Annotated in this window: 49 protein-coding genes (1 of these 49 only partly in view); 21 read left to right on the plus strand and 28 right to left on the minus strand. The window is 70.4% G+C overall.

Going from position 1 to position 56763, the window contains the following annotated elements; all coding sequences use genetic code 11:
- Both ACE3SG_RS06485 and mnmG read right to left on the minus strand, forming a co-directional pair.
- Positions 1 to 485, minus strand: a 485-nt coding sequence (locus ACE3SG_RS06485; protein ID WP_374563345.1) for an RsmG family class I SAM-dependent methyltransferase, incomplete at its 3' end; no start/stop codon positions are given.
- A 21-nt stretch (positions 486 to 506) separates the two neighbouring features.
- Positions 507 to 2534 (minus strand): tRNA uridine-5-carboxymethylaminomethyl(34) synthesis enzyme MnmG, encoded by a 2028-nt coding sequence (gene mnmG / locus ACE3SG_RS06490; protein ID WP_374563347.1) that lies wholly within the window; start codon positions 2532 to 2534, stop codon positions 507 to 509.
- A gap of 189 nt (positions 2535 to 2723) precedes the next feature.
- On the opposite strand from mnmG, the gene ACE3SG_RS06495 reads away from it, so the two are divergent.
- Entirely contained in the window at positions 2724 to 3011 is a 288-nt protein-coding gene (locus ACE3SG_RS06495) for a YkgJ family cysteine cluster protein (protein WP_374563349.1), read from the plus strand.
- A 326-nt stretch (positions 3012 to 3337) separates the two neighbouring features.
- Here the strand turns inward: ACE3SG_RS06495 and ACE3SG_RS06500 are convergent, their stop codons facing one another.
- The gene (locus ACE3SG_RS06500; protein ID WP_374563351.1) at positions 3338 to 3493 is read right to left on the minus strand and encodes a hypothetical protein; all 156 of its coding nucleotides are present in this window, start codon (positions 3491 to 3493) and stop codon (positions 3338 to 3340) included.
- A gap of 126 nt (positions 3494 to 3619) precedes the next feature.
- Entirely contained in the window at positions 3620 to 4336 is a 717-nt protein-coding gene (locus tag ACE3SG_RS06505; protein ID WP_374563353.1) for a helix-turn-helix transcriptional regulator, read from the minus strand.
- A 260-nt stretch (positions 4337 to 4596) separates the two neighbouring features.
- Between ACE3SG_RS06505 and ACE3SG_RS06510 the strand changes: the two genes are divergently transcribed.
- Positions 4597 to 4827 (plus strand): hypothetical protein, encoded by a 231-nt coding sequence (locus ACE3SG_RS06510; protein ID WP_374563355.1) that lies wholly within the window; start codon positions 4597 to 4599, stop codon positions 4825 to 4827.
- A 79-nt stretch (positions 4828 to 4906) separates the two neighbouring features.
- On the opposite strand, the gene ACE3SG_RS06515 is transcribed toward ACE3SG_RS06510, so the two are convergent.
- The 4 genes from ACE3SG_RS06515 to ACE3SG_RS06530 all read right to left on the minus strand — a co-directional run bounded on the left by ACE3SG_RS06515 (position 4907) and on the right by ACE3SG_RS06530 (position 8950).
- Positions 4907 to 6076: an ABC transporter permease gene (locus ACE3SG_RS06515; RefSeq protein WP_374563358.1), complete on the minus strand. Its 1170-nt coding sequence runs from the start codon at positions 6074 to 6076 to the stop codon at positions 4907 to 4909.
- Positions 6073 to 6864, minus strand: coding sequence for an ATP-binding cassette domain-containing protein (locus ACE3SG_RS06520; protein ID WP_374563361.1), 792 nt, complete (start codon positions 6862 to 6864; stop codon positions 6073 to 6075). Before ACE3SG_RS06520 ends, ACE3SG_RS06515 begins: the two co-directional genes overlap by 4 nt.
- On the minus strand, positions 6861 to 8465 hold the full coding sequence (locus ACE3SG_RS06525; protein ID WP_374563363.1) for an alpha/beta hydrolase: 1605 nt from the start codon (positions 8463 to 8465) through the stop codon (positions 6861 to 6863). Before ACE3SG_RS06525 ends, ACE3SG_RS06520 begins: the two co-directional genes overlap by 4 nt.
- A gap of 104 nt (positions 8466 to 8569) precedes the next feature.
- Positions 8570 to 8950 carry a glutaredoxin domain-containing protein gene (locus tag ACE3SG_RS06530; protein WP_374563365.1) on the minus strand — a complete coding sequence of 127 codons (381 nt, stop codon included), beginning with the start codon at positions 8948 to 8950 and terminating at the stop codon, positions 8570 to 8572.
- Positions 8951 to 9133: 183 nt separating this feature from the next.
- Here ACE3SG_RS06530 and gstA point away from each other — a divergent pair, with 183 nt between their 5' ends.
- A complete protein-coding gene (gene gstA, locus ACE3SG_RS06535) occupies positions 9134 to 9742 on the plus strand; it encodes a glutathione transferase GstA (protein ID WP_374563367.1) in 609 nt (202 codons plus the stop codon).
- A 106-nt stretch (positions 9743 to 9848) separates the two neighbouring features.
- On the opposite strand, the gene ACE3SG_RS06540 is transcribed toward gstA, so the two are convergent.
- The 4 genes from ACE3SG_RS06540 to ACE3SG_RS06555 form a co-directional block, all read right to left on the minus strand.
- Positions 9849 to 11801 (minus strand): prolyl oligopeptidase family serine peptidase, encoded by a 1953-nt coding sequence (locus tag ACE3SG_RS06540; protein WP_374563368.1) that lies wholly within the window; start codon positions 11799 to 11801, stop codon positions 9849 to 9851.
- A gap of 139 nt (positions 11802 to 11940) precedes the next feature.
- A complete protein-coding gene (locus ACE3SG_RS06545; protein ID WP_374563370.1) occupies positions 11941 to 13512 on the minus strand; it encodes a thioredoxin family protein in 1572 nt (523 codons plus the stop codon).
- Between the two features lie 164 nt (positions 13513 to 13676).
- Entirely contained in the window at positions 13677 to 14435 is a 759-nt protein-coding gene (locus ACE3SG_RS06550) for a hypothetical protein (RefSeq protein ID WP_374563372.1), read from the minus strand.
- A gap of 33 nt (positions 14436 to 14468) precedes the next feature.
- Positions 14469 to 14750, minus strand: coding sequence for a DUF427 domain-containing protein (locus ACE3SG_RS06555; RefSeq protein WP_374563374.1), 282 nt, complete (start codon positions 14748 to 14750; stop codon positions 14469 to 14471).
- 155 nt (positions 14751 to 14905) lie between these two features.
- On the opposite strand from ACE3SG_RS06555, the gene ACE3SG_RS06560 reads away from it, so the two are divergent.
- Positions 14906 to 16696 (plus strand): alpha/beta fold hydrolase, encoded by a 1791-nt coding sequence (locus ACE3SG_RS06560; RefSeq protein WP_374563376.1) that lies wholly within the window; start codon positions 14906 to 14908, stop codon positions 16694 to 16696.
- Between the two features lie 186 nt (positions 16697 to 16882).
- Here the strand turns inward: ACE3SG_RS06560 and ACE3SG_RS06565 are convergent, their stop codons facing one another.
- Positions 16883 to 17902: a LysR family transcriptional regulator gene (locus ACE3SG_RS06565; RefSeq protein ID WP_374563378.1), complete on the minus strand. Its 1020-nt coding sequence runs from the start codon at positions 17900 to 17902 to the stop codon at positions 16883 to 16885.
- 147 nt (positions 17903 to 18049) lie between these two features.
- On the opposite strand from ACE3SG_RS06565, the gene ACE3SG_RS06570 reads away from it, so the two are divergent.
- The 3 genes from ACE3SG_RS06570 (at position 18050) to ACE3SG_RS06580 (ending at position 20623) form a co-directional block, all read left to right on the plus strand.
- Positions 18050 to 18685 carry an FMN-dependent NADH-azoreductase gene (locus tag ACE3SG_RS06570; RefSeq protein WP_374563380.1) on the plus strand — a complete coding sequence of 212 codons (636 nt, stop codon included), beginning with the start codon at positions 18050 to 18052 and terminating at the stop codon, positions 18683 to 18685.
- A gap of 65 nt (positions 18686 to 18750) precedes the next feature.
- Positions 18751 to 19641: a pirin family protein gene (locus ACE3SG_RS06575; protein WP_374563382.1), complete on the plus strand. Its 891-nt coding sequence runs from the start codon at positions 18751 to 18753 to the stop codon at positions 19639 to 19641.
- A gap of 46 nt (positions 19642 to 19687) precedes the next feature.
- Positions 19688 to 20623, plus strand: a complete 936-nt coding sequence (locus ACE3SG_RS06580; RefSeq protein ID WP_374563384.1) for a beta/gamma crystallin-related protein — start codon at positions 19688 to 19690, stop codon at positions 20621 to 20623.
- A gap of 106 nt (positions 20624 to 20729) precedes the next feature.
- On the opposite strand, the gene ACE3SG_RS06585 is transcribed toward ACE3SG_RS06580, so the two are convergent.
- On the minus strand, positions 20730 to 22019 hold the full coding sequence (locus ACE3SG_RS06585) for a DUF4397 domain-containing protein (protein ID WP_374563386.1): 1290 nt from the start codon (positions 22017 to 22019) through the stop codon (positions 20730 to 20732).
- A gap of 279 nt (positions 22020 to 22298) precedes the next feature.
- Here ACE3SG_RS06585 and ACE3SG_RS06590 point away from each other — a divergent pair, with 279 nt between their 5' ends.
- The gene (locus ACE3SG_RS06590) at positions 22299 to 23111 is read left to right on the plus strand and encodes a flagellin (protein ID WP_374563388.1); all 813 of its coding nucleotides are present in this window, start codon (positions 22299 to 22301) and stop codon (positions 23109 to 23111) included.
- Here the strand turns inward: ACE3SG_RS06590 and ACE3SG_RS06595 are convergent, their stop codons facing one another.
- Together ACE3SG_RS06595 and ACE3SG_RS06600 are read right to left on the minus strand one after the other, a co-directional pair.
- Positions 23112 to 25013: a calcium-binding protein gene (locus ACE3SG_RS06595; protein ID WP_374563389.1), complete on the minus strand. Its 1902-nt coding sequence runs from the start codon at positions 25011 to 25013 to the stop codon at positions 23112 to 23114.
- A 148-nt stretch (positions 25014 to 25161) separates the two neighbouring features.
- Positions 25162 to 26787, minus strand: a complete 1626-nt coding sequence (locus ACE3SG_RS06600) for a calcium-binding protein (RefSeq protein ID WP_374563391.1) — start codon at positions 26785 to 26787, stop codon at positions 25162 to 25164.
- 101 nt (positions 26788 to 26888) lie between these two features.
- Between ACE3SG_RS06600 and ACE3SG_RS06605 the strand changes: the two genes are divergently transcribed.
- A complete protein-coding gene (locus ACE3SG_RS06605) occupies positions 26889 to 28844 on the plus strand; it encodes a hypothetical protein (RefSeq protein WP_374563393.1) in 1956 nt (651 codons plus the stop codon).
- 13 nt (positions 28845 to 28857) lie between these two features.
- On the opposite strand, the gene ACE3SG_RS06610 is transcribed toward ACE3SG_RS06605, so the two are convergent.
- The gene (locus tag ACE3SG_RS06610; protein ID WP_374563394.1) at positions 28858 to 30081 is read right to left on the minus strand and encodes a glycerophosphodiester phosphodiesterase; all 1224 of its coding nucleotides are present in this window, start codon (positions 30079 to 30081) and stop codon (positions 28858 to 28860) included.
- 188 nt (positions 30082 to 30269) lie between these two features.
- Between ACE3SG_RS06610 and ACE3SG_RS06615 the strand changes: the two genes are divergently transcribed.
- Positions 30270 to 30563, plus strand: a complete 294-nt coding sequence (locus ACE3SG_RS06615) for a hypothetical protein (protein ID WP_374563396.1) — start codon at positions 30270 to 30272, stop codon at positions 30561 to 30563.
- 13 nt (positions 30564 to 30576) lie between these two features.
- On the opposite strand, the gene ACE3SG_RS06620 is transcribed toward ACE3SG_RS06615, so the two are convergent.
- Positions 30577 to 31143: an NnrU family protein gene (locus ACE3SG_RS06620; RefSeq protein ID WP_374563397.1), complete on the minus strand. Its 567-nt coding sequence runs from the start codon at positions 31141 to 31143 to the stop codon at positions 30577 to 30579.
- Positions 31144 to 31194: 51 nt separating this feature from the next.
- On the opposite strand from ACE3SG_RS06620, the gene ACE3SG_RS06625 reads away from it, so the two are divergent.
- The 4 genes from ACE3SG_RS06625 (at position 31195) to ACE3SG_RS06640 (ending at position 36417) form a co-directional block, all read left to right on the plus strand.
- Complete coding sequence (locus ACE3SG_RS06625) at positions 31195 to 31662, plus strand: MaoC family dehydratase (protein WP_374563398.1); 468 nt, start codon at positions 31195 to 31197, stop codon at positions 31660 to 31662.
- 67 nt (positions 31663 to 31729) lie between these two features.
- Positions 31730 to 32575, plus strand: a complete 846-nt coding sequence (locus ACE3SG_RS06630) for a hypothetical protein (protein WP_374563400.1) — start codon at positions 31730 to 31732, stop codon at positions 32573 to 32575.
- Positions 32576 to 32677: 102 nt separating this feature from the next.
- Positions 32678 to 33859 (plus strand): TRAP transporter substrate-binding protein, encoded by a 1182-nt coding sequence (locus ACE3SG_RS06635; RefSeq protein ID WP_374563402.1) that lies wholly within the window; start codon positions 32678 to 32680, stop codon positions 33857 to 33859.
- Positions 33856 to 36417, plus strand: coding sequence for an ATP-binding protein (locus tag ACE3SG_RS06640; RefSeq protein WP_374563404.1), 2562 nt, complete (start codon positions 33856 to 33858; stop codon positions 36415 to 36417). The genes ACE3SG_RS06635 and ACE3SG_RS06640 overlap by 4 nt, the downstream gene beginning before the upstream one ends.
- An 18-nt stretch (positions 36418 to 36435) precedes the next feature.
- Here ACE3SG_RS06640 and ACE3SG_RS06645 read toward each other — a convergent pair whose 3' ends face one another.
- Positions 36436 to 37725: an SAM-dependent methyltransferase gene (locus ACE3SG_RS06645; protein WP_374563406.1), complete on the minus strand. Its 1290-nt coding sequence runs from the start codon at positions 37723 to 37725 to the stop codon at positions 36436 to 36438.
- 355 nt (positions 37726 to 38080) lie between these two features.
- Between ACE3SG_RS06645 and ACE3SG_RS06650 the strand changes: the two genes are divergently transcribed.
- On the plus strand, positions 38081 to 39619 hold the full coding sequence (locus ACE3SG_RS06650; protein ID WP_374563407.1) for a putative bifunctional diguanylate cyclase/phosphodiesterase: 1539 nt from the start codon (positions 38081 to 38083) through the stop codon (positions 39617 to 39619).
- A gap of 163 nt (positions 39620 to 39782) precedes the next feature.
- Here ACE3SG_RS06650 and ACE3SG_RS06655 read toward each other — a convergent pair whose 3' ends face one another.
- The 3 genes from ACE3SG_RS06655 to ACE3SG_RS06665 are packed head-to-tail and all read right to left on the minus strand — an operon-like array spanning position 39783 to position 43988.
- Positions 39783 to 41534: a hypothetical protein gene (locus ACE3SG_RS06655; RefSeq protein WP_374563409.1), complete on the minus strand. Its 1752-nt coding sequence runs from the start codon at positions 41532 to 41534 to the stop codon at positions 39783 to 39785.
- Positions 41524 to 43260, minus strand: coding sequence for an ATP-binding protein (locus ACE3SG_RS06660; protein ID WP_374563411.1), 1737 nt, complete (start codon positions 43258 to 43260; stop codon positions 41524 to 41526). Before ACE3SG_RS06660 ends, ACE3SG_RS06655 begins: the two co-directional genes overlap by 11 nt.
- Positions 43261 to 43286: 26 nt before the next feature.
- Positions 43287 to 43988, minus strand: coding sequence for a response regulator transcription factor (locus tag ACE3SG_RS06665; protein WP_374563413.1), 702 nt, complete (start codon positions 43986 to 43988; stop codon positions 43287 to 43289).
- Positions 43989 to 44254: 266 nt separating this feature from the next.
- On the opposite strand from ACE3SG_RS06665, the gene ACE3SG_RS06670 reads away from it, so the two are divergent.
- The 3 genes from ACE3SG_RS06670 to ACE3SG_RS06680 are packed head-to-tail and all read left to right on the plus strand — an operon-like array spanning position 44255 to position 47553.
- Positions 44255 to 45673, plus strand: a complete 1419-nt coding sequence (locus tag ACE3SG_RS06670) for a S8 family peptidase (RefSeq protein ID WP_374563415.1) — start codon at positions 44255 to 44257, stop codon at positions 45671 to 45673.
- A gap of 37 nt (positions 45674 to 45710) precedes the next feature.
- Positions 45711 to 46424, plus strand: coding sequence for a 2OG-Fe(II) oxygenase (locus ACE3SG_RS06675; RefSeq protein ID WP_374563417.1), 714 nt, complete (start codon positions 45711 to 45713; stop codon positions 46422 to 46424).
- Between the two features lie 22 nt (positions 46425 to 46446).
- The gene (locus ACE3SG_RS06680) at positions 46447 to 47553 is read left to right on the plus strand and encodes a patatin-like phospholipase family protein (protein WP_374563419.1); all 1107 of its coding nucleotides are present in this window, start codon (positions 46447 to 46449) and stop codon (positions 47551 to 47553) included.
- 31 nt (positions 47554 to 47584) lie between these two features.
- Here ACE3SG_RS06680 and ACE3SG_RS06685 read toward each other — a convergent pair whose 3' ends face one another.
- From ACE3SG_RS06685 to ACE3SG_RS06700, 4 genes are all read right to left on the minus strand, one after another.
- Positions 47585 to 48829 (minus strand): hypothetical protein, encoded by a 1245-nt coding sequence (locus ACE3SG_RS06685; RefSeq protein WP_374563421.1) that lies wholly within the window; start codon positions 48827 to 48829, stop codon positions 47585 to 47587.
- Positions 48830 to 48857: 28 nt separating this feature from the next.
- Positions 48858 to 49418, minus strand: a complete 561-nt coding sequence (locus ACE3SG_RS06690; RefSeq protein WP_374563423.1) for a hypothetical protein — start codon at positions 49416 to 49418, stop codon at positions 48858 to 48860.
- The gene (locus tag ACE3SG_RS06695) at positions 49415 to 50014 is read right to left on the minus strand and encodes an RNA polymerase sigma factor (RefSeq protein ID WP_374563425.1); all 600 of its coding nucleotides are present in this window, start codon (positions 50012 to 50014) and stop codon (positions 49415 to 49417) included. Before ACE3SG_RS06695 ends, ACE3SG_RS06690 begins: the two co-directional genes overlap by 4 nt.
- 198 nt (positions 50015 to 50212) lie before the next feature.
- The gene (locus ACE3SG_RS06700) at positions 50213 to 51334 is read right to left on the minus strand and encodes an aromatic ring-hydroxylating dioxygenase subunit alpha (protein WP_374563427.1); all 1122 of its coding nucleotides are present in this window, start codon (positions 51332 to 51334) and stop codon (positions 50213 to 50215) included.
- Positions 51335 to 51409: 75 nt separating this feature from the next.
- Here ACE3SG_RS06700 and ACE3SG_RS06705 point away from each other — a divergent pair, with 75 nt between their 5' ends.
- The gene (locus ACE3SG_RS06705; RefSeq protein WP_374563428.1) at positions 51410 to 52555 is read left to right on the plus strand and encodes an MBL fold metallo-hydrolase; all 1146 of its coding nucleotides are present in this window, start codon (positions 51410 to 51412) and stop codon (positions 52553 to 52555) included.
- Between the two features lie 18 nt (positions 52556 to 52573).
- On the opposite strand, the gene ACE3SG_RS06710 is transcribed toward ACE3SG_RS06705, so the two are convergent.
- Together ACE3SG_RS06710 and ACE3SG_RS06715 are read right to left on the minus strand one after the other, a co-directional pair.
- On the minus strand, positions 52574 to 53014 hold the full coding sequence (locus tag ACE3SG_RS06710; protein WP_374563430.1) for a hypothetical protein: 441 nt from the start codon (positions 53012 to 53014) through the stop codon (positions 52574 to 52576).
- Between the two features lie 16 nt (positions 53015 to 53030).
- Positions 53031 to 53636 (minus strand): RNA polymerase sigma factor, encoded by a 606-nt coding sequence (locus ACE3SG_RS06715; RefSeq protein WP_374563432.1) that lies wholly within the window; start codon positions 53634 to 53636, stop codon positions 53031 to 53033.
- Positions 53637 to 53798: 162 nt separating this feature from the next.
- On the opposite strand from ACE3SG_RS06715, the gene ACE3SG_RS06720 reads away from it, so the two are divergent.
- Positions 53799 to 54221, plus strand: a complete 423-nt coding sequence (locus ACE3SG_RS06720; protein ID WP_374563434.1) for a DUF6249 domain-containing protein — start codon at positions 53799 to 53801, stop codon at positions 54219 to 54221.
- A gap of 170 nt (positions 54222 to 54391) precedes the next feature.
- Positions 54392 to 56763, plus strand: partial view of a pullulanase-type alpha-1,6-glucosidase gene (gene pulA, locus ACE3SG_RS06725; RefSeq protein WP_374563436.1) — the 5' portion only. 1156 nt of this gene lie beyond the right edge of the window; 2372 of the gene's 3528 nt are visible here — the first part of the coding sequence; the start codon lies at positions 54392 to 54394; the stop codon falls past the right edge of the window.

Genomic DNA, 56763 nt, shown 5'->3' on the forward strand with positions numbered 1-56763 from the left:
CGCTGCCGTTGGGGCCCCCCGGGGCCCGCGGGGACCCCGCCCCCCCCGTGCCCCCCCCCCCACCCCCCCCCCCGGGGCGCCGGGGCCGGCCGGCGCCCCCCCCCCCCCGGCGGGGGGGGGCCCCCCCCCGCCCCCACCCCAACCTCCACCATTTGGCGCCGCAACGGCGTGATGATGGCCAAACAGTCCAGCAGATGCTGGGTCAGCATCGCCGCCGGCTCCCGCACGGCCGTGAGGTTGTAGACCCGGCTCCAGTGTGCGATCAGATCCAGGTAACGCAGCAACTGGGCCTGCGTCGCGGCGGGCAGTTCGAGCCCGAGCCCAGCGAGGCCCCGCTGCAGTTCATTGGCGAGGGGGTGCTGGGGAGCGGTGGCGTTGATCACGGATGGCAACTCAAAGAAGGGCAAGCGGTCCGCTCGACGGACCAGACGCAGGCCAAGACTGAAGGTGAAATCGACCCGGCAGCGGCGTGGGCCGGCGCCCACAGCGGTGAGTCAAAGCAGCGCTCACGCCGCGTCGGCAGCCCCCGGCAACCCGGCGCCCGGCGCACCACCCTGCCCCGTCTCGCCAGCACCGTCGTTCGCGGCCGCCGGCTCCACCGCCTGGAAGCCAGCGAAGCGCTTCTTCTTCAGATGGACCAGCAGCAACGAGATCGCCGCCGGCGTCACCCCCGAGATGCGCGCCGCCTGGCCCAGCGTTTCGGGGCGGTGCCGGTTCAGCTTCTGGCGCACTTCGAAGCTCAGCGCGGTGACCTGCCCGTAGTCCAGCTCGGCTGGCAGCGCCAGCTTTTCGTACGCCAACGAACGCTCGACCTCGTCGACCTGCTTGTCGATGTAGCCGGCGTACTTGACCGAAATCTCCAGCTGTTCGACCAGCACATCCGCCAGTTCATCGCCAAACTCGGCGCGCAAGGTTTCACGTGAAACACCGGCGCCCGGCCTGGCCACGGCCGCCAGCGCGGCCACCTGATCGAAGCCGATGCCCGGCCGGCGCAGCAGGTCGGCCAGGCTGTACTCGCGCTCGATGGCCTTGCCCAGCACAGCCTCGGCCGCGGCGACCGGCAAGATGCCCGGGTGAACCCAGGTCGAACGCAGGCGCTCGGCCTCGCGGGCCAGCGCGTCGCGCTTGCGGTTGAAGGCCGCCCAACGCGCGTCGTCGACCAGCCCCAGCGCGCGGCCGGTTTCGGTCAGGCGGGCATCGGCGTTGTCCTCGCGCAGCTGCAGCCGGAACTCGGCCCGGCTGGTGAACATGCGGTAGGGCTCGGTCACCCCCTTGGTCACCAGGTCGTCGACCAGCACCCCGAGGTAGGCCTGGTCACGGCGCAGCGACAGCGGCTCTTCGCCCCGGGCGGCCCGGGCGGCGTTGACGCCCGCGTACAGGCCCTGCGCCGCGGCCTCTTCGTAGCCGGTCGTGCCGTTGATCTGGCCCGCAAAATAAAGGCCGGCGATCGCCCGGGTCTCGAAGCTGCTCTTCAACTCGCGCGGGTCGAAGTAGTCGTATTCGATCGCGTAGCCCGGTCGCAGGATGTGAGCGTTGGCCAACCCCGGCATCGAGCGCACAGCCGCCAGCTGCACGTCGAACGGCAGCGAGGTCGAGATGCCGTTCGGGTAGAACTCGTTCGTCGTCAGGCCTTCGGGCTCGAGGAAGATCTGGTGGCTGTCCTTGTCGGCGAAGCGATTGACCTTGTCTTCGATGCTCGGGCAGTAGCGCGGCCCCACCCCTTCGATGACGCCGGTGAACATCGGGCTGCGGTCGAAACCCGAACGGATGATCTCGTGCGTGCGCGCGCTGGTGTGGGTGATCCAGCACGGCACCTGGCGCGGGTGCATCGCCGCACCGCCCATGAAGCTGAACACCGGCACCGGGTCGAGGTCACCCGGCTGCTCGGTCAGCACCGAGAAGTCGATCGAGCGGCCGTCGATGCGCGGCGGCGTGCCGGTCTTCAGCCGGCCTTGCGGCAGCTTCAGCTCCTTCAACCGCGCCGACAGGCTGACCGCCGGCGGGTCGCCCGCCCGGCCGCCACTGTGGTTTTGCAGCCCGACGTGGATGCGTCCGTCGAGGAAGGTGCCCGCGGTCAGCACCACGCTGCGCGAACGAAAGCGAATGCCGACCTGCGTGACCGCGCCGACCACCCGGTCGCCCTCGACCATCAGGTCATCGACCGCCTGCTGGAAGATCCACAGGTTCGGCTGGTTCTCCAGCCGGCGGCGAATCGCCGCCTTGTAGAGCACCCGATCGGCCTGCGCTCGCGTCGCCCGCACGGCCGGCCCCTTGCTCGAATTGAGGATGCGGAACTGGATGCCGGCCTCGTCGGTGGCCAAGGCCATCGCGCCCCCCAGCGCATCGACCTCTTTGACCAGATGCCCCTTGCCGATGCCGCCGATCGACGGGTTGCAGCTCATCTGCCCCAGCGTCTCGATGTTGTGGGTCAGCAGCAGCGTCGCACAGCCCATGCGGGCGGCGGCCAAGGCGGCCTCGGTGCCGGCGTGGCCACCACCGACCACAATGACGTCGAATTCCTGGGGATAAAGCACGGGCGCTTCCAATCACGGGGACGAGCGCAAACCTGCGCGCAAGGTATTGATTTTAAAGAGCACCACCGTTTGGCGCTATGCCAGGGGATGGCCCGCCACCCGCCGGTCGCGACACAAGCCCGAAATGATGTGAGTGAATACACACATCAATAGCAATCTGTCCCGAAAAGCCGACGGACAATGCCCGGCATGCCCGCCGCCCCTCTGGCCTGCCGCCCGCACTGTGGCGCCTGCTGCACCGCCCCGTCGATCTCGAGCCCAATCCCCGGCATGCCCAATGGCAAGCCCGCCGGCGTGCCCTGCGTGCAACTGGATGACGCGCTACGCTGCCGCCTGTTCGGCGACCCGCGCCGGCCAGCCGTCTGCGGCTCGCTGCAACCGTCGGCGGCGATGTGCGGGCCCGATCGGGTCCACGCGATGCAGTGGTTGGCGCACTTGGAAACCGCGACCCATCCCGGGCCTGCCACGCCAAGCTGAAGGCGCGCAACGCAGCGCGTCGGCGACGCCACTGAATTCAATCGTTAGGGCATTGGCGCAGGACGCGACAGCCTGCAAGACGACAGCGCCGAGCGCGTCGTCAACGCTGCGGCATGGCGCCGCTCATCGCCCAAAAAAAGAGGTGCTGACGGCGGAACGCCGCCAGCACCTTGAAAGTCAACCAAGCCAAACCTGGGAGCGACATCTGAACGATGCTGCCAACAAGCTCGACGCTGGTTGTGGAGGGATTCGGTCGCGAAAAGAGAGGATCGATGCAAGCCGCTGAATGATGTGAATCACGTCACATCGCGGCGCACTCTGCGGGCTTACCAGCCCGTCTTGGGCGCATCCGTTTCGCCGGGGCCGCCGCCGACCAAGCGCAGTTCTGCGCGGTCAAGTTCGCGTACCCCGACAGCCGGCACAGGCTCGGCCGCCGGACGACGCAACACGGGGCGAATCAGGGACAACAGGGCTTGCTTCATGGGGACTCCGGGGCGGTAAATACGCTGACTCAGCGCGTGCCGCCATTGAAGCAATCCCCCCCTATTTCGAACACTGTCAACTCTTACAGGTGGCCGTAACCTCCCGTCACGACCACCTCGTGAGCCTCAGTGAATGAGGCCAAGTCTCAGCGCCTTGAGCACCGCCTGGTGCTTGTTGACCGAGCCCAGTTTGCGCATCGCATTCTGGATGTGCAAGACCGCCGTGCGCTCGGTGATGCCCAGGATGCTGCCGACTTCCCAGGCCGTCTTGCCTTCCATCGTCCAACGCAGCGCGTCGAGCTCTCGCGGCGTCAACGACGGCGCCTCGACCAGCCGCTCGGCCGGCAAGAAAAGGCGCAGCGCGGTGTCCTGCGCATGCACGGCAAACAGCTGCAGATCAGCCACCATGCGCGTCAATTCACTCGGCTGTTTCGGCAGCGTTTGATCGCGGTCAACGCCCAGCATGAAGTGGCGCCCTTCGGGCAGATGCAGAGCCAGCGCAATACCCGTGCGGTAGCCGAAAGCGGCCTGCTCCTCCCACACGTCGATCGCCCCCTGGCGCAGATAGGTCTCCTGATCCCAAACGATCGGCACCGCGCCCCGCTTGCAATGCTGCATCACCGGGTCGCGGCGCTGGTTTTCCAAGGTGGAAGCGCCAGCCTCGCGATAGTCGGTGGGCATGTTGTCGACGCTGACAAAGTCGGAGCGCGTCAACGAATGGTCGACCACCGTCAGCGCCGACACGTACTGGAAGCCCAGCTCGTTGGCGAAATGAACGATCTGGTTGCGGAAGTCCTCGGCCGACTTCGCCTCCATGATCGACAGATAGCTGTGGCTCAGCATCGCGCCACTCATCACGACACCCTGACAGGATTGACAGCTAGCCGGTGCACCACGACATCTCCAGACTTCAGGCTGTTCGGACGAAGAAGAAGGCCACCATGCACACGACCTCCAGCGTCTCCATGCCACCCCCCTGGGCGCTCTACGCCTGGCCTGCTATTTTCTGCCAGGCCACCGCAAAGCGTAAGGCAAGATTTGTCCACTTGGGCACCCGAGTGACCACTGCGGCGTGCCGCGGCACCCCCTGCGCGGGTCAAACCGTGTGGAGCGAATACTTCGACGAGGGCCAGGCCGGGTTGGCCTGGGACTGGATCCAGATCGCCGACGGCGTCGTCGCGATGGCGAACCCGCTCTGCGTGGTGACCAACCTGCGGCTGGTCGGCGAGCACGGCGAGTTGCTGGCGGCACGCGAGTCGGCACTGCACCTGAGCCGCCTGGTCTGCCAGTTGCCCTGGCAAGACGAGGTCTGGCGAGCCGTTCAGGCCGCCTGAGCTGGCCCCGCCCGCCGCGGGCTCGCTTGACGGTTTGCCCCGCCGCGCGCAGCCCGGCGGGGACTCGCGGCATGGCCGCTCAGCGCACCGCGGCCTTCGCGAACTGCCGGGCCAGGAAGGCCAGGCAGACGACCGCCAGCAGCACGCTGCCGATCGCCGGCACCGCCAGGTCCCAGGCGTTGATCGGCTCGCCCTTCAGCACGCGGGCCATCAAGGTCGACTGCGCCAGCGCCGGCACCCACAGGTGCCAGGGCTTCTCGCCGTCCTGGTTGAACAGGGTCATCATCGGCAGCAGCGACACGCCGAGCACGACCACCGTGGCGTTGGCCTGCGCCTCCTTGAAGCTCTTGCAGCGGATCGCAATCGCCATCAGCAACGCCGACAAGGCGCCGGCCAGCGGCAACAGCAGCGCCAGGAACGCCGCCGCCTCGGGCAGGCCGTACTGGAACATCGCCGCCAGCGTTTCGCTCTTCAGCAGCCACTGCCCCGGCAGGAAGCTGAGCGACGACAGCACCGCGATCAGCATGCCGACCGCGGCCACCGCGCCCCACTTGCCGATCACCAGCGCCAGCCGCGGCGCCGGGTTCATCAGCAGCGGCTCGAGCGAGCCGCGCTCGCGCTCGCCGGCGGTCGTGTCCAGCGCGGCGTTCAGCGCGCCGTACAGCACCGCCATCAGCACGAAGAACGGCAGCATGCCGGTCAGTTGCATGGCGCGTGTCGCCGGGTTGGCCAGGTCGCGCTCGTCGACCTCGACCGCCTCCATCGCGCTCGGCGCCACGCCGCGCACGGCCAGCCGCAGCGTGCCCTGCTCGCGGTTGAAGCCGTCGATCAACCGGCTCAAACGGCCGACGCCGCTTTGGGCCCGCTGGTTCGCGCTCGAGGTGATGATCTCGACCACCGGCGTCTCGCCGCGCGCCAGGTCATTCTCGAAATCGGCCGGCACCACCAGCACCGGATCGGCCAGCTTGCTGTCGCGCAGCTGTTTCTCGTAGTCGGGCGGCGCCACCTGCAGCGTGTAGGTCTGGCGCAGCAGGTAGTTGCGCAACGTCGGCGCCTTGTCCAGGCCGACAGCGGTCAGCTCGCGGGCATCGGCCCGCTTCTCGATGTCGGACACCAGCGTCGAGATCAGCACCAGCACCAGCGGGCCCATCGCGACCGAGCTGAGGAACACCGTCAGCAACGTGCGCCGGTCGCGCAGTGCGTCGGTCAGCTCCTTGCAGAAAACCGCCCAGGCGGATCGGGCCATCATGCTGTCTTCTCCTCGGCCAGCTCGCCGGCGTCGTGGCGTTCGGTCACCGTGAACGCCAGGTCCACGAAGGCCTCTTCGAAATCGCTGTGGCCGGTGCGCGCCGACAACTCGGCCACCGTGCCCTCGGCCACCGTGCGGCCGTGCGAGATCACGATCACCCGGTCGCACAGCCGCTCGACCTCTTGCATGATGTGGGTCGAGAACACGATGCACTTGCCCTCGTCGTCGCGCAAGCGGCGCAGCGCGTCGCGCAGGGCCCGGGTCGCCAGCACGTCGAGCCCGTTGGTCGGCTCGTCCAGGATGATGTTGGGCGGGTTGTGCACTAGCGCGCGGGCCAGCGCGGTCTTCATCTTCTCGCCCTGGCTGAAGCCGTCGGTGCGGCGGTCCAGCAGCGGCGCCATCTCGAGCACCTTGGCCAGCTGGTCGGCGCGGGCGCTGGCCTGGGCGTTGCTCAGGCCGTGCAGGCGGCCGTAGTACACGATGTTCTCGCGTGCCGTCAGCCGCGGGTACAGGCCGCGCGCGTCCGACAGCACGCCCATGCGCGCCAGCGCCGCCATCGGCTCGGTGCCGACGTCGATGCCGTCGACCTTCACCCGCCCGGCGTCCGGCGCGATCAGCGCCGCCACCATCCGCAGCGTGGTCGTCTTGCCAGCCCCGTTGGGGCCGAGCAGGCCGGTGATGCGGCCGTCGTCGGCGCGCCAGCTCACGCCATCCACCGCGCGCACTTCACGCGCCTGCTTGCCGCGCCCGTGGACGAAGCGCTTGGTCAGTTGTTCGACTTCGATCATCGGTCGGCTTTCGAAGAGGGCGCGTCATCGGGGCCGCGGCGCACATGCGGTGCCGGCGCAGACGCCGCCGGTGCCGGCGCGGGCGGGGCCGACGCCGGCGGCGGGCTGGGCGGCACGAACGCCAATGGGCGTGGCAACGGCGTCGCGCAGTTCGCGTCGGCCTGCACCGCCGCCAGCGCCTTCGCCTCGTCGTCGGTGTCGACGAAGCGGTACATCACGTCGCGCATGCAGCCCAGCGCCATCACGCCGTGGCCGGCGTGCGGCACCACGACGTGGCGCGCCTTGGCACCCAGCGCCTGCGTCACGCGCTCGCCGTGGCGCGGCGGCGTCACCGGGTCGTCCCCGCCGGACAGCACCAGCGTGCCCGCCGGCGCCGGTGGCATCGTGTAGAAAGCCGCCGGCACGTTGCCCTTGGGCCAGACCGCGCAGGCGTCGCGGTACAGCGCCAGCGCCGCGTCACCGAAGTCGGGGCCCGGCTTGTCGCCGGTCTTGCCCAGGCGCGGCATGTCTTCGGCACAGACGACCGAGAAGTGCATGCCCATCGCCAGGTCCAGCCCGCGGCTGTTGCCGCCCATCGAGGTCGCCAGGCCGACGATCGCGGCGTAGCGCCCGGCCGCCGCCTCGCTGATCGCGAACGGCAGCGCCGAGGCCAGCGACGGCGCATACAGCGGCAGGCGGACCAGCCCGACCAGCATGTCGCGCGTCAGCGTGAACCGCTCGTCGCGCCCGGTCACCGGGTGCGTCACCACCACCTCGCGCGGCATCGCCGCCAGCACCGCCGCCCACTGGGCCCGCAGGCCCGGGTAGTGCTGGCGGCAGCCCGGGTCGCCCGCCGGCCCCTCGCACGAGGCCAGCAGCGCGTCGAACGCACGCTGCGCATCGGGCGAGAACGAGCCGGGCAAGGCCATGTCCGGCGGCGCCACGCCGTCGATCACCGCGCGGCGCACGCTGCCCGGGAACTGGCGCATGTATTCGAGCACCGCGCGGGTGCCGTACGAGCCGCCCATCACGTTGACCTTGTCGGCGCCGAGCGCACGGCGCACCGCGTCGGCATCGGCCATCGCGATCGTCGTCGTGAACTGGCGCAGGTCGCCATAGGGCAGCTTCTGCAGCGCGTCGCGGCAGGCCACCAGCATGCTGGCCTGGCGGGCCGGGCTGATGGTGTCGGCCAGCGGCTTGGTCGGCGCCTCGGGCTCGCAGTTCAGCGGCGCGCTGCGGCCGGTGCCGCGCTGGTCGACCAGGATCACGTCGCGCCGGTTCAGAAAGCGCGTCAGCACGCGCCCCACCGGCCCGGCCAGGCCGATCGCGCTCTGCCCCGGCCCGCCGGCGAAAAACAGCACCGGGTCGGGCTTCTTGTTGCGCGCGATCGCCGGCATCACCGCGACGTGGATGTCGATCTGCGGGCCGTCCGGGCGGGTCGGGTCGAGCGGGCGCTTCAACACGCCGCACTGGGCTTCATGCTCGACGCCCTTCAGTCGACAAGGCTTCAGGCTGAGCGTCGGCTCGGCCGCCGCCGCGGCCGGCTGGCCAAAGCCGAGCGCCGCGGCGGCCACCGCCCCCGCCAGCCGCCAGCAAAAGGAAACAGCTCGTTGTGGCTTCATGGCCGGCGATTGTGAAGGCACTCGCGCCGACCCAGCGGCGCAGCGGATGAAACGCCGGGTGACACGCGCGAACGGCGGCCGGCGGCGAGCAAGCCGCCGCCCGCTCAGGCCGGCGACGCCGGCGTCAGCAAGCGCTTGAGCTCGCCACTGGCGATCAGCGCCTCGAGGTCGTCGGCACCCCCGATCAGCACCCCATGGACGAAGACCATCGGCAAGGTCGGCCAGCCGGTCCACATCTTCAACGCGTTACGTGGGCGCCACTGGCTGAGGTAGCTGCCGTAGCCGAGGTAGTGGTAGGTCACGCCGGCCGCATCGAGCAGCCGCCTGGCCTTGCGCGGGAACGGGTTCATCGCCATGCCGACCACCACCACTGGGTGGGCCGCGATCGCCTGCTGCACCTCGGCGACGATGGCCGACTGGTGCCGGGCGACACGCTCGCGCACCGCCGGGTGGATCTGGGATTCGGCAAGAACAGCACGCGGCATGGTGGGGCGACAGCAGAGCCAAGGATGCGGCGCAATCTAGCAGAGGTCGGCCGCCGGCCGCCAAACGTGGACCACCAACGCCGACCGGTTGGCCTAGCGGGATTTCGAAGCCCCTGGCCGCCCCCCGGTCTTGCGCTTTGGGCCGATGATCGCCGGCTCGTCCACAACCCCTCGGGAGACCCCATGAAGCTCTACTACAGCCCCGGCGCCTGCTCGCTGTCGCCGCACATCGTGCTGCGCGAAGCCGGCCTGGCCTTCGACCTGACCCTGGCCTCGACCAAGACCAAGAAGCTGGCCGACGGCAGCGACTTCTACCGAGTCAACCCGAAAGGCCAGGTCCCGGTGCTGGAGCTCGACAACGGCGAACGCCTGACCGAAGGCCCGGTGATCGTGCAGTACATCGCCGACCAGGCCCCGGCGTCCAAGCTGGCGCCGCCGGCCGGCAGCCTGCAGCGTTACCGCCTGATGGAGTGGTTGAACTTCATCACCAGCGAGCTGCACAAGAGCTACTCGCCGCTGTTCAACCCGGCGATGCCGGAAGAAGGCAAGGCCGTCTACCGCGCCCGCCTCGGCGAGCGCCTGCAGTGGGTCGACAACCAGCTCGAAGGCAAGCAGTACCTGCTGGGCAACGAGTTCAGCGTCGCCGACGCCTACCTGTTCACCGTCACCAACTGGAGCCCGGTCGTCGGCGTCGACATGAGCGCGCTGAAGAACCTCAACGCCTTCCGCGAGCGCGTCGCGAGCCGCCCGTCGGTTCAGGCGGCCATGGAAGCCGAAGGCTTGAAAAAATAGACCCCACGCCCCCTACTGGGGGCTCGCGCAGCGGACCGGCAAAGCCGGATCCGCGCACGCCACTTGGAGTGCGGCGGCCCCTGCGGAGCGCCGCCATGGGAGGAAGTCAGGGCCTCAGGTGCTGGGCGAAGAAGGCTTCCATCGCGGCATAGAACTCGAAGCGGTTCTCCTCGTTGTGGAAGCCGTGGCCTTCGTTGTCCTTGACCAGGTACTGCACCTCGACGCCGCGTTTCTTCAGCGCCTCGACGACCTGGTCGCTCTCGGCCTTGTTGACGCGCGGGTCCTTGGCGCCCTGCGCGATGAACAGCGGCGTCTTGATCCTGTCGGCCTGCAGTGCGGGTGAGGTCGCGGTCAGGCGCGCCTTGTCCTTCGGGTCGTCGGGGTTGCCGACCATCGCGTACATCTGTTGGCGCATCGGCTCCCAGTACGGCGGGATCGTCTTCATGAAGGTGAACAGGTTGGACACGCCGACATAGTCGACCGCCGCGGCGTACAGCTCGGGCGTGAAGGCCACGCCGGCCAGCGTCGCATAACCGCCGTAGCTGCCGCCGTAGATGCCGATGCGTTTCGGGTCGGCAATGCCTTGCTGCACCAGCCACTTCGCGCCGTCGGTCACGTCGTCCTGCATCTTCAGGCCCCACTGGCCGAAGCTGGCTTCCCAGAACTCGCGGCCGTAACCGGTCGAGCCGCGGAAGTTCATCTGCAGCACGCAGTAGCCGCGGTTGGCCAGGAACTGCACCTCCGGGTTGAAGCCCCAGCCGTCACGCGCCCACGGGCCGCCGTGCGGGTTGACGATGCAGGCCAGGTTCTTCGCCGGCCGGCCCGGCGGCAGCGTCAGGTAGCCGGGGATCACCAGGCCATCGCGGGCGGTGTAGCTGATCGGTTTCATCTGCGCCATCTGCGCCGCCGGCAGCCCGGGGTTGATGTCGCCCAGCTTGCTCAAGCGGTCGCTCGCCGCGTCGTAGACGTAGCGCGCCCCGGGCGTCTGGTCGCTCATCGAGGCGACGACGAACTGGTCTTCGTTGCGGCTGGCGCTTTGCAAGATGATCTGCTGCCCCGGCAGCTGGCGCTCCAGGCGTTCGTAGATCGTCTTCATCGGCGCATCGAACAGGTGGCGGTCGGGCTTCTCGGCTTGGAAGTCGGCCTGCGTCAGCACCTTGCGCTTGTGTGAATACGCGACCCCCGCCAGGTCGACCTTCGGATGCGCGTAGACCACCTGCTCGGTGTCGGGCTTGGCCGGGTCGATCAGCACCAGCGCGGTCTTGTCGCGGCCGCGGTTGCTGAGCGCGTAGAAGCGCTGGTTGTCGAAGTCGAAGAAGGTCGGGCCGACCTGGGTGCGGAAGTCGGTCGAGAACAGCGGCTTGAACGACTCGCTCTCGCTCGCCCGGTACAGCACCGTGTTGTTGACGCCGTCGCTGGCCACCGCCAGCCGCACGCGGCCCGCGTGGTCGGCCGTCCAGTCGACGATGTTGCCGGGGTTCTCGGCCACCAGCGCCGCGGCACCGGTGCGCACATTAACGCGGTAGACATCGAAGGCCGACTTGTTGCGCTGGTTGTGCTGGACCAGGATGTGCTCGGGGTCGTCGACCAGCTCGTTGACGATGCCGGCGCGCACCCCACCGTCGGGCGTCAGCGGGGTCAGCTTGCCGGTGGCCACATCGACCGCCACGACCCGCACGTTCTCGTCGCCGCCGAAGTCCTTCTCGTAGAGCACCGTGCCGTTGCCCTTCCAGCGGTAGATCGCGATGTCGCGGGCGCTCTCGCGGGTCAGCTGGCGCGCCGCACCGACCGGCTTGCCGGCCTCGAGCGCCTGCACGAACACGTTCATGCGTTTCGCGTCGCCGCCCTCGCCCACCGCCGGCTGCATGAAGCCTAGCCACTTGCCGTCGTCGCTCAGGCGAAAGTAGGCCTTCTCGGGGTTGCGAAAGAAGTCGCGCAGCGGAAACTGAGGCGGGGCGGTGTCGGCCTGGGCCGGCAAGGTGGCGGCCAGGCCGGCCACGGCGCAGGCCGAGAGAGCAAACGCGCGAGCGGGCGCACGCCGACGGGCGGGCAAAGGCATGGAATCTCCTCGTCAGTGGTTTGGATGACGGCGATTCTTCGCCGCCCTCCACCACCGCCGAGACTCGATGCGATGAACGGCCCGATCAGCGCGACAGCCTGCGTGCCGCCGCGCATGGCCCGTGAAACCCGCGCCGGGTTCAGGCCTTCTTCAGCACACCTTCACAGGCGCCGCGCTGCGCATCGGCCGCCGGCAGCTTGGCGCACACCGGGTTCAGCTGCGCGCGCAGCCGCTCGACCACCGCCTTGTGCTGGCCCTTGGCGTTCCACGCCGCGAGCTTGTCGCCCACCTTCTGCATCGAGCGCGCGCTGCGCTCGTAGAACGCGCCCTGCTGGCCATCGGCCTCGCGGATCAGCTGCGCCACCGTCTTCTCGATCTTGGCTTCGTCCTGCGGCGCCAGCTCGACCAGCGTGGCGACATAGCTGGCGCCCCACTGCAGCCGGGTGGCCGGGCCTTCGCTCTTGTTGAAGGCCTGCTCCGACCAGCTCAGCGCCTCGGCCTTGCGGCCCTGCTTCTTCGCGTTGCCCGACAGCTGGCTCATCAGGTAATAAGGCGAATGGCTCTTGGGCAGGCTGGCCTGCAGCAGCGCGTCGCTGTCTTTCCACAGCCCGGCCTCGCCCAGCAGGTGGGCGGCCGAGGTGATCACGGCCTGGCGCTCATAGCCTTCGGTGACCTCGCGGTCGGCGCGTGCGGCCTCCTCGCGCACCTGCTTGACCAGCGCCTCGGGCAGCTTTGGCTTGAGCGCCTCTTTCGGCTGATCCAGCCGCGCCAGGTCGACCCGGCCGATCAGCGCCGACATGCGGTCGGCGCGCGACAGCGAGGCGTCACCCTGCAGCCGCACCAGCGCGGCATCGAGCGCCGCGACCATCGCCTGGCGGTCGGGCCCGGCGGTCGGTGCCAGCGCCTTGGCCAGCTCGGGCGCGTAGTTCACCACCGCATCCATCTGGCTGCGCGTGGCCGCCGGGTCGGCCAGCAGCTTCTTGATCCGGTCGCGCAGCGCGGCGTCGACCTTGATCGCCGGCTTGGCCTTAGGCTCGAGCTCGGCCTGGCCGACCAGCGCCTTCAGCAGCAGCCGGGTCGCGGTCTCGGTCTCGTTGGCCGGGCAGCTGCCAGCCAGTTGCGCCAGCATCGGCGCGCGCTCGGCCTCGGGCACCAGCTGCGCCTCGTCGGTGTCCCACGAGTAGAAGGCCAGCATGCGCCACTCGTTGGCCGTCACCGGCTTGCCGGCCCTGGCTTCGGTCAGCACCGTCTTCACCGGGCGGCCACCGGCCAAGCCCATCTGCAGCACGTTCATCACCGCCGGCGCATCGGCCTCGCCGGGCAGCCGGGTGATCTCGGCACCGTCGGTGTTGAACAGGATCATCGTCGGGTAGCCGCGCACCTTGAAGCGCGCGCCCAGCTTCTGGGCGCCCGGCAGGTCACCGTCGATGCTGACGGCGACGAAGCTCTTCGAGCGCTCGATGAAGTCTTGCCGGTTGAACAGCGTGGCCTTCAGCTGGTTGCACGGCGGGCACCACTTGGCGCCCCAGTACACCAGCACCGGCTTGCCCTCGGCCTTGCCCTGGGCGAAGGCCTTCTCGATGTCGGCATCGGCCGCCGCCGCCTGCCACGCCACCTGGGGCCCGCTGGCCACCGTGGCCCAGGCCGGCGCGGCGCTCCAGGCCGCAACGCTCAGGCAGGCCGCCGACACGGCACGAACCAGACGGGACACTCGCAAAGGCGACGAAGAGGCTTTGGCAGACACAGGGATCTCCGGTGATGGGGCCAGGCGCCGACCACCACGCCGGTGGGTCACCGGCACGCGGGCAGCGTCAACAACCGGCGATTGTGCGACAGGCCCCGCCGCTTCGCAGGCGGCGGCCCGGCGCCGGTCGATCATGGTTGATCAATTTCCGGCGCGCCGAGCCGCCCCTGCGGCGGCTCCTCGTCGGCCGGCTCGGCGTTGGCCCGCGCCAGCGCCATCCAGACGCTGAACGGCAACCGAAAGGCGCGCCGGGGTGCTGGCCGCAAGACCTCGAGCGCGCCGAAGGCCAGCCCGGCGCTCTCCGGCGCGCCGGCCACCGGGTGGGCCCGCATCACGCCATAGACCTCGGGCACTTCGTCGGCCTCGCCGATGCCGGCCTTCAGCACGTACCAGCATTCGCCGCACAGCGCGCGGTAAGCCTCGCCCTTGGCCGGCCGCTTCAGGTCGCCCAGCAGGTCGGCGCGGCGCACCTTGACCTCGTGCACGATCGGCTCGACATAGTCCTCGACCGTGGTGTGGCGGATCGAATAGACATCGGGCATCGCCATCGCCCAGCGGGTGACCGGCAGCACCTGGCCATCCGGCCCCAGCGCCTGGCCCGCCACCGGGGCGCGCAGGCTCAGGCCCCGCCACACCACGCGGCCGGCGCGCTGCATCTCGACCGCGATCCGCGCCACCAGCGCCTCGTGCGCGTCGCGCGCGGCCCGGTTGCGCTGCAGGGTCGCGGCCAAGGCCTGGACACCCGCGTCGGTGACCCGCAGCGTCTCGCGGCCGTGCGGGTCGCAGCGGCGTTCCAGCCAGCCGGCGGCCAGCAATTCGACTTCGACCAGATCCTGGCAGGGCCAGCCGGCCGAGCGCCAGACTTCACGCAGCCGGCGCCGATGGACCAAGGTCAGTGATTGGGGATCCACCGCGGCGCGGCTTTACTCGACAATCTGCACCCCGCGGCCGAAGGCCACACGGTTCTTGATCTGCGACGCCGCTTCGCTGGGCTCGGGGTAGTACCAGACGGCGTCGCTGTTGAGTTCACCGTTGACCAGCAGGCTGAGGTACCGGGCCTGCCCCTTCCACGCGCAGCTGGTGCGGTGGTTCGAGAAACTCGTGTATTCGCGCTTCAGGGCCGTCTCGGGAAAATAGTGGTTGCCCTCGACGACCACCGTGTCATCGCTCTCGGCCACCACCACGCCGTTGAACACCGCTTTCATGCCTGCTCCTGTGCCTTGCTTGTTGGATCGATGCTACTGCGCCCCCCGCGTTCCCCGCGGCCGGGCTGAATTTGCGTGCCCCGGTGGGCCGAAGACGCGAACCCTATACTGAAAATTGTGTGCATGTGTGACCGAACAAAATCATGAGGGAGACGATGGCCCATACCGACAACAGCCCTAGCCCGCCGGGCGCGGTGCCGATCGCCTTCGGCGCCACGCAGACCCGCTGCTTCGGCTGGTACCACGCGCCCCGGGTGGGCCGCCGCGCCACCGGCGTCGTGCTGTGCCGCCCGGTCGGCTACGAAGGCACCTGCGCCTACGAAACCTACACCCAGCTGGCCGAACGCCTGGCCGACGACGGCTTCGCGGTCATCCGCTTCGACTACCACGGCACCGGCGACTCGATCGGCAGCGACGCCGACCCCGACCGCGTCGCCGCCTGGCAGGCCTGCATCGACGCCGCGCTCGACGAAGTGCAGCGCCTGGCCGGCACCCCACGGCTGGCGCTGTTCGGCGTGCGCATCGGCGCCACGCTGGCCACCCGCGTGGCCAGCGCCCGCGGCGGTGTCGACAGCCTGGTGCTGTGGGCGCCCTGCGCCAGCGGCCGCGCCTTCACGCGCGAGTTGCGCGCGGCCGGCACGCTGCGTGCGCACGCGCCGCGCCCGGGCGACACCGGTGGCGACGACCTCGAGACGATGGGCACGCTCTACACCGCCCAGACGCTGCAGGACCTGCAGGCGCTCGATGGCAAGCCCGGCAGCCCGCTGCCCGCGCCGCGCACCCTGTTCATCACCCGCGACGACCTGCCCGGCGCCGGCCCGCTGCCCGCCGCCTTCCGCGAAGCCGGCATCGAGACCACCGTCGTCGAATGGCCCGGCTATGCGGCGATGATGGCCGAGCCGCACGAGACCGACGTGCCGACCGCCACGCTCGACGGCGTCATCGACTGGCTGCGCGCCGGCGAGCCGGCCGATGCCCAACCCGAGCCCCGCGCCCCGGGCACCGACGTGCCGCTGCAGCGCGACGCGGTGTTCGCCGGCGTGCGCGAGATCCCGCTGCTGTTCGGCCATGAGCACGGCCTGTTCGGCATCCTGGCCGAGCCCGAGAGGCTGGACGAGGCCGGCGGCCGCGCCGAGACGGCGATCCTGATGCTCAACGTCGGCACCAACCACCGCGTCGGGCCGAACCGGCTGTATGTGAAGATGGCGCGGGCCTGGGCCGCGCGCGGCTACCGCTCGCTGCGCTTCGACCTGGCCGGCATCGGCGACAGCCGCAGCGCCGCCGGCTACGCCAGCACCCGGCTGTACTCGAAGGGCTCGACGGTCGACGTCGGCGCCGCGATCGAGCGGCTGAGTGGCCTGGGCGTGCAGCGCTTCATCCTGGTCGGGCTGTGCTCGGGCGCCTACGTCGCGTTCCAGACCGCGCTGGCCGACCCGCGCGTGACCGGGCTGGTGCTGATCAACCCGCGCCGGCTCGAATGGAACGAGGGCGAAACGCTGCAAAGCGCGATGCAGCGCAGCTACAAGTCCAGCCATTACTACCGGCGCGCGATGTTCGAGCCGGCGACCTACAAGCGCCTGCTCAAGGGCGACATCGACGTGCGCGGCATCGCCGGCCGGCTGGCCACGCTCACCCGCGTGCGCGCCGCCCGCGCCGCGCGCCGGCTGCTGGGGCAGGCGCCAGGCGAAGAGAACGTGCTGGCCAACATGCGGCTGCTGAGCGAGCGCGGCACCGACATCCTGCTGATCGTGGCCGAGGAAGACGACGGGCTCGACTACCTCGAATACCACATCGGCCCGCGCGGCCGCCACATGAGCGGCCAGCCGAACTTCCGCATGCTGATGGTGGCCGGCGCCGACCACACGCTGTCGCAGACCGAAAGCCAGCAGCACGTGATCGAAGCGGTGCGCGAGCACCTGGACCACACCGGCGTCGGCGTCGAATAAGCCCGGGCGGCGCCAGCCGCCCGCTCAGAGGTTGAGAGTTTTTCGGCCGCGCCCGAAAGGCGCGTCAAAGCGCGCCGGATCGAGGCGCAAAGCGCAGCCATAGCTCGGGCTATGGCGAGCATTTGCAACGAAGAACCGGCGTGTTTTGGCGCGCAAGGCGGGCATGGGTGAAAGACTCTCCACCTCTCAGCCCCCCGGCCTGGGCAGAAAGGGCTGGCCGCCCGGCCCGGGGCAGCTGCCGCCGCAGACATCGGCCCCCGGCTCGCGGCAGGGGGCGAGCACCGCCGCCAGCGCGTCGATGAAGGCCCGGGTCTTGGCCGGCATCAGCCGCCGCTCGGGGAACACCGCCCACGCCGGCGCCGGCGGCGAGCGCCAGTCGGGCAGCACCCGCACCAGCTCGCCGGCATGCACATAGGGCGCGGCGAAGAAGTCGCCGACCAGCGCGAGGCCGACGCCGGCACGCGCCATCTGCAGCAGCACGGCCGGCGAGTTGGCCAGCATGCGCGCAGCCGGCAGCCCCTGCCAGCGCTGCACCGGCGCCTCGGTACCGGCGCCTTCGACGGGTCGCTCCAGGCGCCACGGCAGCGGCTCGCCGCTCTGCCCGGCCACCGCCAGTGCGCGCCAGTCGCGGGCCGGCGCGATCAGCTCGTCCGGGTGGGCCGGCAGGCCGTGCGCGGCCACCCAGTCGGGCGAGGCGAACAGGCTCGCGCTGAACCAGGCCAGCCGGCGCGCCGACAGGTGCGTGTCGTCGGGCAGGTCGCCCATGCGCAGTGCCAGGTCGAAGTTCTCGGCGATCAGGTCGACGCGGCGCGGCGACAGGTCCAGCTGCAAGGTCACCGCCGGGTGGTCGCGCACGAACTGCTGCAGCATGCCGCCCAGCGCCAGCAGCGCCAGGTCGCCCGGCATCGACACCCGCAGGTGGCCGCTGGGCTGCGCCTGGCGGTGCTGCGCCAAGGCCAGCGTGCCGTCGACCTCGGCCACCACCTGGCGCGCATGCTCGAGCACCGCGGCGCCGAACTCGGTCACCGTCAGCCGGCGTGTCGTGCGCAGGATCAACCGCTCGCCCAGCAGCGCCTCCAGCCCCGAGAGCCGGCGTGACAGCGTCGACTTCGGCAGGCCGAGCTTGTCGGCCGCCCGGGTGAAGCTGCCGGCATCGGCGACATGGGCAAACAGGGCCAGGTCGTTGGGGTCCACGGCGGTCGACATCGGCGGCTTTCGGCTAGGGCAAGAGCCCGCATTGTTCCATTCAAGGAACAAACCTGCCCATCAAGGTGGATTTATCTTCGACAAGACGATCAATACAGTGAGGTCATCGAGCCCACCACCGCTCGCCAACCCCACCGAAAGCCCACCATGAACGTCCTGCAAGTCAATTCCAGCGCCCGCGTGTTCGAGAACGACCAGGGCTCGCACTCCACCCGGCTGGCCAACGAACTCTCCGCCCGCCTGCTGGCCGAGCACCCTGGCGCCACGCTGACCGTGCGCGACCTGGCCCGCCAGCCGCACCCGGTGCTCGACGAATCGGCGCTCGGCGCGCTGTTCACGCCGGCCGAAAGCCGCTCGCCCGAGCAGGCCGCCCGCGTCGCGCTGGACGATGCGCTGATCGCCGAGATCCAGGCCGCCGACGTCGTCGTGCTGGGTGTGCCGATGTACAACTTCGGCGTCACCGCGCAGCTGAAGAACTGGATCGATGCGATCGCCCGCGCTCGCGTCACCTTCCAGTACACCGAGAAGGGCCCCGTCGGCCTGCTGACCGGCAAGACCGTCTATGCGGTGCTGTCGCGCGGCGGCGTGCACCGCGGCACCGAGCGCGACAGCCAGGTGCCGTACCTGAAGTCGGTGCTGGACTTTCTGGGCATGACCGACGTGCGCTTCGTCTACGCCGAAGGCCTGGCCATGGGCCCCGACGCCGAAGCCCAGGCGTTGGCCAGCGCACGCGCCGAGATCGACGCACTGCTGGCGCGCAGCGAAGAAGCCGCGATCGCCTGAAGACCCCGGCCGGGCGCGCCCGGCCCTGCCCCGTCACACTGGACCCCTCACCCCTGGAGCCTCGCATGACCAACCCCACGCTCGAATCGACGCCCACCACGCTGGCCCGGCCGCGCCGGGTCGAGCGCTTGGTCGTCGGCCGCCCGACCCGCGACGGCGCCGGCGTCAAGCTGACCCGCGTGCTGACGCAAGACCTGCAGCTGCGGCTCGACCCGTTCCTGATGCTCGACGCCTTCGGCACCGACAACGCCGACGACTACATCGCCGGCTTCCCGGACCACCCGCACCGCGGCTTCGAGACGGTGACCTACATGATCGCCGGCCGCATGCGCCACCGCGACTCGGCTGGCCACGAGGGCCTGCTCGAGAACGGTGGCGTGCAGTGGATGACCGCCGGCCGCGGCATCATCCACAGCGAGTTGCCCGAGCAGCAGGAAGGCAGGATGGAGGGCTTTCAGCTGTGGCTGAACCTGCCGGCGAAAGACAAGATGGTGCCGGCCGGCTACCGCGACATCCCGGCGGCCGAGATCCCGCACTGGCGCGCGCCGGGGGTCGACGTGGCGGTGATCGCCGGCGTGGCCGGCAGCGGGGCTGGTGTGGTCGCCGGCGCGGTGCAACGCGAGCACACCGAGCCGGTGTACCTCGACATCCACCTCGAGCCTGGCGCGCGCTTCGAACAGGCGCTGCCGCCCGGCCACCACGGCTTCGTCTACGTCTACCGGGGCAAGGCGCAGGTCGGCGACACGCCGGTGCCGTCGCAGCGCATGGCCGTGCTGGCGCAGGACGCGGCCGCCGACGGCGTGGTCGTCCAGGCCGGCGCCGAGGCCACGCGTGCGCTGCTGATCGCCGGTCGACCGCTGCGAGAGCCGATTGCGCAGTACGGCCCGTTCGTGATGAACTCGCAAGCCCAAATCATCGAGGCCGTCGAAGACTTCCGCGCCGGGCGCCTGGGCTGATCCGGCCGGGGGGCGGAGCGACCGCCCCCAACCGGAGACAGCGACCATGGCCTTGCGCACGCCTTTGCTCCCCTTGACCGCCGCCGCCTGCGCGGCGGCGCTGGCCTGGCCCGCAGCCACGCGGGCGGCACCGATCGAGCTGTACGAGCAGCCCCAGTTCCAGGGCATGGCGCTCGGGCTCGACCGCGCCAACCCGAACCTGGCCGACTACGGCTTCGACAACAAGGCTTCGTCGGTCGTCGTGCGCAGCGGCAGCTGGGAGCTGTGCACCGACGCCCAGTTCCGCGGCAGCTGCCTGGTGCTCGGCCCGGGCCAGCACGCCACGCTGCCCCCCGGCCTGCTGCGCTCGCTCAGCTCGGTGCGGCCAAAAGACGGCCCCGCATCCGACGACAGCGCCGGTGACCCCAACGCCGCGGTGGTGCTCTACGACGATGGCGACTACGGCGGCAAGTCGCTCGCGGTCAACGGCCCGATCGCGTCGCTCGGCAAGGTCGGCATGGGCGACCGCGTCTCGTCGGTCGACGTGCGGCGCGGCGTCTGGCAACTCTGCGAAGACTCGAACTACCAGGGCAGCTGCATCACGCTGGAACCCGGCCGCCACCACCTGAGCGGCGCGATGCACGACGAGGCCTCGTCGATCCGCCCCCTGTACGGCGCCAACCGCCAGCCGCTGCCCGAGATGGGCGGCCTCACGCTGTACGAAAACGGCGACTTCAGCGGCCGCAGCCTGCTGATCACCGGCCCGACCGAGTACCTGGGCCGGCTCGGCTTCGGCGACATGGCCTCGTCGGTCGAGGTGCACGGCGGCCTGTGGGACATCTGCACCGACTCGGTCTACAAAGGCCGTTGCATCACGCTCGGCCCCGGCCGCCACGTGCTGACCGGCGGCACCCACGACCGCGCCTCGTCGGTGCGCCCCCGCCTGCCCGACAACTCACCGGCCTGGCGCGGTGCCGACCCGGAGCGGCGCCGGATCTATTGAGCGGCGCGCTAGGGGTGGGCTTGCGCCCGGCGCGACAACACTCACCCACAAAGAAAAACGGGGCCCGAAGGCCCCGTTTCTTTTGGCTGTCAGAGCCGCTGAACGATCAGCGCTCCTTGCGCAGCACGCCCACGGCGCCGTTGATCGTGTCGAACATGAACATCGTGTAGATGCCCTTGGCGAGCAGGTTCACGTCGGTCACGTTGTAGATGCTGCCCGAGCTCGGGGTCGTGATGTCGATCGTGGCGGCCGAGCTGGCGGTCTGGTCACTGAAGGTCGACGCAGAGCCGAAGGCCAGGTCACTGGCGACGGCGCTGAAGTCGATCGTCATCGACAGGTTTTCAGCGGCCAGCGACGGGGCAGCGTGCACCAGGCGCAGCTTGTACTTGGTGCTGACGGTCGGCAGGCGGTCGTCGTCGGTGATCGCATGGACCGTCGCATCGGCGGCGCTGGTGCCCGAGACCAGCAGCGTCACGTCCGAACCGGCGGCGAAGGTCACCGACTGGTCGGTCAGCGCGGTGCCGTTGACGGCGGTGTGCACAGTCTGGGCGCCGGCGTTGACCAGCATGTAGTCACGGATCGTGGCCGACTTGACGTCGCTGGCCAGGCCCACACCACCGGCCGACAGGCTGACGGTGCCGGCATTGGCGACTGCAGCGACCACGCGGGCGCGGGCCTTGGTGTTCAGGTACGGCGTCACGTCACCTTCTTGCACCACGCCGATGGCATGCACCAGCACGCCGCTCGCACCCGGGGCCATCACCAGCGTCAGCACGTCGGTGCTGCTCAGCACCACACCCGAGACGTCCAGCCGAATGTCGGTCTTCGAGCTGGCTGCCGTCACGCGCAAGCGGTAGGTGCCCGAGCTGACGCTGGTGAACGCGCTTTGCGCACCGGCGTCCACGCCGCTCACCACCGGGGTCGCCGTGGCCAGGTCATCGGACTCGCCCGTCAGGTAGACGTCCAGCTCGCCCGCATCGACGGCCAGGTTGAAGGCACTGACCTTGGTCTTGCCGCTGTCGGCGCTGTCTTCATCGTCGCTCATCAGGAACGACTTCAGCGCGCCTTCCCAGCCGTAGGCGACGACGGTGTAGCGCTTGCCGGAATCCAGCGTGCTGCTCTGGCTCAACAGCTCGGTGGTCGAGCCGGCCGCGGTCAGCGTCCGGTCGGGCTCGCCGTTGGCGACATCGGCGTAGCCGCTGCCAGCCCCGAAGGTGACCGCCGAAGCCTCCTTGTTGTCGTCGACATACATGTCGAGCGAGGCATACCCGGCGCTGGCATTGACCAACCGCACATGGGCGTCGTTGCCGTTGTCGCCGCTGCCACCGCAGGCGGTGAGCCAAGCCAGGGGCAAAGCGGCCGCAAAGCCGAGCAGGTGGCGTTTAGTGATACGCATGGTCAGTCCAGATCCCTTCGGTACGGCCCCGGATGGTCGGCAGGCCGTGTTGCGTGAATATTGCGCCCTGTTTCCGGTCGTGAAGCCACCGGCCCCGAGGGAGCCTCCAAAGGACGAGAGGATAACCGGTGTCGGGGCCCCGCTTTTCCGGCGATCTGAAGGTCTGATTTCGTGGCATCGGTCACGCCGAGCGCGCGCCTTGCACCGGCCCCGCTCATCGGCGCAGCGCCGCGGACGATCAACGCGGCCACCTCTGTCTGCCGCCCACCACCCACCGCCATGTGGAACTTCAATGCCGTGCCCAGTTCGTCGCGCTGGATCGACGCCGCCAGCTGGCGCCTGAACCAATCCAGCCAGCGCCTGTCGAGCCTGCGGCGCATCAACAGCGCGGCCGACGACGCCGCCGGCCTGTCGATCTCGGAGCGCTTCCTGTCGCAGATGAACGGCGAGCGCATCGCCCACCAAGGGGCGATGGACGGCATGTCGCTGGCCGAAACCGCCGACGGCGCCCTAGGTCAGGTGTCGAGCAACCTGCAGCGCATGCGTGAGCTGGCGCTGCAGTCGCGCAACGGCACCCTCAACGACAGCGACCGCGCGAGCCTGAACGCCGAGTACCAGCAGCTGGGCCAGGAGGTGAACCGCGTGATCGGCAGCACCAGCTTCAATGGCCAGAAGATCCTGTCCAGCGACGCCGGTACGCGCCAGATCAACACCGGCCCGGGCTCTCAAGACACGCTCGACCTCACCACGCCCGACCTGCGCAACAACAGCGACCTGTCGGACGTGACCGGCGGCAGCATCGCCACCTCGGGCGGCAGCGGCACGATGATCGACTCGATCGACAAGGCGCTGAAGTCGGTCGGCCAGCACCGCGCCAGCCTGGGCGCCGTCGAGCACCGGCTCGACGCCGTCGCCGACACCACCGACCTGCGTTTCGAAAGCGCCAGCCGCGCCTACGACCAACTGGTCAGCACCGACGTGGCCTCGACCACCAGTGCCTGGCGCCAGGCCCAGGTGCAGCAGTACGCCGCGATCTCGATGTTCCGGCAGAACCAGAGCTCGATGCAGCGCCTGCTGTCCCTGTTCGGTTAGTCAAACACCCCAGACGATGTCTTCGGCCGCGGTGGACGCGGTCGTGTTCAGCGTGCCGACGATGCTCAGCTCGTCGGCGCTGACCGTGGCGTCGTTGCCCGACGAGGTGAAGTACAGCGCGGTCGAGTTGACGCCGTCGTCGACCATGAACAGCACCGTCTGCCCGGCCGTGTAGTCCTGGTTGGCGCTACCGATCGCGGCCGCGGCGCTTTCCAACGTGACGCCGCCGAAGATGTCGGCGGCGACGATCACCAGCTCGGCGCTGCTGTCGAAGCCGCCGGGGCCGTCGAGGGTCACCGCACCGTCGACCACCAGGTCGCCATTGCCCACCGCCAGCGTGGCCTGGCTGATCGCCAGGTGGTCGATGCCGCTCGCGAAGTCGGTCGTCCAGACCTGGTCGGTGCCGAGCACCTGCTGGGCGCTCAGCACGAACAGGTCGCTGCCCTCGCCGCCGGTCAGCGCCGCCATGCCGTGGGCCGAGGTCAGGGTGTCGTTGCCGGCACCGCCATCGATCGTGACCGAGCCGTGGGACGAGCGGCCGCTGAGCGTGTCGTCGCCGCTGCCGCCCTCGACGGTGCAGTCGCCGCCGAAGTTCACGCCGGTGACCACGTCGTTGCCGTCGCCACCGAGCACCGAGACGGTGCCGGGCGCGCCGGTCTCGCGGTGGCCGTACACCACGTCATCGTCGGCGCCGCCGTCGAGCGAGACATTCATCTGCGCGCCGCCGTCGATCGTGTCGTTGCCTTCACTGCCGTAGGTGGTCAGGCTGTTGTTGAGGGCGTACGAATCGATCGCGTCGTTGCCGCCGCCACCATCGACCGACAGGTTGCTGTAACCCGCGCCGCCGCTGCCGCTGATGGTGTCGTTGCCCTCGCCACCCGAGGCGTAGCCGGTGAAGGCATTGGTCGTCATCAGGTCGTCGCCGTCACCGCCGGACAGGCCGCCGCCGCCTTGCAAGGTGTCGTTGCCGGCGCCGCCGTCGAGGTAGTCGGTCGGCCCGTGGTACATGCCGCCGCTGCCCGACAGCAGCAGGTCGTCGCCGCCGTCGCCATACAGCGAATTCGCGCCGGCCTGCACCGTCAGCGTGTCGTTGCCTTCGCCGCCGTAGAGCACGTCGCTCGAGTAGGCATAACGACCGGCGCTCAGCACGTCGTCGCCGTTGCCGCCATCCAGCGTGTCGCTCGCCCCGGGCGACAGCACGGTGCCACCGTTGAGGGTGTCGTTGCCGTCCAGGCCCGACAGCAGGTCCGAGCCGATCCAGTCGGACATCGCGTTGGCCAACTCATTGCCGTAGCCCTTGATGCCGGCAGAGCTGTTCGACGACATGCTCAGGTTCTCGACGCCCGCGCCCAGCGTGTAGTCGATCGACGTGGTCACCGTGTCGATGCCCTGGCCCGCGGCCTCGGTGACCACGTCGCCGGCGTTGTCGACGCGGTAGCTGTCGTCGCCCTTGCCGCCGACCATCGTGTCGGCGCCTTCCTTGCCGTCGAGCCAGTTGTTGCCGGTGTTGCCGGTCAGCTTGTTGCCCAGCGCATTGCCGGTGCCCGACAGCCCGGCCTTGCCGGTCAGCACCAGGTTCTCGACGTTGTCGGCCAGCGTGTAGCTGACGCTGGCCTTGACGGTGTCCTTGCCGCCGCCCGAGGCCTCGACGATGCGGTCGCCCACGTTGTCGACGATGTAGGTGTCGGCGCCCTTCAGGCCACGCATCTCGTCGGCACCGGCACCGCCGTCGATCGTGTCGGCTCCGCTGGTGCCCACCAGCGTGTCGTCGCCCGGTGTGCCGTTGATGACCGCCTCGGGGCTCACGCGCCACCAGGCGTCGTCGGCGCGGTCCAGTTGTTTTTCGTCATCCCAAGCCAGGCCAGCCTTGACGGCGCGGCCCGCGATCCAGCGGTTGGACATGCATCCTCCTGAGAAGTTATGTGCGGCGCCCATTCAAGGCGTACACGGGGCTGCGGGCCATCCTATGTTCAAGGTGACCGGCCCGCGAGGGCGTGAAGTCTGTCACAAGGCGTGCGCCCCGTCGGGCCGGGCGCGTCGCGCCCAGGCATCACGCGCCCCAGACCACGTCTTCGGCGCCGGTCGACGCGGTGCCGTTCAGCCGCGCCAACAGGCCCAGCTCGGCCGCGCTGACCTGCGCGTCGGCACCGTTGGACTGGAAGTACAGCGCCCACGAGTCGACGCCGTTGTCGACCATGAACACCACGCTCTGCCCCGCCGCGTAGTCCTGGTTGGCGCTGCCGATCGCGGCGGCCGCCTTGTCCAGCGTCAAGTCACCGAAGATGTCGGCCGCCACGATCACCAGCTCGGCATGGGCATCGAAGCCGCCCGGGCCGTTGACGGTCACTGCGCCCTCGACCACCAGGTCGCCGTCGCCCGCCGGCAGGGCCGACTGACTGAGGCTGAGCCGGTCGCTGCCGCTTTCGAAGTCGGTGATGGCCACCATGTCCTGCCCCAGCACCTCGCGCACCGACAGCAGGAAACGGTCTTCGCCTTCGCCACCGCTGAAGGTGGCCATGCCGTGGCTGGCCGACAGCGTGTCGTTGCCGGCGTCGCCCGACAACTCGACCGACGCCCATGTGCCGGGGCCGGCCACCGCGCGCAGCCAATCGTCGCCGTCACCGCCGGCCAGCGAATAGGCATTGCCGTAGCCATAGCCGGTGACGGTGTCGTTGCCTTCGCCGCCGGTCAGCGTCATGCCGCCGGGGGTCGACTTGTGGCCATTGATCACATCGTCGCCCCGGCCACCGTCGATGACGGTGTTGATGGCGGCCCCGCCGTCGATCGTGTCGTTGCCATCACCGCCGTAGGCGAACAGGTCGTTGTTGCCCGAGTACACGTCGATCTTGTCGTGGCCGGCATCGCCGTGGACAGTGAAGTCGTTGTAGCCGGCGCCACCGGTGCCCGAGATGGTGTCGTTGCCAGCGCCGCCGCTCGCGCTGATGCCCAGGCTGCAGCTCAGCGAGTCGTTGCCGTCGCCGCCATCGAGCCACGAGCCACCTTCCAGCGTGTCCCTGCCCGAGCCGCCGACCAGGGTGTCGTAGGCCGGAAAGTGCTGGCCATTGCCCGAGCCGCCCTGCAGCAGGTCGTTGCCGGCCCCGCCGTCGAGCGTGTTGGCGCCGCTGGTCACCTGCAGCGTGTCGTTGCCGGCGCCGCCTTGCAGCAGGTCGCTGGTCAAGTAGCCGGCGCCGCCCAGCAAGGTGTCGTCCCCCTTGCCGCCGATCAAGGTGTCGCTCTGGAACGGCCCGACCGTGCCGCCGCTCTTGATCAGGTCGTCGCCGCCACGGCCGTCGAGCACGTTCTCGCCCGCGTTGCCGATGATCACGTTGCCGAGATCGTTGCCGGTGCCCTTCAGGCGCTCGATCCCGCCGCGCAGCGTCAGGTTCTCCAGGTTCTGGCCCAGGGTCCAGTCGATGTCGCTGACCACCGTGTCGATGCCCTCGTCGAGCCTTTCCTTGACCACGTCGCCGGCGTTGTCGACATAGAACGTGTCGTTGCCCAGGCGCCCGGCCATCGTGTCGGCGCCGGCCAGGCCGTCGATGCTGTCGTCACCCTTGCCGCCATGCAGCTTGTCGTCGCCAGGGGTGCCGACGATGCTGCTCAGCGTGCCGTCGTCCAGCGTCTCGAACCAGCCCACCGGTCGGCCGACCAAGGTCGTCGTGAATCGCTTCTGCAAAATCGCCTCCGTGTCATGTTCAATGGGGCACCGATTCGGCGCTGCACGCCCCGCTTGGTCAATCCCACGTTCCAATCCTTTTAGACGTTAGCATTCAACCCATGAAGCGCCAGCTCGGCTCCGCCGTGCCACCCTGCGAGCGCCGGCCCACGGCCTGGTTCGCGCCGGGCGTGCTGTGGCAGGCGGGGCGCGAATGGCTGCAATCGGCCAGCTTCCAGCGCAACCTCGATCGGCGCGAGATGTTCGCGCCCGGCATCGAGCCGCTGGACCTGGCCACCCGGCCGGCCAGCGAGGCCGAGCCGTTCTGGTTCGACTTCATGTCCGACACCGGCGACGGCGGTGACGCCACCTTCACCGTCGCGCAGGCGCTGCTGGCGCCGATGCTCGAACTCGGCGACACGCAGGGGCAGCGCCACCGCCTGCCCGAAGGCCAGCTGCTGGTTCTGGGCGGCGACCTCGCCTACCCCGGCGCCAGCGCGCTCGAATACCAGTACCGCTTCATCGAGATGCTGGCCGCCGCGCAGTCGCCGGGCAGCCGCTTCGGCACCACCGACCAAGGCGGCCCGGGCCCGGCCGCCCCGCGCAAGTTCATCGTCGCGATCCCGCAGAACCACGACTGGTTCGACTCCGCCTCGACCTTCTGCCGCTACTTCGTCAACTACGACCAGGGCGCGGTGATCGGCGCGCGCACGCCGCAACGCCAGACCTATTTCGCGGTCAAGCTGCCCCACGGCTTCTGGCTGCTGGGGCTCGATTTCGCGCTGGTCGGCGACATCGACCGGCTGCAGTTCGAATCGTTCGCCGCCCTGCTGTCGGCCCAGGCCGACGGCGGCATCGCGCCCGGCGACGACGTGCTGCTGGTCTACCCCGAGCCCTACTGGACGCGGTCGTTGGGCGACCACGCCGCGCCGGGCTACCCGCGCCGCTACCAGCGGCTCGAAGCGCTGATCGAGGCCCGCGGCGCGCGCATCCGCGCCCGCCTCGCCGGCGACCTGCACCTGTACAGCCGCCAGACGCTGGACGCCGACCCGCTGACCGGGTTGTCCAGCCACCTGGTGATCTGCGGCACTGGCGGCGCCTTCCTGCACCCGACGCACAGCCAGGAGGTGCAGGCGCCCAAGGTGCTCGACCGCAGCCCCGAGCCCGATGCCGCCAGCCTCGACCTCGGCCTGCGCGTGCGGGTCGGCATCGACGACTCGCGCCACCCTCCGCCGCGCAGCACCGCCCAGGCCGCATTCCGCCACGACCCGGCGACGATGGACTTTCCATCGCCCGAGCGCACCCGCAGGCTCGCGTGGGCCAACCTGGTCGCGCTGCTGCGCGTGCGCTTCTCGCGTTCACCCCGTGAGCTGGGGCTGCTGGCCACGCTGGCCGAGGCCTGGCACTCGAACCTCGGCTTCGCGCTGTGCCTGGGGCTGCTCTACGGCTTCAATGCCTACGTCAACTCGGGCGTGTTCTCGGCCAGCTACCGGCCCGACGGCTTCGCGCCGATGGGCGAGCTGGGCTTCGTCGCGGCGCACTGGCTGTGGCTGAAGGCAATGGTGTTCAGCCCCTTCGCCGCCTTCGTCAACCTGTTCATGCTGGCCGGCTGCGTGCAGACCGCGTGGGAGGGCCCGGCACCCAAGCCGCTGTGCATCGCCAGCGGGTTGGGGCACGGCCTGTTGCACGGTTGGTTGATCTTCGCGCTGTACTGGGTCGCCTGCCACCTGCTCGCGCCGCACTTTCCCGCCCTGGCGGGTTGGCCGGCGCCTTTGCGCGACACGCTGCTCGCACTGGCGACCTGGTTCGCCGTCGGCAGCGCCGGGCTGCTGGTGGGCGGCCTGCTGTTCGGCACCTACCTGGCGCTGGCCAACGCCTTGTTCAACCAGCTGCCGAACCAGGCTTTCGGCTCGCTCGCCTGCGCCGACCACAAGGGCTTTCTGCGCTTCAAGCTGACACCGTCGGGGCTCGAAGTCTTCCTCGTCGGGATCGACCACGTCCCCCGCCGTCAATCCGCCAGCGAGCCCTTGCCGGCCGGCTGGCGAATCGTCGACCGCTTCCTGATCAACAAACGTTGATCAGGTGCCGGGCTCACCGTCCGCAGTGGCCCTTGACGAGGCAATTGCGATAGTCCGGCGCGTTCTTCAGCAGGAACATCGAGCGGCCGGCGACCGCGCTCTCTGTGAAGTCCGAGAACAGGCCATCGACACCGAGCGTGAAGAAACGCTGGTACTCGTTGGTCGGCGTGCCGATGTCGTCCAGCGGCAGGCGCGCGTCTTCGCTGCGGAAGGTGTACGGGTGCACCACCAGCCCGTTCGCATGGGCGTTGGCCACCACCGCAGTGGCCGGCAGCACCGTGCGGTCGGCCTCGTTGACCAGGCCGTCGCCGTTGGCGTCCTGGCAGGCGCCGTTGACGATCACCTTGCAGGCCGTCGACTGCAGGTAGTACTTCCACGGCCCGATGCCGTCGGCGTAGGTCGCCACCTCGGCCAGGCCGGCCGGCGTCACCAGGTCGCTGAACAGCCCCGGGCGGCCCGAGACGACCCAGTCGTAGGGCTTGTCGTAGGGCGGCGCGAAGCTCAAAGAGCCGTCCGGGTTCAGCCCATCGGCATCGACCAGCTGCACCAGGTGCACCTTGGTCTTGGCGCGCAGTTCACGCAGGTTCGCGGTCTCGAAGCTCTGGATGAACACCGGCGCGTTGCGGTAGTTCCAGCCGGCCAGCGTCAGCTCGTCGAGCAGCCGGTCTTCCAGCGGCAGGCCCAGGCTCTTGTGATACGTCGGGTGCTTGGTCTCGGGGTAGATGCCGATCGTGCGGCCCTTTTCCAGCGTCTTGCGCTTGACCAGCGCGATCACCTCGCGCAGCGTCGGGATCTTGTACTGGCCGTCGAAGCCGTGGTCACGCTGGGCCATCGGCTGCACCGCGCGCAGCTCCTTGATCTCGGCCAGCGTGAAGTCGCTGGCGAAGAAGCCCTCTTCGGCCGCGCCGTCGACCACCGCCACCCGCTTGCGCGACGCGAACTTCGGGATGCTCGAGACATTGGTGGTCGCGATCAGGTTCGGCTCATGGCGCGCGATCAGCACGCCGTCCTTGGTGGCCACCAGGTCGGGCTCGACGAAGTCGGCACCCAGCTCGATCGCCAGCGCATAGCCTTCGAGCGTGTGGTCGGGCAGGTGGCCGGCGGCGCCGCGGTGGCCGATCACGATCGGCGGGCCGGACAGCTGCGGCAGCGCCGCCTGTGCAGGCACGCCGCCCAAGGCGGTCAAGGCCGCGAGTGCAACGCCGGCGAGCCGGGCGGAATTCTTGGTCGGGTTCATCGAAGGCCTCCTGGAAAAGGCCTGCGACCTTAGCCAGCCCCGATGACGCCCGCAAGAACCGTTGGTGACATGGCGATGACAGAACTGAGGGGCCCTCACCCCGTTGTTTCGCGGCTTACCCTGGTGGAAACCCGCGTAACGTTGCAAACATCCTGTCACGGCTCCATTGGCCCCAACGGAGGGACCTCATGAAACCCGTTTACCAGCGCACCTACCGCCCCGAACTCCGCCCCGAGCTGCCGCCACTGACCTGGCCGGCGCCGCTCGACGCGCTGCCGCCGCTCGCCATCGCCAAGGCGCCGGAAAGCCCGGGCTGGCAGAACACCGAGCCGCAGCACCTCGCGACCGAAGCGGGCGCGCTGTTCGACATCGATGGCAGCAGCATCTTCGAAGAATCGCTCAACGGCCTGCAGGTGCGCGAGCTGATCGGCAGCCGCCTGTTCGAAAGGCTGTTTGGTAACGGCGGCCGCCCGGCCGCCTGAACTCGCAGCGGCGTCAGCCGAACGGCCTGACGCCGATCCACGCCGCGTGGGCCCAGAAGGCGAAGAAGGCCCACAGCGCCACGCCCGCGACCACCGCGATCGCGGTGCGCCCCGGCTTCACCTGCACCGCCACCGGCCCGCGCCGGCGCGCGCTGCGAAAACACAGCACCGCCCAGGCGAGGAAGCCGCCGAACAGCAGCACATCGGCCAAGGTGTTGTTGGCCAGCAGATGGGCGAAGGCCCACAGCTTGGTGCCCAGCAGCATCGGGTGCTGCAACCTGGCCTGAATCATGTTGCTGCCCACCTGCGACGCAGCGAGCAGGATGAACGCCACCAGCACCAGCGGCGCGGCCAGATGGCGCAGGCCCGTCGGCGTCGTCCACAGCACCACCGGCTGCTGGCGCGCCTGGCCGTAGCCCCAGACCAGCAGCACGAAACCGGCCAGCGAGGCCAGCGAATACACGCCGCGCCACGCGTTGCGGCCGATGCGTGCCATCTGCGCCTCGCGCCAGGCGGGCGCCACGATGCGCAGCGAATGCACCCCGAGAAACAGCAGCAGGCCCAGCACCAACGCGGTCATGTCAGACTCCTCCCGTGTCGATCGACGCGCGCCATTGTGGCGGCAAGCAGCATGCAGCACAGCACCTTGTTCTGGGAAGACTTCGAGCTCGGCCAGACCCGCACCTACGGGCCGCTGGTGGTCACGCGCGAGGCCATCCTCGACTTCGCCCGCCAGTGGGACCCACAACCCTTCCACCTCGACGACACCGCCGCCGAGGCCTCGCTGTTCGGCCGCCTGGCGGCCAGCGGCTGGCACACCTGCGCGATGACGATGCGCATGCTGTGCGACGCCTACCTGCTGCGCTCGGCCAGCCTGGGCAGCCCGGGGGTCGAGAACCTGCGCTGGCAGCAGCCCGTCTACGCCGGCGACACCCTGAGCGGCACGCTGACGGTGCTCGAAGCGCGCGCCAGCGAAAGCCGGCCCGCGATGGGCCTGGTGCGCTCGCGCTGGCTGACCGTCAACCAGCACGGCCAGCCGGTGCTCAGCATGGAGGGCTGGGGCATGTTCCGCCGCCGCGGTCCCCACTCGGAAGGATGACAAGCGCCGGCATTTGACGCAGGCTTCGCAGCTCGACCGGGAAAGCCCGGGCCGCCAGGAGACTGCGATGCCCAGCCTGACCAACGCACTGCGCGCCGAATACCAGCAGCTGTTCGACAGCTGCCAGATCCGCCCCGAGCGGCAAGCCGAGGTCGACGCCGCCGCCGAGCGCGCGCTCGGCCAGCGCGCCCGCTACGAGGCGGTGGCGCAGCCACTGGGCGTGCCGTGGTACGTGGTGGCGGTCGTTCACAGCCTCGAGGCCAGCGCCCGCTTCGACGCCCACCTGCACAACGGCGACCCGCTGACCGCGCGCACGGTGCACGTGCCGGCCAACCGGCCGCCGAGCGGGTCACCACCGTTCAGCTGGGAAGCCAGCGCCACCGACGCGCTGCAGCTGGCGCGCTACGACCGCTGGGGCGACTGGAGCCTGCCGGGCATCCTGTTCAAGTGGGAAAGCTACAACGGCTGGGGCTACCGCAACCACCACCCCGAGGTGAAAAGCCCCTACCTGTGGAGCTTCACCAACCACTACCTGCGCGGCAAGTACGTGGCCGACGGCACCTTCTCGGCCACCGCGGTGAGCAAGCAGGTCGGCGCGGCGGCGCTGTTGCGGCGGCTGGCCGAAAAAGGCGTGCTGGCCGACACGCCGCCGACCGGGCCGGTGCCTGGGTCCGGACCCGGGCCGATACCCGGGCCGGTCGCAGGGCCGATCACCCCGCCCCCCGCCGCCGTGCCGGCCCGCCTGCACTACGACCCCGACCACGTCGCGCCCGACGGCATCGCGTTGCAGCGCTTCCTGAACCAGTTCCCCGACATCTTCCTGCGTGAAGACGGCCAACTCGGGCCGCGCAGCTCCGAGGCCTTTCGCAGCGTCTTCGGCCAGTACCTGCAAGGCGATCCGCGCGCGGCCTGACCGGCCCGGCGCACTGTGACAGCGCCGCTGCTTCCTGCCATACTCGTTTGCGCTGCCCACCGGAGGGTGTGGGCCGGACGGACGGACGCACGACGCATCGGCATGCCAGCAGCCCAGACCTTCCACCGCCCCGTTGCCCGGGGCCGACCGGCCGCGTGGGCCAGATGCGCTGCCGCCTGTCGCACCGGCCTGCTGGCGCTCGGGCTGGCGGCCGTGCTGCCCGGCAGCGCCACGGCGGCCACCACAGCGGTCACAGCGCCCCCCGCCGAAGCCGCGGCCTCCGCGCCCCCGTCGCCGGCGCTGTCGCTGCGGGTCGTCGGCGGCCTGGCCAACGTCAACCAGTACACCCGCCACGAAGAACCCTTCTGGACCCAGGAGCTGCCGCGTTTGACCAACGGCAAGCTGCGCGCGAGCATCGTCCCGTTCGACCGCGCCGGCATCCGCGGCCAGGACATGCTGCGCCTGATGCAACTCGGCGTCGTGCCCTTCGGCACCGCGCTGACCTCGCTGTCCAGCGCCACCGAGCCTTTGCTGGGGGCCGCCGACCTGGCCGGCCTGAACCCCGACATGGCCAGCCTGCGCCGCCACACCGCGGCCTACCGCCCGTTCCTCGAAAAGACGCTGCGCGAGCGACACGGCATCGAGCTGCTGGCGATCTATGTCTACCCGGCGCAGATGCTGTTCTGCCAACGGCCGCTCAAAGGCCTGGCCGACCTGGCCGGGCGGCGCGTGCGCACCGCCAGCGCCACCCAGGCCGACTGGGCCGAGGCGCTGGGCGCCAAGCCGGTCAACACCTCGTTCGCCGAACTGACGCAGAACCTGCGCAGCGGCAATGTCGAGTGCGCGCTGACCGGCAGCATGTCCGGCTACACGATCGGGTTGCAGCAGCACACCCGGCACCTGTTCACGATGCCGGTCAGCTGGGGCATGGCGGTCTTCGGCGCCAACTCGGGCGCCTGGGCTGCGCTGCCGGCCGACCAGCGCTCGATCCTGAAGCAAGAGCTGATGCGGCTCGAACAGGTGATCTGGGCCGACTCGGAGCGTGAGACCGGCGACGGCGTGCGCTGCCTCACCGGCGAGCAGGCCTGCGGCGGCCAGCCCGGCCGCCTGCAGGCCCAGGCGCCGACCGCCGACGACGACCGCCGCCGCCGCCAACTGCTCGCCGACACGGTGATCGCCCGCTGGGTGAAGCGCTGCGGTGCGTCGTGCGCCGAGGCCTGGAACCAGACCATCGGCCCGATCAGCGGGATCGAGGCGAAGCTGGGCCCCAGCGGTTCTCGATGAACCCACCCCAACGCGTGCAGTGGGCCATCGCCGGCTTCGTGGCGGTGTTCGTCGGCACCGTGCTGGCCGCGGCCGCCGCGCTGGTCAACAGCGAAGAGCGCGACGCCCTGGAAGAAGCGCGCCAGCGGGCCGAGCGCTTCATCGCCGGCGCCGAAGCCTCGCTCAACCGCACGCTGCTGGGCATCGACGTGATGCTGGCCGGCAGCGAGACACTGCTGCGCCCGCACCGCCTGGCCAACGGCACCTACGACGTCACCGGCACCCAGTCGCAGCTGCGCACCACGATCAGCCAGAACCTGCTGGTGCGCGACCTGGTGCTGCTGCAGCCCGACGGCACCGTGCTGGCCGCCGCCCAGCCCGACAGCGCACGGCTCGGGCTGCCGCTGCCGCCCGGCTTCGTCAACGACGCGATGGCGCTGCCTTCGCCGCAGCTGGTGATCAGCCCACCGCTGGTCAACTTCGTCACCACCGAGCGGATGATCTATTTCGCCCGCCCGGTCGACATGGGCGCCGGCGTGCGGGTGCTGGCGGTGGCCGAGGTGCCCGCCTCGCTGATCGCCAGCCTGCTGTCGCAAGCCGCCGACATCGACGGCCTGGTCGCCACGCTCGAGCGCGACGACGGCCAGCTGCTGGTCAGCGTGCCGCCGCACGACACCCTGGTCGGCCAGCGGCTGCCGCAACCGCTGGGCGACGCGATGCCCACCGGCCATGCCGAGCCCGGCCCGGCGCGCATCGGCGGTGCGCCGGCGCTGGTGGCCGTGCGGCCGGTGCTGTACCGGCCGCTGCTGGTGGCCGCGTCGATCCCGATCGAAGCGGCGCTGGCCGACGCGCACGAGCAGCGCCGCTTCGTGCTGGCCGCCACCTTGCTGTTCCTGCTGATGGTGCTGGGCGCGGGCGCGTTCGCCCACTGGCACCTGGGCCGGCTGGCGCAGGCCCGCACCGCGCTGAACCGCAGCAAGAACATGCTCGACGAGGCGCTGGCCTCGATGGCCGACGGCATGCTGCTGTGCGACGCCAACGACCGCGTGGTGGTGTGGAACCGGCGCTTTCTCGAGATCTACCCGTGGCTGGCCGATGTCGTCGCGCCCGGCGTGCCGTTCGAGCGGCTGGCGCTGGTCGGCGTCAACGCGATGATGCCGGACGCCGCGCCCGAAGATCAGCAGGGCTGGGTCCAGCGCCGGCTGGCGATCCACCGCACCGAAGACGGCCAGCACGAGCAGATCCTGCCCAGCGGCCGGGTGATCCACGCGGTCGAGCGCCACACGCCGGACGGCGGCGTGATCACGGTCTACCACGACGTCACCGCCGCCGAGCGCGCACTGGAGCGGGCCAAGGCCGACGCCGAGGCCGCCAACAAGGCCAAGTCGCGTTTCCTGGCCTCGATGAGCCACGAGATCCGCACCCCGCTGAACGCGGTGCTGGGCATGAACGGGCTGATGCTGAACACGCCGCTGACGCCCGAACAACGGCGTTATGCCGAGCTGATCCGCAGCTCGGGCCAGACGCTGCTGGCGCTGATCAACGACATCCTCGACCTGTCCAAGGTCGAGGCCGGGCGGATGGAGCTGGAGATCGTCGAGTTCGACCCGCTGGCCACCGTCAACGAGGTCGTCACGCTGCTGGCCGTGCGCGCCGAGGCCAAGGGCCTGGCGCTGGCGATGACGGCGTCGCCGGGCCTGCCGACGCGCCTGCGTGGCGACCCGAGCCGGCTGCGCCAGGTGCTGTTCAACCTGATCGGCAACGCACTGAAATTCACACCCGAGGGCCGGGTCGACGTCGACCTGACGCACCGGCCGCTGCCGGGCCGGCGGGTCGAGCTGATGATCGCGGTGCGCGACACCGGCATCGGCATCGACGCCGAGACGCTGCCGCGGCTGTTCCGCCACTTCAGCCAGGGCGACTCGAGCACCGCGCGGCGCCATGGCGGCAGCGGCCTCGGGCTGGCGATCAGCCAGGAGATCATCGAGCTGATGCACGGCCACATCGACGTGCAGAGCACACCCGGCATCGGCAGCACCTTCAGCGTCAGCCTGCCGCTGGAGGTGGTGCCGCTGGCGCTGAGCGGCGGGCCCGCGCCGGGCCCGGCCGACACCACCGCCGCCCCGGCCGCGCAGCCGGCGCGCCGCATCCTGGTGGCCGAGGACAACGGCGTCAACCAGATCCTGATCAAGGCGATGCTCGATCACCTGGGCCACTTCAGCGACATCGTCGCCGATGGCTTCGAGGCGGTGCGCCAGGTCCAGGCCGCCGCCTACGACCTGGTGCTGATGGACATCCAGATGCCCGGCATGGACGGCGAGGCCGCTACCCGCGCGATCCGCGCGCTGCCCGGCAGCGTCTCGCAGATCCCGATCATCGCGATGACCGCCAACGCGATGGTCGAAGAGCGCGCGGCCTACCTGGCCGCCGGCATGAACGACCACGTGGCCAAGCCGCTCGACCTGGGCCGGCTGGCGGCGGTGATCGCGCGGGTGACGTCGGCGCCCGGGGGCGGGGTGGCGCCCGCTCCCGCCGAGCGGCTGCTCAGGCCGTTGGCCGGCGGGCCGGCGCTGTCCTGAAGGCTGCGGCGACCCGGCTCAGGCCGCGCTGAGCAGCGTGCGCAGCGCGTGTTCGCGGATGCCGTAGAAAGCCATGATCTCGCCGATCTGCGCCTCGATCGCCGCCTGGCGCGCGGCCGGCAGCGGCTGGCGCCGGCGCACCGCCAGGATCATCTTGTTCTTGCTGGTGTGCTCGAGCGAGACGAACTCGAACACCTGCGCGTCATAGCCGCGCGATTCGAGCAGCAGCGCGCGCAGGCTGTCGGTCACCATCTCGGCCTCCTGGCCCAGGTGGATGCCGTGGCGCAGCATCGGCCGCAGCACCGGCGGCAACTGCAGTTGCGGCCGGATCTGCTTGTGGCAGCACGGTGAGCTGAGGATCACCGCCGCGCCGGCGCGGATGCCGGCGTTCAGCGCATGGTCGGTCGCGGTGTCGCAGGCATGCAGCGCGATCATCACGTCGACATGGGGCGGCAGCACCTTGCTGACGTCGCCGCATTCGAAGCCCAGGCCGGTCATCTCGCAGCTGCGGGCGGCCTGGTTGCACAGGTCGACCAGCTCCTGCCGCAGCTCCACCCCCAGCGTGCGGGCCGGCCAGCCACGGCCCTGGGTCACATGGTGGTGGGTGGCAAAGGTCAGGTAGCCCTTGCCGGCGCCGAAGTCGACCACCTGCAGCGGTGCGGCATCGGCCGGTGGCGTGCCCTGGGCGAGGCCGGCTTCGTCCAGCGCGTGGTCTAGCACCTCGACGAACTTGTTGATCTGCTTCCACTTGCGCGCCATCGCCGGCACCAGCGCACCGCCGCGGTCGACCACGCCCAGCGCCTGCAGGAACGGCGCATCGAGGGCCAGCAGCCGCTGCTTGGCGCGTTGGTGGCCGCGCGCCGCATCGGCGCTGTCATCTGCCGGTGCCTCGTCGGCCACGGCCAGGCGGGCGCGGCGCAACGCGACGCGGCCCTTCTTGCTGATCAGCAACTGCAGCTCTTCGTCGGCGGTGAACAGGTGCCCATGCGCCAACGCACTGCCCAGCAGGCCGTCGATCCGCGCCTGGGCCTGGTCCAGGGCCAGGTTCTCGGTCAGGTCACGCGTGCGGTGCTGGTGCACCAGTTGCAGGCAGGCCACGCCGCGCAACTCGATCGGCCGGGCGCTGACCCGCACCAGGTCACCGGCCCCGCTGCGTGGCTTGGCCAACACCAGGCGGCGAAATTGCCCGCCGGCCAGACTGGCCGACAAGGCCTCGAAGAAACGCGCGCGGCGCGCCAGGTCGGCCAGCGCATCGCTGTCCCCCAGGCGGCTGGAGGCGGGGTCGGCAGCAGGGGTCGGAGCATCCATCGGGTCAAGGCAAAAAGAGAAGACCAGCAACGGCCAGCGCCGATCGGCGCGCGATTGTGTCCCACACCTGAGGGATCCCCCCAGATCATCGGTCGCACCGGCCAGGTGCCGACACTTATCATGTACCTGTATCGAAAAGATGATGTGCGAGCCTGGTGAGGGTGGCCGCTCCGTTGATCGATCGTGACGGACGAGGGTCCGCCGAGGATGCTCGGCGCCCTGTCGGCGAACGGATTTCGACGCTGCAGCGTCTTGCGCCGTGAACCCCACCACCTCTTTGGCTCATTCTGACCCCCGCTCCACCGCCACCTCGCCGCCCGAGGACTCAGGCCTGGGCAACCCATCGACACGACCCTTGTCGCAGCCCACAGATGCCGTGAGCCCGTGGGGCCGCATGGCCGCTGCCGTCCTCGGCGGCGCCGCGGGCGCTGGCGCAGGCGCGGCCACCGGCCTGACCCTGCTCGCTGGCGCCGGTCCGATCGGCACGATCGGCGCGGGCGCCGCCGTGCTGGGCGCCGTGCTCGGCGCCGCTGGCGGCGGCATCGCGGGCCCGCTGCTCGCGGGGCGCCGCGGCCTGTCGCGCCCGCCAGAGGCCACCGTCTCCGCGCTCGACCGGGTGACCGGCCTGCCGACCCGTGCCGAATTCCTGGCCAGCGTGCGGCAAGAGCGCGCCGTCGAACACGAGCGGCGTGGCACCGTGGCCACTGCGCCGCGCGCGCTGCTGCTGCTCGGGCTGGACCGCCTGCGCGCCCTCAACGACAGCCTGGGCCACGAGATCGGCGACCTCTGGCTGCACGAAGCGGGCAGCCGCCTGATCGACGCCTTCGACCCGCCGGCGCTGATCGCCCGCCTGGGCAACGACGAATTCGCGCTGCTGGCCCCAGCCCAGCCGCTGCGGGCCGACGACCCCGCCTTGCTGGGCCTGGGCGAAGCGCTGCTGCACCGGCTGCGCCGGCCGTTCTTCGGCCATGGCGGCGAACTGCACCTGACCGCCAGTGCCGGCGCCACCTGGTTGACCGACGACAAGCCGATCGACCAGGCGCTGCGCGAAGCCGACCTGGCGCTGCGCCGCGCCAAGCGCGCCGGGCGCGACTGCGTGCGGGTGTTCGAGCCATCGATGAAGGCCGAGCACGACGAGCGCGCGCGCCTGCTCACGGCATTGCGCAGCGCGGTGCCGGCGCAAGAGTTCCGCCTGCACTACCAGCCGCAGGTCGACCGCGCCGGCCGCGTCGTCGGCGCCGAGGCACTGCTGCGCTGGGAGTCGCCCGAGCTGGGCAAGGTCGAGCCCTCGCGTTTCATCCCACTGGCCGAAGAATCGGGGCTGATCGTGCCGATCGGCCGCGCGGTGATCCGCGACGCCTGCGCGGTGCTGGCCTGGTGGGCACAAGACCCGGCGACCAAGCACCTGACGCTGTCGGTCAACGTCAGCCCGCACCAGTTCCAGCACCCGAGCTTCGTCGAAGACGTGCGGCTGGCGCTGCAGACCGCCGGCGTCTCGCCCAGCCTGCTGAAGCTGGAGGTGACCGAGAACGTGATCATCTCCGACATGCCCAGCGTGCAGGCCCACATGCAGGCGCTGCGCGAGCTCGGCGTGCGCCTGAGCCTGGACGACTTCGGCATCGGCTACTCAAGCCTGAGCTACCTGACCCACCTGCCGCTGTCGCAACTAAAGATCGACCAGCTCTTCGTGCGCAACATGCTGACCGACCCGCGCGAAGCCGCGCTGGTCCGCACCGTGATCGCGTTAGCCCGCGACCTGGCGCTGGAGCTGATCGCCGAAGGCGTCGAAACCCCCGAGCAGCGCGAGATGCTCAGCGACCTGGGCTGCGGGCTGTACCAGGGCTACCTGTTCGGCCGCCCGGTGCCGCTGGAATCGTTGTGCGTGGTGCAGTGAGCTGACCCCGGCGGCAACATCGGGCCGCGGCCGCGCACCCGCTCGGCGGGCCGAGCCCGGACGTGTTGAGCCCAGTGGGCTCGACTCGCCTGGCGAGGGGCTGGGCGACTAGCGCCCAGCGCGGCCTGCAAGGCGCCGCCGGTACCCCGGCACCGGGTGCCCCCTATTCCACGAGCGGAAACCGCCACTCGATGCGTGCGCCCTCCGCCAGCTCGGTCACCGGCTCGATGCGCGAATCGTGCAGCTGCGCCACCCGCGTCAGCATCGCCGAAGCCATGTCGCGCCGGTCACCCGAACCAGTGGCCGCGAAGGACCGCCAGGCGCCCTGCAACGCCCAGGCCATCGCCCCGCCCTCGACCGCCAGCACCGCATAGGCCGGCTCGGCCTTCAACGTCCAGTTGACGGTGCCGCCGGGCGGCGTGCCGTTCAGCGCCATGCGCAGCAGCTGGTCCAGCGCCATCAGCAGCGAAATGCGGTCGCCGCGGATCTCCAGCCCCCACTCAATGTCGCGCTCCAGCCGCACCGCGGCGCTGGCCGGCGGGGCCAGCCGTTCACCGACATCGTCGACCAGTTCGCCTAGGTCCATCAGGCTGAGGCTCGCGCGGCGCAGGTTGCGCGCCCGCACGATCGCCAGGTAGTGGTCGGCGGTCCCGAACGCCTGCCGCACATGCCGGCGGGCATCGTTCAGCTGGCCCTGGCTCGGCTCGTCCAATGTGCGCGGCATGATCGAGTCGATCTGCACCAGCGCCGCGCCCAGCGGGTTGCGCAGGTCGTGGGTGATGAACTCCTCGGTCTCGCCCCACAACGATTCCATCGTCCGGTGCACCGCCATCGCGTGCTCGCGCGCCAGCAGGCTTTGGGTGCGGGCTTCGAACTGCATCCACTGGCGGTGGTAGCGCAGCGCCTCTTGGTGCTGGCCCAGGCGCGACAAGACCTCCGACAGGCACAGGCACAGGCTGGCGTGCAGCTCGCCGGTGCGAAAACGAGAGCCGGGCAAGGCTTCGACCTCACGCAGGCGCCTCTCCACCGCGATCAGGTCGACATCGACATGCGCGACCTCGACCCGGCAGCGCGCCAGAGTGCTGGTGCCCCAGGCGATGGTGTGGGGTTGCAGCATCGCCTCGCTCTGCCGCTCGACCTTCTCGACCCAGGTCAAGGCCTCGGCCTCCTCGCCCATTTCGAGCAACACGCCGACCAGCGTGTCGAGCGAGCCGGCGCGCAGCGCGCCATGGGCTTCGGCCAATGCACCGTCGCAAGCCTGCTGGGCCAGCTGCTTGGCCCGCGCGAGCGCTGCCAGCGCACCATCGGGCCGCTCTTCGGCCGCCGACCGCGCCACGCCCAGCCAAGCCCAGGCCATGTTGTTGACGATGCGCACCCGCTGCTGGCGCACGCCGGCATCGTCGCCAGCCAACAGCCCCAGGCATTCGTTGAACATCGAGATCGCCAACTCGTGCTCGCCGATCAGGCCCAGCGCGGTGCCCAGGTTCATCGTCAGGCGCAACAGCAGGTCGTTGCGGCGCAGCGCATGCGCCATGCCGAGCATCGACTGGCCGCGCCACAGCGCGTCGGCATAACGGCCGCGGTGGATGTCGACCACGATCTGGCTGTTGACCGCGCGGATCAGCGTCACCGGCTCGCCCAGCGCCTCGGCCTGCTGCAGCGCCAGCGCGAGCGTCGCGTCGCGTTCGGCGTGGCCCAGCGCGTCCTGCGCCATGCCCTGCAGCAGCAGCGCGCGCACGATGCCCAGGCCGTCGCCGGCGTCGCGGGCGCGTGCCTCGGCTTCGCGGCCGACGTTCAGCGCCTCGGCCGCGCGCGTGGCCAGCAAGACCTGGTTGCGCTGGAAGAAGGCGTCGGAGCTGGCGTCGCTGTCGCCGGTGACCTCGTTGGCCGGCGTCAGGTTCGGGTCATGGCTCAAGGTCGGGCGCCCCCCACACCAGGCTGACCGCCGTGCCCTGGCCCGGCTCGCTGTCGACCAGGATGCGCGCCTGGTGCACCCGCGCCGCACGCGCGACCATCGCCAGCCCCAGCCCGTTGCCGTTGCGCACCGCGCCGCTGGCAAAACGCTGGAACAGGCGCACCCGCATGTCCAGCGGCAGGCCCGGCCCTTCGTCGGACACCGTCAGCCAGATGCCCGACGGCCGGCGCGCGAGCTGCACCCGCACCGCGCTGCCCGGCGGCGCGTGCTTGAAGGCGTTGCTCAACAGGTTGCCCACGGCCCGCATCAGCAACAGCCGGTCGCCGCGCGCAACGATCGGGCGCTGGACATCGCGCACCAGGCTGACGCGCGAGTTGGCCGGCGGCGCCATCTGCTCGCAGGTGTCGTCCACCACCGTGGCCAGGTCGATCGACTGCAGGTCTTCCTGCCGCAGGTGCTCGGCCCGCATCACACCCAGGTACTGGTCGGCGATGTCGATCGCCCGCCGCACGCTGTGCTCGGCGCGCCGGATGCCGATGCACGCCTCGTCCGGGCCGTCGCCCTGGGCCAGCGGGCGCAGCAGTTGCACCGCCTGCACCAGTGGCTGGCGCAGTTCGTTGGTGACGAAATGGCCGGCTTCGGCCCGCATCGACGCCAGCGTCTCTTCGGTCCAGCGGCTGTGTTCGCGCGCCAGCTGGGTGCGCAGGCGCGCCTTGGTCTGCGCCCACAGCCGCTGGTGCGCCAGCGCCTGCGCAAACTGGCCGGCCAGCTCATAGGCCTCGAACAGGCAGCGCAACAGCGACAGGCGAAGGTCGCCGCCGGCCACCCGCGGGTGGCGTATCGCCTCGACCTCGCGCAGCCAGCCCAGCACGCGGCGCACGTCGCCGTGCGGCATGCGCAGCTCGATCATGGCCTGGCTGAGCCGCTTGTACGCCAGCGCCAGCGTGCCGGCGGCCGCCGGCGACGGGTCACGCGACTCGATCCGCTCGACCCAGACCCGGGCCTCGTCGCCGCGGCCGGCTTCCAGCAGCGCACGCACCAGGCCGAACAAGGCCACATGGCTGAAGCGCGGCGAGGTGCCCAACAGCAGCTCGCACGCCTGCTCGCCCAGTTGCCGGGCGCGCTGCAAGGCCTCGGCGGCGGCGTCGACACCGCTGGCCTCGAGCAACAGGCCGCCGCGCATCAACCAGGCCTGGGCCTGGGCCGCGGCATAACGGCCCATCGCCACCTTGTGGTCACCCTCGGCCAGCGACGAGGGGTGCGCCCGCAGCAGCATGCGGGCTTCTTCGAACGATTCGAGCGCCAGGTCGTGCTCGCCCAGGTGGCACAGGCTGGTGCCAGCGGCAAACAGCGCCTGGCGCACCATCGCCGACAGCCCTTGCGCCCGGGCCTGCTCGGCCAGTTGCCGGCAGATGGCCAGCGCCCGCGCATGGCGGCTGCAATCGGCGTCGTGGCGGGCCCGGGCCAGCATGCACTGGAAGATCAGTGTGTCATCCCCGGCCTTGCGGGCTTCGGTCTCGGCCCGCTGCAGCGCCGCCTCGGCATCGCCACGCCCCAAGGTGCCCCGCGCCGCACCTTGAACGGTCAGCGCCTGGGCCAAGGCAAAGGTGTCGCCCTGCCGCTCGGCGTCGACCACGGCCGCGTCGAACCCCGGCAGCACCGAGTCGGCCGACTGGTCCTGCCAGTCGTAGCTGACGGCGTAGATGGGCAGCGCCTCGACAGACATGTGCGGCTGCGCGCGATGCGCGAAGGTCAGGCCGGCTCTTTGGTGGACGGCAGCTCCAGCCGATAACCCGTCCCGTAGACGGCGTTCAGGCGAAACCCATGCTCCGTGAGCGCCAACTTGCGGCGAATCAGGTAGACATGCTGCGCCACGGTGTGAACCCCGGCCTCGTGGTTGCGCCCCCACACGGCGGCCAGCAGCTCCTGCCGGGTGAACAGCCGGGCCGGTTCGCTGAACAGGATCCAGGCCAGGTCGAACTCGCGCGGCGCCAGGTCGACCGCCCGGCCATCGACCGCCACCTCCCGGCGACCGAAGTCCAGCAGGTAGGGCGGGCGGTCGATCTGGGTCAGCGTCGACGCCGCCGGCGTCATGCGTCGCAGCAGCGCGTCGATGCGCGCGACGACGATCGACTCGGAACCTGGTTTCACAATGTAATCATCTGCGCCCGCTTTCAGTGCGCGCACCACGCTGTCTTCGGTGTCCAGGCCGGTCAGCATCACCACCCCGACGCCGGTCGACAGCAGTTGCCGCAGCCGCGCGACGACGTCGATGCCCTCCATCTCGGGCAGCCGCCAGTCGACCACCGCACAGCGGGGCGCCTGCTTGCTCACCTCGTAAAAGAACTCATGCGGGCGAGCAAAGATCTTGACCTGGTGACCGGCGCGGGCAAGCCATTGCTCCACGCTCGCCGAGCAATCGGGGTCGTCTTCCAACAAATAGATCAGGGCCAAACTTCGCTCCTGTTGTCACAATACCCCGTGGCCAATTCACCAAAAGGGCGCGTAAACGCCATATTCGGGTCAACTTGCCGGACGCACAATCCGGGCCTCCGGTCGTGTCGGGATTATTGCGACATCGCCACCCCCTCAGGGCGTTGAAGATCCTTGAGGATTGGGGCGAATGTCGGGCATACGATCTGCTTGACCGCTCGGACCGCTTGGTGCCCAACACCCTTGGGCGCCCAAGCCATATCCAGCCAAAAGTTCGGAGCTTCGTCATGAATCGATCTTCCCGCCGCACCTGGGCATTGGCAGGCCTGTTGGCCTTGCTGAGCGTCACCTTGCCGATGCAGGCAGGTGCCGCGTCGCGCAGCGGCAAGGTCAGCAAAGAAATCATGCCGACCTTCAGCGCCGGCCTGATCGTCAAGTTGCGCAACGATGGCGAGCTCGATCCCGCGTTGATCGCCAAGGCCCGCGCGATTGCCAACAAGTACGGCATCAACCTGAGCTACCTGCGCAAGCTGGCCCGCGGTGGCGACGTGCTGGCGCTCGACCAGGTCCTGCCGCCCGAAGTTCTGCAGCGCGTCGCCGACGAACTGTCCAAGCTCGACCAGCGCATCGACTACGTCGAGCCCGATGTCGTGATGGTCCCGATGGGCCTGTCGAACGACAAGCACGTGTCGGCCCAGTGGAACCTGACCGAATACCCGGGCGGCATCAACCTGGCCGAAGCCTGGGCGATGTCCAAGGGCAACAACGTGGTGGTCGCCGTGGTCGACAGCGGCGTGCGGCCGCACATCGACCTGATGGCCAACCTGCTGCCGGGCTACGACTTCGTCTCCAACCGCTCCATCGCCCGCGACGGCGACGGCCGCGACCCGTTCGCCTGGGACGAAGGCACCTGGTACACGACCGGCCAATGCCGTGGCGACCAGCTGGGCGAGAAAGACAGCCTCTGGCACGGCACCCACGTCGCCGGCACGATCGCCGCGGTGGCCAACAACAACGCCGGCATCACCGGCATCGCGCCGAGGGCCAAGGTGCTGCCGGTGCGCGTGGTCGGCCGCTGCGGTGGCTACACCTCCGACATCATCGACGGCATGCTGTGGGCCGCCGGGCTGCCGGTGAAGGGCGTGCCGACGAACCAGCACCCGGCCAAGGTCATCAACCTGTCGCTGGGCAGCGTCACGGCCTGCAGCAAGGCCTTCCAGAGTGCGGTCAACGCGGTGCGGGAGGCCGGTGCGGTGGTGGTGGCTGCGGCCGGCAACTCCGACATCGACGTGGCCCGCGTCAGCCCGGCCGGTTGCCAGGGCGTGGTGGCGGTGGCCGCCAGCGACCGCGAAGGCAAGAAAGCCTACTACTCGAACTACGGCCGCCGCATCACCGTGGCCGCGCCCGGTGGCGACATGCAGGTGGCGCCCGAGAACGGCATCCTGTCGCTGCTGAACGCCGGCACCAAGCGCCCGGCGGGCGACATGCTGGCCTACATGCAAGGCACCTCGATGGCCGCGCCGCACGTCAGCGGGGTGATCGCCCTGATGCTGGGCCGCAACCCGAACCTGAGCCCCGACCGGGTGCAGATGCTGCTCAAGGGCAGTGCACGGCCGATGCCGAGCATGGACTGCCAGGGCGGTTGCGGTGGCGGCCTGGTCGACGCCGCGGCAGCGGTGGCGGCGGCTGCGGTCGTCGCGCCCTGAGCGACGGCAGCGCCGCCGTCGCGCCCGCCCGAGGCCCATGACCCCCGATTTCATCGAGGTCTACGACGACGCGCTCGACCCGGCCTTCTGCCAAGGCTTCATCGAGCGCTTCGAGGCCAGCCGCCACAAGGTGCCGGGCCGCACCGGCGGCGGGGTCGACACGACCAAGAAGATCAGCCAAGACCTCTACCTGAACCAGCGCCCGGAGTTCAAGGACGACCTGGGCCAGATCCTGAAGGTCACGACCCGCTACGCCGAACAGTACTTCCGCAAGTACCACTTCGCGCTGATCGCGCCGATGGCGCTGACGCTGGCCCACCCCGAGACCGGCCAGCCGGTGCCCGTCACCCACGACAACTACGACGAGGTCGCCGCACCGCAGGCCGCCGACCTGATGCGCGCGCTGTACCGCCTGGGCGGCGTGCAGGCGCAGAAGTACGACCGCGGCAGCGGCAACTACAACTACTGGCACTGCGAGGTCTTCCCCGAGGCCCCGGCCAACGAAGCGCTGCACCGCACGCTGCTGTTCATGTTCTACCTGAACGACGTGGCCGAAGGTGGGCACACCGAGTTCTTCTACCAGCAGCGCGCGATCCAGCCCAAGGCGGGCCGCATGGTGATCGCGCCGGCGTACTTCACCCACACCCACCGCGGCTGCACGCCGATCTCGGGCGACAAGTACATCCTGACCAGCTGGATCCTGCTCAACCGCGCCGAGCAGCTGTACGGCGCGCGGCCGCTGCCGCGCTGACGCGGGGCACGCCCGGCTCGACATGGCGGCCACGCCGCGCCCGCGCACCCGCCCTCGCCCCGCCGGCACCCGCAAGCCGCCAGCCGGCCCCCGGCCGCTCGACATCGCGCTGCAAGGCGGCGGCTCGCACGGCGCCTTCACCTGGGGCGTGCTGGACGCGCTGCTCGAAGACGAGCGCCTGCAGCCCGACGGCGTCTCTGGCACCAGCGCCGGCGCGATGAACGCGGCCGTGCTGGCCTGTGGTTACGCCGAAGGTGGCCGCGCCGGTGCGCGGGCCGGGCTGGCCTCGTTCTGGGCCGCGCTCGGCGGCATCACCGACTGCTGGGCACCCGCGCCGGGCAGCCTGCCGCCCCCCGGGGCGGTGGCCGGCCAGGCCCCGCCGGCCTGGGCCTTCAACCGCGACCAATGGCCGGGCTACGCGCTGTGGGAGGGCTGGCTGCGGTTGTGGAGCCCGTACCAGCTCAACCCGTTCAACTTCAGCCCCTTGCGCGACATCGTGCGCCGCCATGTCGACGAAGCCACGCTGCGCCGCGGGCCGGTGCAGGTCTTCGTCACCGCCACCTCGGTGCGCAGCGGCCAGCCGCGGGTGTTCAGCGGCGACGACCTCAGCATCGACGCGTTGATGGCCTCGGCCTGCCTGCCACAGTCGGCGCAGGCCGTGACGATCGACGGCGAGCCCTACTGGGACGGCGGCTTCAGCGGCAACCCTGCCCTGTGGCCGCTGATCTACGGCACCCCCACGCACGACCTGCTGCTGGTGCAGATCAACCCGCTGCGGCGCGAAGCGACGCCGGTGACCGCGGCCGACATCAGCGACCGCATCAACGAGATCACCTTCAACGCCAGCCTGGCGGCCGAGCTGCGCGCGATCTCGTTCGTGCAGAAGCTGGTGCGCAGCCACCAGGTCGACCCGACCCGCTACAAAGACCTGCGGCTGCACCGCGTGGCCGACGAAGAGGGCCTGGCGCCCTACAACGCCAGCAGCAAGCTCAACACCGACCCGCGCCTGCTGCAGGCGCTGTTCACGCTCGGCCGCGCCGCGGGCCAGCGCTGGCTGGCCGAACACGCCGAGGCGGTCGGCCAACGCGGCACGGTCGACATCGACCAGGTCTTTCTCAGCCCGCGCTGACCGACTCAACCCCGCCCGGCGCCCCGCGCGGTCACCCCTTCGGCGCGCCGCCCGATGCCGGCGGCTTGCGTGCCCCTGGCACCGCCGGCACGGCCGGTGTGGCCGGCACCGAAGGCACCGCCGCCGCGCCGCTGACGGTGTAGTCCGACGGCACCTTCATCAACGCCGCCTCCGGCTCGCCGCGCTTCAGGTTCGCCAGGCGGTAGACCCGCTCGGCCGTGCGCGGATCGGCGTCGCGCGACTGCACTGTCAGCAGCAGCTCGGGCGAGGTCCAGACTTCGCGCACGATCTGGATCGGCTTCTCGTTGCCGATCTTGCCGGCCTCGATCGTCCAGGTCGTGCGCTCGCCGTTGGCGCGCACACCCTCGATGTCCTTGCTGCCCAGCGAGCTGAGCACACCCGGCCCGCGCGACGCGCCATGCTGTGCCTGCCAGCGCACGATCGGCGGCGGCGGTGGCGGCATCAGGTTCATCGCGCCCGGTTGGCCGGGCGGTGGCACGGGCGGCATCTCGTTCAGCCGCAGCACCTGGATCTCCATCGGCTGGCCGGGCACCCGCTTCGCGTCGCCGTCGGCGCCCACCGGCCCACGCGCCATCAGCACCGGCTGAGGTGGCTGCGCAGCCTGGGCGGCTTGGGCCTGCGCGGTGCGTTCAGCAACTGCGGCGCCACGCAGGCGCTCGCGCGCCGCCTGCGCCTCGCGCGCCTGTTGCCGCGCCTGCTCGGCCATCACCCGCCCCTGCTCGCGGGCCTGCTCGGCAAAGGCGCGCCACTGGTCGGCATGTTCGGCCGCGATCGACGCATCGTTGAACCACGTCGCGTGGCCGAACGCGCCGAGCCGGCGCGCGGTCTTGCGCTGCGGGTCCAGCAGCCAGCCCTGCCTGGCCACCGGGTCGCGCAGCCAGACCAGCTTGCGCTCGCCGCGCTCAACCTCTTGCCGCGTGCGCCCTTCCCCGTCACGGCACAGGCGCGTCTTCTGGCTGCGCACGATGCGGTTGCCGTCGGCCAAGGTCTGCACCGACTCGTGCACCGCATCGGCGCAGTACGGCGCGCCCTTGACGACACGCTCGCTGCCCATCTCGTCGCTGGCAAAACCGACGCTCGCCTCGTCGAAGTCGAAGGCCTGGTTGATCGCCTCGCCGGCATCGGCCAGCGCGAGCTGCACGATCGCGTCGACATCCTCGGCGGCGGGCGCAGCGGCCGCGCCGCCCACCAACGCCAGCATGCAAGCCGCGGCCAGTGCCGAGCGCGGGCGGGGCAACAGATTCGAAGAGTTCATGAGGGTCTCCTGGGGCCAGGGGTTGGGTTCAGCGGGTCAGGCGCACCGCCAGCACATCGCCGGACGGGTGCATCAACAGCTCGACATGCACCGGCTCGCCGGCGCGCGCGGGGTCGTACGGCAGGCCGAGCGCCGCCAGCCGCTCGCGCGGCAACTCGGTGCGCACGACCCAGGCCGGCGCGGCCTGCGCACCGCCTTGCCACAGCTCGGCAAAACGCTCGGGCGACGCCACCGGCACGAAGCCGCTGGCGCGCGGCACGCGGCCGACCGGGCCGGCGCCCATGTCCGGCGCCGCCGCCGGTGTGCGCACGGGTGGCGGGTGACCGGGGCCGACCCACCAGACCAGCAACAGCGCCGCCAGCACCGCCGTGCCCACCGCCAACGCCGGCCAGGGGATCGCCGGCCGGACCGCGGCCGGGCGCACCGCCGGGGCGCGGGCCAACGGCGTCAACGCCGTGCCACGCACCCGCGCCCACACCGCGGGCGGCGCGTGCACGCCGGCCAGGTCGAGGCGCAACCGTGCCACCGCGCCGGCCCATTCGGGCGGCGGCGCGGCGCCGTCGGGCGATGCGTCGGTATTCGGGTTCATGGCTCACTCCTGGTCGCCGGCCGCAGCGCAAGGGCCAGGCGCTGGCGCGCGCGGTGGACCCGCGTGCGCAAAGTGTTCAACTCGATGCCGGCGATCTGCGCCGCCTCGGCGTACGGCCGCTCCTGCAGGTCGACCAGCACCAGCGCTTCGCGAAACGGCCACGGCAGCGCCCGCACCGCCGCCCACAAGGCCTCGAGCCGCTGTTCGCCGATCAGCGTGGCCTCGCCGTCCGCGGCGACCTCGCCCACCCGGCGCGGCGGCGCCTCGTCGTCGTCATCGGCCACGTCATCGGCCGCATCGTCGAGCAGCACATGCCGGTCGCGCAGCCGCCACGCCGCCAGCAGCGCGTGACGCGCGATGCCGGCCAGGTAAGCGCCGAGGCTGCCGCGCGAGGGGTCGAACGCCTCTGGCGCATGGGCCAGCGCGACAAAGGCCTCCTGCGTCGCATCGGCCGCCAACGCGGCATCGCCGCACAGCGCCAGCGCATAGCGGTAGACCGCGTCGCTCTCCTGCCGATACACCGCGTCGAGCCACGCCAGGCCGGCCGGCGGCGCGGCCGGGCGGGGGCGGATGGTCCAGGGCACGAAGGGCAACATCGGTGGCAGCGGTTCGCTTCACCGGATGGGCGCAACCGCCCTCAAAAGTTCCCGGCGTCCTCCGCCATCAACCGATCGAGTCCCATTCACCGGCGCTCCCTTGGAGCCGCCGTCTTCAAGTGGCGTGCGCGGATCCGGCTTGGCCGGTCCGCTGCGCGAGCCCCCTCGGGGGGCAGCCCCTGGAAGGGGCGTGGGGGCTCACATTGCAGCACCGATGAGACGATGAAAGTGGTGAACACCTTGCTCACGCGTCGGCGAGTAGCGGCCATGCCGGTAGAAGCGTGAGCGCAGGCCGCGCTGCACCGTCATCACCACCGCCTCGTCTTCCATCTCGACCTGGTCCAGCGCGCCGCCGGCACCCGCGCCCTGCAGCGCGGGCCGCCACACATACGAGCGAAAGCGCACCCGCGTGCGCGCCGGTCCCACCGGCACCACCTGGTTGACCGACAGCCCCCAGGGGTAGAAGTTGAGCATCAGGTTCGGGAACACCCAGTAGTAGTAGGCCGCGATGCGCTGGCTCTTGTCTGGCGAGTAGTCGGGCGACTCGGGCGGCAGCTCGAACGCGGGCTCGTCCGGCCGGGCCACCGCCAGCTGCAGGTTGGCCCACGGCAGCAGCTCGTAGCGGTACTGCGCCAGGTCCAGGGTCTGCGTCAGCCCTGGGTGCACGAACGGGATGTGCAGGCCCTCGAGGTAGTTCTCGACATACAGCGCCCAGTGCGCGTCGAACTCGTAGTCGCGGCTCGCCGCCGGGTCGAGCTTGAACGTTGGCAACGGCAACCACGCCAGCCGCGCGCGCAACGGGCCGAACACCTCGTCGAACGGCGCCAGCGGCGCACTGAGCGCGACGAAGCCCTGGCCACCCCAATCGTGCAGCGGCACTTGCGGCAGGTCGTCGCACGGCCGCGGGAAGCCGAGCGCCTGCTGGAACTCGGGCATGAAGACCATCCGGCCATCGAGCTCGAAGCGGCGTGAGTGGTAGCCGCAGCGGATCTGCTTTGCGCCTTCGCACGGCGCATGCACCAGCAGGTTGCCGCGGTGCGTGCAGACGTTGGACAGGCACCGCAGCGCGCCCGCCGCATCGCGCGACAACAGCAGCGGCTCGTCCAGGCAACCGGCCAGCAACTCGCGCGGCACCAGCGCGCCGGGCGCCGCCGCGTCGGCCAGGTCACCCAGCCACTGCCAGCTGCGCGCAAACAGCTGCTCGCGCTGCTGGGCCTGCACCGCCGGGTCGAGGTAGAAGGCCTTGTCCAGCGTTTCGGCACGCGCCACGTCGGAGTGGACCTGCCAGCGGTTCTGCACAGCGGTGCCGGGCGCATTCATGCATCGATGATGGCACCGGCGCCCACCGCCCGGCTCACGCACAATCCCTCGATCCCGATTGGAAGGCACCCGCAGATGAAGACCTTCGGCCAACGGGCAGACCGCAGCGGCGGCCTGCGCCTGGAACGCATGCGCGCCTCGCCGCTGTGGCAAGACGGTGAACGCGGCGGCGGCTTCCGCAACCGCCACCCGATGCTGCCCGGCCTGCGCGACACCAGCGGCCCCCGCCCGAGCCTGAGCGACTTCCTGTGCGGCGGCGCCCGCCGCGCGCCCAGCCAGCCGCTGCCCACCGTCAACCCGCTGCCGCTGTGGCAACAGCCGGCCGACACCGGCCTGCGCGCCACCTGGCTCGGCCACTCGACGGTGCTGGTCGAGATCGATGGCTACAAGGTCCTGACCGACCCGGTCTGGGGCCCGCGCGCCTCGCCGCTGCGCTTTGCCGGCCCCAAGCGGTTCCAGCCGGTGCCGATCAAGCTGAAGACGCTGCCGCTGCCCGACGTGGTGGTGATCTCGCACGACCACTACGACCACCTCGACTACCCCACCGTCGTCGCGCTCGCGCGCCACACGCCGGTGCCGATCGTCACCTCGCTCGGCGTCGGTGCACACCTCGAAGCCTGGGGCGTGCCGGCCTCGCGCATCACCGAGCTGGACTGGTGGGAAAGCTTCACGCTGCCCGGCGGCGAGCTCGACATCGTCGCCGCACCGTCGCAGCATTTCTCCGGCCGCGGGTTGAAAGACCGCAACGCGACGCTGTGGTCGTCGATGGTGATCCGCAGCGCGAAACACCGCGTCTTCTTCAGCGGCGACACCGGCCTGACGACCGAGTACGAAGCCATCCGCGACCGGCTCGGCCCCTTCGACCTGATCATGCTCGAGGTCGGTGCGTTCCACCCCTCGTGGGGCGACATCCACCTTGGCCCCGAGAACGCGCTGAAGGCCTGGCAACTGCTCGGCGGCGGGCCGTTCCTGCCGATCCACTGGGGTACCTTCGCGCTCGCGCTGCACCCGTGGGACGAACCCGCCGAGACGCTGATCGCCCACGCCGCCGCGCTGCAGGTGCCGCTGGTGATGCCCAGGCTGGGCGAGCCGGTCGAGCCGAGCCGGGTCGACAGCGTCACGCCGTGGTGGCGCGGTGTCGATGCCGGCGGCGCCGCCGCGCCCACCGGCCTGACCGCGCCGCTGCGGCTGCCGCGCGAGCTGCCCTGGCCCTTGGACTGACGCCGCCGGCCCTGCGCCTCAGCCGAGCAGGCGCCGCAGCCAGGCGCGTGGGAATCCGAAACGCTCGACCCACACGCCAGCGCCCACCGCCAAGCCAATGACCAGCGCCAGCAGCGGCACCAGGGACGACAGGTCGATGCCCAGCGTCGCGTGCAACCAAGGCACGCCCCACTGCACCACGGCGCCGGCGGTGAACGCTGCCGCGATCACCGTCGCCAGCGTGTCACGCTTCAGGCGCACATAGCCCCGCTCCAACGCGGCCAGCCGGCGTGCGTGCTCTTCTTCCAGTTCGCGGCGCTGCTGCGCCAGGTCGTGCGCAGCCTCAGCGACCATCGCCGCCTGCAACCGGGCGTGAAAGCCGGCCGGCAACGCCGGCGGTGGCAACGCCCGGCTCAGCGCATCATCCAGCGCCGGGTCGGGCGGCGGGTCGAACACGGGGTCGGCGGGGTTCGGGTTCATGTCGGCATCTCCAGGCTCACAGCCACATCGCCGGGTCGGCCAGGCCTTGCTCGGCCAGCCGCGCCCGCAGCGCCTGCCGGCCGCGGTGCAAATGGGTCTTCACGGTCGCCTCGGGCAGGCCCAGCATCGCCGCGGCTTCGGCCACCGCGCGCTCTTCGTAGTAGTACAGCGTCAGCGCCAGGCGCTGCGCCTCGGGCAGCGCGTCGATCAGGCGGCGCAGCAGCGGGTAAGCATCGGCGCCCGCGGGTTCGGCGGCCGCGGCGATCTCGGTGGCTTCAGCCTGCACCGCCTCATCGGCCAGCGACGCTGTGATCGGCCCGCTGCGTTCGATCAGCGTCAGGCAACGGTTGCGGGTGATCGCATACAGCCAGGTCGACAAGGCACCGGCCGCGGGCCGATACCCCGCCAGCGCCCGCCAGGCACGCAGCAGGCTGTCTTGTGCCGCCTCTTCGGCCCGCGCCGGTTCACGCAGCATCGCCAGGCACAACCGGTAGACCTTCGGCGAGTAGCGCGCGGCCAGCCGCTCGAAGGCGGCCTCGGCGGCGCCGGCCGCCAGCAACTCGACGATGTCCCGGTCGCGCCGCGCGGCCGCGCTGGCGTCCGAGTTCAGCGGCAAGTTCATCAGCTGAGGTGGCGCATCCAGGGGCATGGGCCTTGGTACCCCGCCCACCCGGCCACGGTTTCAAACCTGTTCAAAGAATATTTCGCGGGCCGGCTGAAACCTCGCGGCGAACCCGGCGGTATCAAGACGGAACCCAGCCCATCAACAGCCACCGAGGACCTCATGCACGACATCGCCGAACTCAAGAACATCATGCCCTTCATGATTCCCATCGTCGGCATTGTCATGGGCGTCGGCATCGGCATGCTGGCCCTGTGGATCGACTACCGCAAGAAGCGCGACATCTTCGAACTGCACCACAAGGAGCGCCTGCTGGCGATCGAGCGGGGCATGGAGGTCCCGCCGCTGCCCGATGCCATCTTCGGCAACGGCGCGCGCGAAGCGCGCACGCTGGGCACTGCCGACTACCTGCGGCGCGGCCTGATCTGGCTGCTGGTCGGCCTGGGCATTGGCATCGCGATGGCGCTCAACAGCAGCATCGAAAGCGCGACCTGGGCGCTGATCCCGGTGGGCTTCGGCTTGGCCAACCTGATCTTCTACGGCATCGAATCGCGCCGCGTCGCGTCAACACCAGCGCCGCGCTGATGTACTCTGACTACACAATCATTGCCGATCTCAGCACAACTACAGCAAAACTACACAAAACTCGCCGGGTAAATCCCAAGTCGTCAATGTAGTTTTACTTCACTAGCATCGCGCCTGTTCGAACCGGCCCCAGCCCAGGGGCCGGTCCGTCGTTCGTCTTGGAGATCGACATGGATGCGATGTGGTGGGGTTGGCTGCGCAAGACGCGGCAGGTGGCGATGGCCGGCGTGGTGGCATTGGTCGCTGCGTGCGGCGGGTCCGGCGAGGCGCCGGCCGACGATGCGAGCCTGGCCGCGGCCAACAGCGCCGAGGCGCAAGCGGTGCTGGTCGCCGTGCCCGACGCGCGCCGCAGCGCGCAGGCCGCCACCGCCGCCACCACGCTGAAGGTGCACTACCACCGCGCCGCCGCCGACTACGACGGCTGGCAGATCCACACCTGGGGCGCCGCGCAAGACCCGGGCTGGAACAACGGCTGGAACGCCAGCGGCAGCGACAGCTTCGGCAACGTCTACGACGTGCCGCTGGTCGCCGACTCCGGCAACGTCGGCTACCTCTTCCACAAAGGCGACACCAAGGACCACGGCGGCGCCGACCAGAACTACCAGCTGGTGCAGGGCGCGGCCAACGAGATCTGGCGTATCGAGAACGACGCGACCACCTACCTGAAGAACCCGTTCGACAGCGGCCCGCCAGATCTCACCACCGTGCGCGTGCACTACCTGCGCTACGCGAACGACTACGCCGCCTGGGGCTTGCACCTGTGGAACGGCAGCGGGCTCGACGCCTCACGCCTGCCCGGCGTGGCGATCGAGAACTGGGACGCCCCCGTCGCCTTCAACCTGATGCCGGGCTACACGCTGGGCAGCGGCGAGGTGGTGTTCGACATCCCGGTCATCAACCCGAAAAATGATTCAAGCAAGACGTCGTTGGAATTCATCATCCACGGCATGGCCCCGAACCAGAACGACAAGGACGGCCGGCCGAACAACATCCATGTGGACTACGCGGGGCTGAACATCGCCAACCAGGTCGGCCAGATCTGGCTGATCGAGCAAGACGCGACGATCTACATCGCCCCGCCCGACCTGCGCTCGGTGTCGACCGCCGACGCGCGCGCCGTGTGGCTGACCAAACAGCTGATCAAGTGGCCGCGCGTCAACACCGCCGGCGTGGTCAAGCTCTATCACTCGGCCACCGGCCAGATCGTGGTCGCGAAAGACCAGGCCGTGAGCGGCGCCGATGGTTTCATCACGCTCGACGCCTTCAGCGGCCAGGTGCCGCCCGACGCAGCGCTGCGCTTCAAGTACGTCGGCAACGGCTCGGTCTTCTCGGTGCGCGACGCCGACCTCGCGCTGCTGCCCTCGCTGCACACGAAACAGCTGGTGCTGGTGCAAGAAGACGCGAACGGCAAGGTGCAGAACGCCACCACCGGCCAGCTCGCCGGCGCGCTCGACGACCTCTACGCCGCGGCCTACGCGGTGCCCGACCTCGGCGCCACCGTGGCCCACGGCGCGACCACCTTCAAGCTCTGGGCGCCCACGGCCCAGCAGGTCGCGCTGTACCTGTACCCCAACGGCGCCGACCCCGCGCTCAGCGCCGACGCGATGAGCTTCGACCCCACCACCGGCGTGTGGAGCCTGACCAAGCCTGGCGACCTGTCGAGCGCCTACTACCGCTTCGGCGTGCGCGTGTTCGCGCGCGGCGTCGGCGTGGTGCGCAACCTCGTCACCGACCCGTATTCGCTCAGCCTGTCGGGCGACAGCCGCCGCAGCTACGTGGCCGACCTGAACAGCGAGCGCTTCAAGCCCGCCGGCTGGGACGCCAGCCACCCGCCCGAGACGGTCAGCGTGTCGCCCGACATGTCGATCTACGAGCTGCACGTGCGCGACTTCTCGGCCAACGACTCGACGGTGCCCGCGGCCCACCGCGGCAAGTACCTGGCCTTCACCGACAGCCACTCGAACGGCATGAAGCACCTGAAGGCGCTCGCCGCCGCCGGCCTGACCGACGTGCACCTGCTGCCCTCGTTCGACCTGGCCAGCGTGCCCGAGAAGGGCTGCGTCACGCCCACGCCCAGCGGCGCCCCCGACTCACCCGACCAGCAGGCCACCGTGGCCGCCACCGCTGGCAGCGACTGCTTCAACTGGGGCTACGACCCCTACCACTTCACCGCGCCCGAAGGCTCGTTCGCCAGCGCGGTCACCAACGGCGCGACCCGCATCATCGAGTTCCGCCGCATGGTCAAGGCGCTCAACGCGGCCGGGCTGCGCGTGGGCATGGACGTGGTCTACAACCACACCAGCGCGTCGGGCCAGAACGACCACTCGGTGCTCGACAAGGTCGTGCCGGGCTACTACCACCGGCTCGACGCGGCCGGCAACATCGAGCACTCGACCTGCTGCGAAAACACCGCGACCGAGAACCACATGATGGGCAAGCTGATGATCGACTCGGTCATCACCTGGGCCCGCGACTACCACGTCAGCTCGTTCCGCTTCGACATCATGGGGCACCAGCCGCGCAGCGTGATGGAAGAGCTGAA

It is taken from the genome of Ideonella sp. (assembly GCF_041914305.1).
Taxonomy (GTDB): Bacteria; Pseudomonadota; Gammaproteobacteria; order Burkholderiales; family Burkholderiaceae_C; genus Ideonella.

Coding starts and splice junctions, on each gene's coding strand:
- ACE3SG_RS06605 (WP_374563393.1), top strand. CDS start 26,889: ATGAAGCGCCAGCTCGGCTCCGCCGTGCCACCCTGCGAGCGCCGGCCC.
- ACE3SG_RS06715 (WP_374563432.1), bottom strand. CDS start 53,636: ATGAACTTGCCGCTGAACTCGGACGCCAGCGCGGCCGCGCGGCGCGAC.
- ACE3SG_RS06570 (WP_374563380.1), top strand. CDS start 18,050: ATGAACGTCCTGCAAGTCAATTCCAGCGCCCGCGTGTTCGAGAACGAC.
- ACE3SG_RS06680 (WP_374563419.1), top strand. CDS start 46,447: ATGGCGGCCACGCCGCGCCCGCGCACCCGCCCTCGCCCCGCCGGCACC.
- ACE3SG_RS06670 (WP_374563415.1), top strand. CDS start 44,255: ATGAATCGATCTTCCCGCCGCACCTGGGCATTGGCAGGCCTGTTGGCC.
- ACE3SG_RS06705 (WP_374563428.1), top strand. CDS start 51,410: ATGAAGACCTTCGGCCAACGGGCAGACCGCAGCGGCGGCCTGCGCCTG.
- ACE3SG_RS06595 (WP_374563389.1), bottom strand. CDS start 25,013: ATGTCCAACCGCTGGATCGCGGGCCGCGCCGTCAAGGCTGGCCTGGCT.
- ACE3SG_RS06675 (WP_374563417.1), top strand. CDS start 45,711: ATGACCCCCGATTTCATCGAGGTCTACGACGACGCGCTCGACCCGGCC.
- ACE3SG_RS06495 (WP_374563349.1), top strand. CDS start 2,724: ATGCCCGCCGCCCCTCTGGCCTGCCGCCCGCACTGTGGCGCCTGCTGC.
- ACE3SG_RS06540 (WP_374563368.1), bottom strand. CDS start 11,801: ATGCCTTTGCCCGCCCGTCGGCGTGCGCCCGCTCGCGCGTTTGCTCTC.
- ACE3SG_RS06720 (WP_374563434.1), top strand. CDS start 53,799: ATGCACGACATCGCCGAACTCAAGAACATCATGCCCTTCATGATTCCC.
- ACE3SG_RS06635 (WP_374563402.1), top strand. CDS start 32,678: ATGCCAGCAGCCCAGACCTTCCACCGCCCCGTTGCCCGGGGCCGACCG.
- ACE3SG_RS06525 (WP_374563363.1), bottom strand. CDS start 8,465: ATGAAGCCACAACGAGCTGTTTCCTTTTGCTGGCGGCTGGCGGGGGCG.
- ACE3SG_RS06630 (WP_374563400.1), top strand. CDS start 31,730: ATGCCCAGCCTGACCAACGCACTGCGCGCCGAATACCAGCAGCTGTTC.
- ACE3SG_RS06645 (WP_374563406.1), bottom strand. CDS start 37,725: ATGGATGCTCCGACCCCTGCTGCCGACCCCGCCTCCAGCCGCCTGGGG.
- ACE3SG_RS06565 (WP_374563378.1), bottom strand. CDS start 17,902: ATGTCGACCGCCGTGGACCCCAACGACCTGGCCCTGTTTGCCCATGTC.
- ACE3SG_RS06640 (WP_374563404.1), top strand. CDS start 33,856: ATGAACCCACCCCAACGCGTGCAGTGGGCCATCGCCGGCTTCGTGGCG.
- ACE3SG_RS06500 (WP_374563351.1), bottom strand. CDS start 3,493: ATGAAGCAAGCCCTGTTGTCCCTGATTCGCCCCGTGTTGCGTCGTCCG.
- ACE3SG_RS06520 (WP_374563361.1), bottom strand. CDS start 6,864: ATGATCGAAGTCGAACAACTGACCAAGCGCTTCGTCCACGGGCGCGGC.
- ACE3SG_RS06585 (WP_374563386.1), bottom strand. CDS start 22,019: ATGCGTATCACTAAACGCCACCTGCTCGGCTTTGCGGCCGCTTTGCCC.
- ACE3SG_RS06530 (WP_374563365.1), bottom strand. CDS start 8,950: ATGCCGCGTGCTGTTCTTGCCGAATCCCAGATCCACCCGGCGGTGCGC.
- ACE3SG_RS06615 (WP_374563396.1), top strand. CDS start 30,270: ATGAAACCCGTTTACCAGCGCACCTACCGCCCCGAACTCCGCCCCGAG.
- ACE3SG_RS06505 (WP_374563353.1), bottom strand. CDS start 4,336: ATGCTGAGCCACAGCTATCTGTCGATCATGGAGGCGAAGTCGGCCGAG.
- ACE3SG_RS06560 (WP_374563376.1), top strand. CDS start 14,906: ATGGCCCATACCGACAACAGCCCTAGCCCGCCGGGCGCGGTGCCGATC.
- gstA (WP_374563367.1), top strand. CDS start 9,134: ATGAAGCTCTACTACAGCCCCGGCGCCTGCTCGCTGTCGCCGCACATC.
- ACE3SG_RS06610 (WP_374563394.1), bottom strand. CDS start 30,081: ATGAACCCGACCAAGAATTCCGCCCGGCTCGCCGGCGTTGCACTCGCG.
- ACE3SG_RS06555 (WP_374563374.1), bottom strand. CDS start 14,750: ATGAAAGCGGTGTTCAACGGCGTGGTGGTGGCCGAGAGCGATGACACG.
- ACE3SG_RS06515 (WP_374563358.1), bottom strand. CDS start 6,076: ATGATGGCCCGATCCGCCTGGGCGGTTTTCTGCAAGGAGCTGACCGAC.
- ACE3SG_RS06575 (WP_374563382.1), top strand. CDS start 18,751: ATGACCAACCCCACGCTCGAATCGACGCCCACCACGCTGGCCCGGCCG.
- ACE3SG_RS06710 (WP_374563430.1), bottom strand. CDS start 53,014: ATGAACCCGAACCCCGCCGACCCCGTGTTCGACCCGCCGCCCGACCCG.
- ACE3SG_RS06660 (WP_374563411.1), bottom strand. CDS start 43,260: ATGTCTGTCGAGGCGCTGCCCATCTACGCCGTCAGCTACGACTGGCAG.
- ACE3SG_RS06690 (WP_374563423.1), bottom strand. CDS start 49,418: ATGAACCCGAATACCGACGCATCGCCCGACGGCGCCGCGCCGCCGCCC.
- ACE3SG_RS06700 (WP_374563427.1), bottom strand. CDS start 51,334: ATGAATGCGCCCGGCACCGCTGTGCAGAACCGCTGGCAGGTCCACTCC.
- ACE3SG_RS06620 (WP_374563397.1), bottom strand. CDS start 31,143: ATGACCGCGTTGGTGCTGGGCCTGCTGCTGTTTCTCGGGGTGCATTCG.
- ACE3SG_RS06580 (WP_374563384.1), top strand. CDS start 19,688: ATGGCCTTGCGCACGCCTTTGCTCCCCTTGACCGCCGCCGCCTGCGCG.
- ACE3SG_RS06695 (WP_374563425.1), bottom strand. CDS start 50,014: ATGTTGCCCTTCGTGCCCTGGACCATCCGCCCCCGCCCGGCCGCGCCG.
- ACE3SG_RS06590 (WP_374563388.1), top strand. CDS start 22,299: ATGTGGAACTTCAATGCCGTGCCCAGTTCGTCGCGCTGGATCGACGCC.
- ACE3SG_RS06625 (WP_374563398.1), top strand. CDS start 31,195: ATGCAGCACAGCACCTTGTTCTGGGAAGACTTCGAGCTCGGCCAGACC.
- ACE3SG_RS06685 (WP_374563421.1), bottom strand. CDS start 48,829: ATGAACTCTTCGAATCTGTTGCCCCGCCCGCGCTCGGCACTGGCCGCG.